Raw genomic sequence first — 56,408 nt, 5'->3', positions numbered from 1 at the left:
CCATCAGCGGTGCCAGCATTTTCAGCAACGCTTCAAGCCCTTGGGTGTAGGTCTGGTGCAAGCCGCTTTCAGCGCTTTCATGGCACATGTCGCCGGCAAACGCGGTGACCGGGCAGCTTTCACCGGGGTTGTCACGATTGGCCGCGGACAGGTACGGCACGATGATGCGTTCGCGGGCTGAACGGCTGTCGTCGGGATCAGCGATTTTCTGCTCCCAACGCTCCATCGATTGAGTGAACGCTCTCGAGCAGGCCTCTTTCGCCAGCGCTTCCCTGGATTCGAAGTGGCCATAGAAACCGCCGTGGGTCAGGCCCGCAGCGCCCATCACATCGACGACGCTGATGCCATGCAAACCGCGCTCGCGAAACAGGCGCGTAGCGGCCTCGACGATGATTTCGCGGTTGAGATCGGCTTGTTTGCGGGAGACTCGAGGCATGGCGACTCACTGACGTGGAGGGGTATAGATGACTGGCATCATAAGGAAATGTCGTGCGTGTGTCAGGTCGTCACCTTGCCAGGATTGCAGTCCGTGCTTTAGCCGGCAAATTGGCCGATGCCATTGCCAAACGACCAGTTCTCGCGCTTGACCTCCACCAGGTTGATGAACACGTCTTCAAGGCGCACCGCCAGTTCAGTGTTCAGGCTTTCGGCGATGGTCTTGTAGAGCAGTTTTTTCTGCTCGGTGGTTCGGCCTTCCATCAGCGTGATCTGGATGATCACCAGGTTGTCGGTGCGGTTGATGCCCATGAACGTCGGGTCATAAATGAAGTGATGTTCATCGTGTTCGACGAGGATCTGGAAATTGTCGTTCTCGGGAACGCCGATGGTGGTGTGCATCGCCGTGTAGATCAGTCTGCCGACGCGCTTGGCGAAGGTCGGGTCCTGGTTGTTTTTGATGTCGACGCGAACGAGTGGCATGAGGAGCTCCGCCTGTCAGGACTGCCGGTTGGCAGGTACGATTGAAAATACATTGTGCCAAACATTTATTAAATAGATTTTTTAAAACATCTATTTAATAAAGGGTCCCGTCAATCTGATCCGCAACACCATTCCTCAGCTAAGTCTTTGCTTCTGCTCACTAATCCCGGACAATCGCGCCCCTGTTTCGGGCAGGGCGCTGCCTGTCGGATATTTCCGACTCGCCCTGGCCGGGTAGCAAGTGACCGGAATGCGGAGATCCCACCGGATGAATGATCAGGCCAATAGCGTCGACGAACGCTATGTAGCGGCGACACCAGCGACTCTTTCGAGCTGGAATCGCCATGACACCACGTGGATGCTGGGCCTGTTTGGCACCGCCATCGGCGCCGGCACCCTGTTTTTGCCGATCAACGCAGGTCTGGGCGGCTTCTGGCCGTTGCTGGTCCTGGCCGTGTTGGCGTTCCCGATGACGTTTTTCGCGCACCGTGGCCTGACGCGCTTCGTGTTGTCCGGACGCGAAGGCGCCGACATCACCGAAGTCGTAGAAGAGCATTTCGGGATCAAGGCCGGCGCGCTGATCACCTTGCTGTACTTCTTCGCGATCTTCCCGATCCTGTTGATCTATAGCGTGGCGCTGACCAACACCGTGGGCAGTTTCCTCGAGCATCAACTGCACATCATGCCGCCACCGCGCGCCGTGCTGTCGCTCGTGCTGATCCTCGGCCTGCTGGCCGTGGTGCGTTGCGGCGAGCAGGCGATCGTCAAGGCCATGAGCCTGATGGTCTATCCGTTCATCGTGGCGTTGCTGTTCCTGGCGGTGTTTCTGATTCCGCACTGGAACGGCGGCATCCTGGCCACCGCCTCGACCCTGCCTGAACCGTCGGCGTTGCTGCACACGTTGTGGCTGGCGATTCCGGTCATGGTGTTCTCGTTCAACCATTCGCCGATCATCTCGGCGTTTGCGGTGGACCAGAAGCGTCGTTATGGCGATCACGCCGAAGAGCGCAGCTCGCAGATCCTGTCCCGTGCCCACGCCTTGATGGTGGTGATGGTGCTGTTCTTCGTCTTCAGCTGCGTGCTGACCCTGTCGCCGGCGCAACTGGCGGAGGCGAAGGCGCAGAACCTGTCGATCCTGTCGTACCTGGCTAACCACTTCAGCAACCCGACCATCGCTTTCGCAGCACCGTTGATTGCATTCGTGGCCATTTCCAAGTCGTTCCTGGGGCACTACATCGGCGCGAGTGAAGGTTTCAAAGGCCTGGTCGTGAAAAGCGGCAAGCGTCCGGCGCCGAAAACCCTGGACCGCATGACGGCTGCTTTCATGCTCGTGGTGTGCTGGATTGTCGCCACCCTGAACCCGAGCATCCTCGGCATGATCGAAACCCTCGGTGGCCCGGTCATCGCGGCGATCCTGTTCCTGATGCCGATGTACGCGATCCGCAAGGTGCCGGCCATGGCGCGTTATCGTGGTCAGGCGTCCAACGTCTTCGTGACGGCGGTGGGCCTGGTGGCGACTACGGCGTTGGTTTATTCGCTGACTGCCTGATGATTTTGCGGGGGCTGTAAGCCCGCTCCCACAGGATTTGCACGGTCCTCTGTAGGAGTGAGCCTGCTCGCGATGGGTGCGACACGGTGCTGGAAAAAACGCTGCTCTTCTAACGAAGGGCGGCGTTTTTTTATGGCGTGCGTCCGGCATACACACCCAGCCGGATAAACGGCTACCCTAGGGCCTTGATCGGCTTGTCGATCTTTCTCTGGAGACGCTTCATGCCTCATGCCCACGGTGCATCGACGCAACCCCTTGCCGATACGCCCAACCGTTGGCTGGACGTGCTGGCGGGTTTGTCGATCGCCGGTTTGTTGTTGCCCGAGGCGGTGGCCTATTCAAGCATCGCCGCATTACCACCACAGGCCGGCGTCATCGCCTTGTTTGCCGGTTTGCTGTGCTACGGATTGTTCGGCACCAGCCGGTTTGCCATTGTTTCCGCGACCTCGTCTTCGGCCGCCGTCCTCGCTGCGGCCACGGCCACGCTGGCCAATGGCGATTCAGGTTTGCGCGTCATCCTCGCCATCGGCCTGGTGCTGGTCACTGGCGGATTTTTCCTGCTCGCCGGCCTGTTCAAACTCGGCAGCGTGACCTCGTTCATCGCCAAACCGGTGCTGCGGGGCTTTGCGTTGGGCCTGGCCGTGACCATCATCCTCAAGCAGGTCGCGAGCGCCGTCGATGTGCACCTGGACGGCGCCAACCTGATTCGCTACTTGCCGCAACTGCTGGAGCAATTACCCCAATGGAATCGAGTCGGCGCGCTGGTGGCCGCCGTGGCCTTGCTGGTGCTGTGGTTGTGTTCGCGGTTCCGGCGTGTGCCGGGCGGTTTGCTGGTGGTGGCGCTCGGGATTGCGGCCGGCCAATGGCTGAACCTGTCGAGCTACGGGGTCAAATTGATCGGCGTCATCGACCTCAGTCTGGAGGTCCCGCATCTGCCGGTGTTGCCGTTCAGCGACTGGCTGCGCCTGGGCGAACTGGCGTTTGCCATGGTGATGATTCTGTACGCTGAATCCTATGGATCGATCAGCTCCTTCGCGCTGAAGCACGGTGACCGGGTGTCCTCGAACCGTGACCTGTTGGCCCTCGGCGCGGCGAACCTGCTGTCGGGCCTGTTCCACGGCATGCCGGCGGGCGCCGGTTATTCCGCGACCTCGGCCAATGAGGCGGCGGGTGCCGGTTCGCGTCTGGCCGGTGCGGTGGCGGCGGGGGTGGTATTGCTGATCGTATTGACGTTGCTGCCCTACATCGCACTCACCCCCGAACCGGTACTGGCCGCCATCGTCATTCATGCATTGGCGCGCGGCCTGAGCCTGCAGCCGCTGGGCCGTTATTTCATCTGGCGCCGCGACCGGTTACTGGTGATCTGCGCGGTCGCGGCAGTGCTGGTATTGGGTGTGCTGGACGGCTTGCTGGTGGCGGTGGCGATCAGCGTGGTGCTGATGCTCAAGCAGATGTCTTCGGCGGATATTCAGGTGCTGGGGCAAATTGGCAGCGGCCATGATTTTGTTGATCTGCAGCGTCATCCGCAAGCGAGGGAAATTCCGGGTGTGCTGATCGTGAGGCCGAGCGAAGCGCTTTTTTTTGCCAACGTGGAGCGGATTCTGGGCAATGCCTTGCGTCTGGCGCGGCACGCGCAACCGCCCGTTCACACGATTATTCTAAGCCTCGAAGAGTCTCCCGATCTGGACGGCACCAGCATCGAGGCGCTGGAAGCGTTCTTTTTGCAGGTGCGGGCCGAGGACAAGCGGCTGATTCTGGCGCGCCTCAAGCATGGGGCTAAAGTCGTTCTGTCGAAGCTGCCGGCCCAGGAGCGCGAGCAGGTCATTTTCAGCGACCTGAGCGTAGATGGCGCGGTGCAACAAGCCCTAAAGCCAAACGCATAACCCTGTAGGAGCGAGCTTGCTCCGGGCGGCGTTCCGACGATGGTGTGTCAGCATGCAACGTGTTGTCTGACACTCCATCGCGAGCAAGCTCGCTCCTACAAGAGATTGTGCGACGCCATCTTCTTGCGGACATAAAAAAACGCCGCTCATCTCGCGATGGGCGGCGTTTTTCATTGCGTTGCAGCGTTAGGCTTGAACGACCGGAATGTTGGCGTTCGCAGCAGCTTCACGGAACTCGGCAATCTGGTCGAAGGACAGGTAGCGGTAAACATCGGCCGCCATGCTGTCGATCTTGCCAGCGTATTCCATGTACTCCTCGACGGTCGGCAGGCGACCCAGGATGGAAGCAACAGACGCCAGCTCAGCCGAAGCCAGGTAGACGTTCGCGCCGTCACCCAGACGGTTCGGGAAGTTACGGGTCGACGTCGACACAACAGTCGAGTTCGGCTCTACACGTGCCTGGTTACCCATGCACAGCGAGCAGCCTGGCATTTCCATGCGTGCGCCGGCCTTGCCGTAGATGCCGTAGTAGCCTTCTTCGGTCAGCTGGTGAGCATCCATTTTGGTCGGCGGCGACAGCCACAGACGGGTTGGAAGCTGACCCTTGACCTGATCCAGCAGTTTGCCGGCAGCGCGGAAGTGACCGATGTTGGTCATGCACGAACCGATGAACACTTCGTCGATCTTCTCGCCAGCAACACTGGACAGCAGACGGGCGTCGTCCGGATCGTTCGGCGCGCAGAGCACAGGCTCTTTGATGTCGGCCAGGTCGATTTCGATGACTTCAGCGTATTCGGCGTCAGCATCGGCAACCATCAGCTCAGGGTTGGCAACCCAGGCTTCCATCGCTTGGGCGCGACGTTCCAGGGTACGAGCATCGCCGTAACCTTCGCCGATCATCCAGCGCAACAGGGTGATGTTGGAGTTCAGGTACTCGGTGATCGACTCTTTCGACAGCTTGATGGTGCAACCGGCAGCCGAACGTTCAGCCGAGGCGTCGGACAGCTCGAAAGCCTGTTCGATGCTCAGGTTGTCCAGGCCTTCGATTTCCAGGATGCGGCCGGAGAAGGCGTTCTTCTTGCCTTTCTTCTCAACGGTCAACAGGCCAGCCTGAATCGCGAAGTAAGGAATGGCGTGAACCAGGTCACGCAGGGTGACGCCCGGTTGCATTTTGCCTTTGAAGCGCACCAGGATCGATTCCGGCATGTCCAGCGGCATAACGCCGGTGGCAGCGGCGAACGCGACCAGACCGGAACCGGCCGGGAACGAGATGCCCATCGGGAAACGGGTGTGGGAGTCACCACCGGTACCGACGGTGTCCGGCAGCAGCATGCGGTTCAGCCACGAGTGGATGATGCCGTCGCCCGGGCGCAGGGAAACGCCGCCGCGGGTCATGATGAAGTCTGGCAGGGTGTGGTGGGTGGTCACGTCGATCGGCTTAGGGTAAGCCGCGGTATGGCAGAAGGACTGCATTACCAGATCGGTCGAGAAGCCCAGGCACGCCAGGTCTTTCAGTTCGTCACGGGTCATAGGACCGGTGGTGTCCTGAGAACCGACGGTGGTCATTTTCGGTTCGCAGTAAGTACCTGGGCGAACGCCTTTGCCTTCTGGCAGGCCGCACGCCTTGCCGACCATTTTCTGTGCCAGGGTGAAGCCCTTGCCGGTGTCGACAGGTGCTTGAGGCAGTTTGAACAGATCGGTAGGGCCCAGGCCCAGTTCAGCGCGAGCCTTGTCGGTCAGGCCACGGCCGATGATCAGCGGGATACGGCCGCCAGCACGAACTTCGTCCAACAGGACCGGGGTCTTCATTTCGAAGGTGGTCAGGACTTCGTCGGTGCCGTGTTTGCAGACTTTGCCAGCATGCGGGTACAGGTCGATCACGTCGCCCATGTTCATGTTGGTTACGTCGAATTCGATTGGCAGTGCGCCGGCATCTTCCATGGTGTTGTAGAAGATCGGAGCGATCTTGCTGCCGAAGCAGAAACCGCCAGCGCGCTTGTTCGGCACGTAAGGAACGTCGTCGCCGAAGAACCACAGTACGGAGTTGGTCGCCGATTTACGCGAAGAACCGGTACCGACCACGTCGCCCACGTAGGCGATCGGGAAGCCGGCGTTGCGCATTTCTTCGATCTGCTTCATCGGGCCGGTGACGCCCTGGACGTCAGGCACGATGCCGTCGCGAGCCATTTTCAGCATGGCCAGGGCGTGCAGCGGGATGTCCGGGCGGGACCAGGCATCCGGGGCAGGGGACAGGTCGTCGGTGTTGGTTTCGCCGGTGACCTTGAAGACGCGCAGGCTGATCTTGTCGGCCAGGACCGGGCGCTTAACGAACCACTCGCCGTCAGCCCAGGATTGCAGCACGCCTTTGGCGTGAACGTTGCCGTTCTTGGCTTTTTCAGCGACGTCGTGGAAAGCGTCGAACATCAGCAGGGTGTGCTTGAGTTCTTCGGCTGCGACTGGCGCCAGTTCGGCGTCGTCCAGCAGGTTGACCAGAGTGACGATGTTGTAGCCGCCTTGCATGGTGCCGAGCAGTTCAACAGCGCGTTTCTTGTCAATCAGCGGGGATTTTGCTTCGCCTTTGGCGAGGGCGGACAGGAAGCCGGCCTTTACATAGGCTGCTTCGTCCACTCCAGGCGGAACGCGATTGGTGATCAGGTCAACGAGGAAAGCTTCTTCGCCAGCCGGGGGATTTTTCAGCAGCTCGACCAGGCCTGCAGTTTGTTCGGCGTTAAGCGGCTGGGGAACGATACCCAGTGCTGCACGCTCTTCGATATGTTTGCGGTAGGCTTCAAGCACAGTTATTACCCTCATCAGTGGTCCCAAATGGGTGTCCGGGACGCTCATCCCGAAATTGCCGTACTCATGCGCTGCATGGCGTTGTGGGCCACTTAGCCAGAATTACCGACAATTCCTTACAGAAGCTGCTTTCAAAGTTTTACGCCTGCAGAACGGGAGCTGATGAGGGTTGGCGTTGGGCTTTTCCCCGCTGGAAAAACCCTTCGCCAACACCGCTCTGAAGGAACGACTGTGCTCGTGACGCTTTGAAAACAGCTTCAAACGGACATTGGCGCCTTAAAAGGCTGGCTGATTCTACGGCAAAAAAAAATTAAAGGTAAGTCAGGCTCTATTGAACTTTGGTGGGTGATGATTTTTGGCCAAAGGGCTAACATGCCGACCTGTTTTGCTTTCCCGTGCCTCCCTGACTTATGCCCAATCAGACCATCAAGACCCCCTGCGTCGGCCTCTGCTCCACTGTTTACGGTGACCTGGTCTGCCGTGGCTGCAAGCGTTTCCACCATGAAGTGATCAACTGGAACGGTTACAACGAGGAGGAAAAGCGCGCGGTGTGGCTGCGTCTGGAGCAACTGTTGTCCCAGGTGATGGCCAGCAAACTGGAAGTTTTCGATGGCCAGCGCCTGCGCCAGCAACTGGAGCAGCGCAAAATTCGCTTCGTGCCGCACCAGTCGGAATATTGCTGGGCGTATCAGCTGATCGCGCGGGGCGCGCGGGTGATCAACAACCTGGAAGCCTACGGGATGGTGCTGATGCCGGAGTTTCGCGACTGGAATTTGCCGGAATTACGCGATGCAATTGATCGGGAGTTTTTTCTGCTGTCCGAGGCGCATTACCAGCGATATATCGCCCCCGGGTTTCTAAAAGACGCCTTTGGCGGCTAAAAGCATCGCGAGCATGCTCGCTCCTACAGGGGTTTTGTGAACGATTCAAATCCCCTGTAGGAGCGAGCCTGCTCGCGATGACGTCCTCCCAGGCACCGCAACCCCTCAATGCCCCGTCGCAACCTCCTCAAGATGATCCATGATCTCGTCCGGCTTGAGCACCAGCACATCGCTCTCCACCGAATCCAGCACCACCTCCGCCGTATTGCCGATCAAGGCCCCGGATAACCCGCTGCGCGCGACAGTTCCAATCACGATCAACGCCGCCCGCAGTTTGTGCACCATGAACGGGATCAGCACGTCCGCCGGGCCTTCCGCGATATGCAGGTGCGAGTCGTCAATGTCGAACTCGGCCTGGAACGCCTTGCACTGCTCGCGATAACGGGCCTCGATGGTTTCGCTGAGCTGGAACGTCGGGTCGGCCGACGACAGCATCGGCGACGGGTGCGCGCTGATCACATGCAAGTGAGCCTTGGCCAGGCTGGCGATGTCATAGCCGTGATCGATGATGGTGTTGTGCAAGTGCCGGTGTTCGCCATCGGTATTGCCGACATCGATGGCCGCCAGAATCACTCGGTCCTTCCAGGATTCGGCGGTTTTCACCAATAGAACCGGGGTTGGGCAGGTGCGCAGCAGTTTCCAGTCTTCCGGGGTCAGCAGGGCCTTTTTCAGCGGGCTGTCGGGAAAATGCTGCTTGACCACCAAACCGCAGCCTTCGGCTTGCTGCACGTCGACGATGGTCTCATGCAGGCTTTCATTCCAGGCCTGTTCGGTGGTGACGCTGTAACCGTCCCCCAGCAGTTGATCCTTGAGCTCGCGCAGGTGCTCGGCGTGATCATGCTTCTTGTCGCAGACCAGCAGGTGCAAATGGGCCTGCGTCACCCCGGCAATCACTTTGGCGCGGCGCAAGGCCAGGCTTTCGTCTGGCGAGGGTTCGATGACCACCAGAATGCTGCGAATGGCTTGCATGATCGGGATCTCCAGAGAATGAAAAAGCATGGCGTTGCACAACTATAGTTGCTGCTCTGCATTCGGGGACTTGATGCATATCAACGGTTCGCGACTGGTGGTCTGCCGGCAGGCCGGTATAATCGGCGCCCTTCGTTTTGAACCTTTTATCCGTGAGCCCCATGATCCTTCCCGAAATTCACGAGTTCCTCGGCTGCCGTACTCCCGACGGCTGGGTCCAGGCCGCGCTGGCCGATCAGGAAACCCTGCTGATCGACCACAAGAACTGCGAATTCAAGGCCGCCAGCACGGCGTTGAGCCTGATTGCCAAGTACCACTCCCACGTCGATCTGATCAACCTGATGTCGCGTCTGGCCCGGGAAGAGCTGGTGCATCACGAACAAGTCATGCGCCTGATGAAAAAACGCAAGATCGAGTTGCGCCAGCTGTCCGCCGGACGATACGCCTCGGGCCTGCGCAAAGTGGTGCGCAGCCACGAGCCGGTCAAACTGGTGGACACGCTGGTGGTCGGCGCCTTTATCGAAGCCCGCAGCTGCGAGCGTTTCGAAGCGCTGGTGCCGCACCTGGACGAAGAACTGGGCAAGTTCTACTTCGGCCTGCTGAAAAGCGAAGCCCGGCATTTCCAGGGTTACCTGAAACTGGCCTACCAGTACGGGGACGCCAAGGACATCGCCCAGGTGATCGACAAGGTCCGCGCCGCCGAGCAGGACCTGATCGAATCGCCGGACGTGGAGTTCCGCTTCCACAGCGGCGTCCCTGCCGCCGCATAACGCTCCCGCCTGCCTAACGGCTCAAACCGAGGCGTTCATGCCAATCCGCAATGGATTCCTCGGGATAACCCTCGAACTGCTTATCGCCAGGACGTACGTCGACCTCCACCCAGGGTGCCTTGGAATCGAGCAGCAAATGTGTGTGTTCCGGCGGCACCGGCAGCGGGGTGTCGATGGCCGAGGCAAACGGGTGAATCAGCTCTGGCCATTCCGGGCTGAACAGCCATAAGCCCGAGCCGCACACCGAGCAGAAATGCCGCTCGGCGGTGCTGCGGTGGGCACGTGCGTCGCCTTCATCTTTCATTCGCGCATGGTAAACAGCGATGTGTTTGCGCCCGCGCACTTTCAGGCTGTTGGCATCGCCCGCAATATTGATCGAGTAACCGCCGCCGCCCTGGGTCTTGCGGCAGATCGAGCAATAGCAGCGTTGATACGGGTAGGGGTGGGCGCTGGTCAGACTGAACGACACCGCGCCGCAATGGCAGGAACCTTCGAGTTGCATGAGGACCTCCAGTGACTGAAGTGATCCGGATTAGCCTAGAAGATGGGGTGAAAGTGCCGACGCCTTCGCGAGCAAGCTCGGCTCCTACAGGGGATCGTCGTCGTTTATAAAACCTGTAATCACCGCAGATCCCTATGGGAGCCGGGCCTGCTCGCGATGAACGATAACGCGGTCTACCGGGTGGGCACCCGCCACAAATACCACGAAGCCACCGTGCGATACGGACTCCACCCCAGCCCGATCTCAACCATCTGCTTGCGCGTCGGCTGCACCTCCAACCCCTTCAGCCGCCGATACCCCTCACGCACGCCAAAGTCATCGGCCGGCAGAATGTCCGGCCGCTCCAGGCTGTAAATCAGCAACATTTCCACCGTCCAGCGCCCAACGCCGCGCAAGGTAATCAAGCGCTCGATCAAGTCCTCATCGTCCATGGCAAGTGCCGTCGGATAATCCGGCACCACCCCGTCCAGCGCCGCTTGGGCAATCCCCTGGATGGTCGCGATCTTGCTGCCCGAAAAGCCGCAGCTGCGCATCTGATCAAAGTCGGTTGCCAACACCTGCTCGGGTCGCGGAAACGCCCCCGCCGGAAACAAGGCCAACAGCCGGCCGACAATTGCATCCCCGGCTTTTGCGTGCAGTTGCTGATACGCAATGGCCCGCACCAGCGATTCATAAGGATCGCGCGCTGCGTGCGGTTGGTGCAGGCAAGGGCCGATGGCCGCGATGTGGCGGCGCCAGTCGTCATCGACGCCAGACAGGAACTCAATCGCGGGTTGATAAGGATCGGTCATGTCGATCAAGCGTTCCCGGCTGGCTTCAGCAGGGCGTTGACTTCCCCATAGGTAAAGGGCTTGAGGTGACTGCTGTCGAGTTTGCCGGTTTCCAGAAAACTCTTGGCCAGTCCTGCCATAGCGCCGTACAGGAACTCGGCAATGCCCGAACCGGCGCTCAACCGTCGTACCCCCAGTGCCTGCAAGGCTTGCGGCGAAGGCAGGCCCGGCAACCCGAGCACATTCACCGGCAATGTCGTGCCTTGGCACAGGGCGGCGATTTCGTACTCTGCACTCATGCCCGCCGCGAACAGTCCATCCGCACCGGCCGCCTGATACAACGCGGCGCGTTTGAGGGTTTCGGCCACCCGGTCTTCGGCGGGTACCAGGCTCTTGAGGTAAACGTCGCAGCGTGCATTGATGAACAACTTGACGCCGCGACGCTCGGCCACCTGGCGCGCAATTTCGATCTTGCGCGCCAACAGTTCAGGCGCCGATGCGCCGTCCTCGATATTGATCCCGACAGCGCCGGCGGCAAGCACCGCGTCGATGACGGAGGCAACGTGCGTCAGGTCATCGGAATAGCCGGCCTCGATGTCCACGGTCAACGGCACCGAGATCACCCGGGCGATGGATTCGACTGTCGAGACCAGGCGTTCGAGGGGCAGGGCGTTGCCGTCCGGATACCCGTGAACCCACGCCACCGCCGCACTGCTGGTGGCAACGGCCTTGCAGCCCAATTGCTCTACCAGCCGCGCACCGGCGGCATCGGCGACGTTGGTGAGAATCAGCAAACCGTCCTGGTGCAGCCTGTGGAACTGCTGGTCGAACCTGTCCATCGAAACCCTTCCCTTTGAAATAGTAGAGCGATCAGAAGGCAAGCTGCCGGGTGATCTGGACGGCTGAATTTTCCAGCCGCAGCAGGAACGCCTTGCGCGGTTGTCCTCCACCATAGCCCGTCAACGAGCCGTCTGCACCGATCACCCGGTGGCAAGGCACGACAATCGAGAGACGGTTATGCCCGTTGGCCAGCCCGACCGCGCGACTGGCACCGGGCTTGCCGAGTATCGCGGCGATGGTGCCGTAAGTGCTGGTCTGGCCGTAGGGGATTTTCGCCAGTTCGGCCCAGACCTGCCGGGAAAATTCGCTGCCCGGCAAGTGCAGAGCGACGGTGAACGCCTTGAGTGTGCCGGCGAAATACTGCGCCAGTTCTGCTTCGATTTGTTGCAAATGTGCGTTATGCCCTGGCGCCACTGCATAGCCATAACGGTTCTGCAGTGCCTCGACTTCCCGGGTCAGCGCCGGACGATCAAGAAACTCCAGCATCACCAGTCCGCGTCGTTCGGCCATCGCGATCATCGGCCCCAGCGGCGTGGTCAGGCGCGTGAACAGCAGCGGCTCGCTGTTGGCGGCGCGACCCGGTGTGATGTGGAAGGACTTTTGAAACGCATCGCGAAAACCGCTCAGGGATTCGTATCCGGAGTCGTAGGCCACGTCATCGATAGAGTTGCCTTGTTTGATCCCGCCCAGTGCCATACCCAATCGCCGGGTGCGCAGCCAGGCGTGGAACGTCATGCCGAAATGCTGTTTGAACCAGCGACGCAGCTTCAGCGGCTCGATGCCTTCGGCCAGCAACTGGGCGTCGGTCCAGCGCAATTCGGGATCGGCTTCCACGGAGGTGAGCAGGCGTTGCACCCAGTCGGGCGCGATGGCGGCAGCGTCCAGCGGCTTGCAGCGCAAGCAGGCGCGGTAACCCGCTGACAGGCAGTCGTCGGCGTGGGCGAAGAACTCGACGTTCTCCGGTTTCGGCTTGCGGGCGGTGCAGCTGGGCCGGCAGAAGATGCCTGTGGTTTTGACCGCAGTAAAAAACACCCCCTCGTAGGCGGTGTCTCGTTCGAGCATGGCGCGGACCATCTCGGCGTGGGGCGGCAGCAAAGCGTTTTGTAGGTTCATGGGTTGAGCATAGAGCGCGGGGGATGCCGCCTCCACCGGAAAATCGACAGTGAATTCCAGCTGTAGGAGCGAGGCAGTGTGTCAGTGGCCATTGATGTTGAATGTGCCGGCCCTATCGCCGGCAAGCCGGTCTCGCTCGTACAGTTTAGGTTGGTGGGGTGGTCAGGCCCGGCGTGCCATCAGCAACACCGAGGCTGCCGCCGACAGCAATCCCGCGCAGCAACGGTTGAACATCCGCTTGCCCCGTGGCTCGGCAAACCAGCGGCGCATGTGCAGGCCCATGTAGGCGTAGGCGGCGATGGCGATCCATTCCAGCACCAGGAACAACGCGCCCAGCACGGCGAACTGTGGCGTGATCGCGCGGGTCGAGTCGACGAATTGTGGCAGGAACGCGGTGAAAATCAGAATCGCTTTCGGATTGCCGGCCGCCACCAGGAATTCCTGTCGCGCCAGGGCCAGCATGCCCGCCGGCGCGCTCGTCACCACAGTTTCTGCGCCAGGGTCCGCCCGCCACAATTGCCACGCCAGATACAGCAGGTACGCCGCCCCCAGAATCTTGATCCCGTAGAACAACAACTCCGAGGTCTGCAGCACCACCGCCAGCCCCGCCGACGCCAGGGCGATCATCCCGGCGAACGCCAGCAAGCGGCCGATTCCGGCCAGGCACGCGGTGCGATAGCCATAGCGGGTCGAGTTACTGACCGACAACAGATTGTTCGGGCCTGGCGCCATGTTCAAGGCGAAGCAGGCCGGGAGGAAGAGGGTGAGGGTAGCGAGGTCCATTGCGGGGCTCCTGGTGCAAGAAGCGTATTTTTATCATGGATGGCGGGTGGTCCGGCCCATACAGCGAGTGATCGAAGTCGCCATACACTTGGTGCTATTCAGTACTCGACCTTGCTTGCGGTTATCGGGGGCTGCAAATTGCACGAGGATGATTACGTTCCAATGTAGGAGCGAGCTTGCTCGCGAAGAACTCAAGAGCGCCACGTTTAGCCAGTAAAGAAAGCGTTATCGTTGACCTCCATCGCGAGCAAGCTCGCTCCTACAACAGTTCGTTGGGCATTTTTCTTCAATACGGGGGTACCGGGCGCTCATTACCTTGAGCGCTGCTTCCATTGAATTGAAGAAGGTGTGCGATGAGTTTGATTATGTCCATGGCAGCGTTTGCGCTGGTGGCCTCGATTACGCCGGGACCGGTGAATATCGTGGCGTTGAGTTCGGGGGCGCAGTTCGGTTTCCGGGCCAGCCAGCGGCATGTGGCCGGGGCGACGCTGGGTTTTGTGCTGTTGTTGGTGCTGATGGGGTTGGGGCTGCACGAAGTCTTGCGGCATTGGCCGGCGCTGACACGGGTGGTGCAACTGGCGGGTGTAGCGTTCCTGTTATTCATGGCCTGGAAACTGGCGGCGGACGATGGTCGACTCGACGCCAAAGAGTCAGGCCGGGCCCCGTCGATGCTGTACGGCGCGGTGATGCAATGGCTCAACCCCAAAGCCTGGCTGGCATGTGTGGCGGGCATGGGCGCGTTCGTGGCTGACGGCGAAGCGCGGCTGGTCTGGCAGTTCGCGGCGGTGTATCTGGTGATTTGCTATCTGTCCGTTGGCTGCTGGGTTTATGCCGGGACTTTTCTGCGCGGCTACCTGAGCAATCAGGCGGGGATGCGGGTGTTCAATCGGGTGATGGCGTTGTTGTTGGCGCTCAGCGCGGTGTACCTGTTGTTCCCGTGAGTGCTTTTTGTGGCGAGGGAGCTTGCTCCCGCTGGGCTGCGCAGCGGCCCCAAGCCTCTGGCGACAACCACTTTTTTGGGAGTGCTGCGCCCTCCAGCGGGAGCAGGCTCCCTCGCCACAGGGTTGTGTGGGGTTCCTATCCGCGATACTGCCCCGGTGTCGCCGCCAGGTGTTGCTTGAACGCCCGCTGGAAGTGCGCCTGATCAGCAAACCCCGCTTCCAGCGCCACATCGGCGATCAGTTTGCCGTTGCGCAATTGGTCCTGTGCAAACTGAATGCGCCGGTTGACCAGGAACGCATGCGGCGTCATGCCATAACGCAGTTTGAACGCGCGAATCAGATAGGAAGGCGAAAGCTGGGCCGCCTCGCAAATGTCCTCGAGCTTGAGCATCTGTGTGCAATGGTCGCGGATGTAATCAGCGGCCCGCTCCAGCTTGAAATTGGGTTCGCGTAGCGGCGGGTCGCCGGGGTTGAGCCGTTGCTGCACCTCGGTAAAAAACTCCACCGTGGCGCTGTGTTTGCCCAGCACGTCTTGCTGCGGATCGACCAACACGTCGTACAAACCCTTGAGTCCGTCAAACAGTCGGATGTCACGAAGATGTGTGATGGCGAAACGGCGAAAGGCCAGGTCATGGCTGAACCCGAGCTGGTGCTGCAAATCGGTGAACCACGCGGTATCGACATACAACATCAGGTACGACCAGGGCTGGTCGTCGATGGGATTGCAGGCGTGGACATCGCCGGGATTCATCAGCACCACGGTGCCGGCGCTGACCTCAAATTCCGATTGCTCATGAACATACGTGCTGCGCCCGGCGGTGATTGCCCCGATGGAAAAGTGCTCATGAGAATGCCGGGTGTAGCAGACCTCACGTCCATCGGCGATGGAACGGGCTTCAATGAAAGGCAGCGCATCGTCGCGCCAGAAGCGCGGGGCCTGGTCGGCGTTTTTGGCAACGGGGTGCTTCATCGTCAGTGTCCTCGGCAAGCCAGCCCGGAGTGTATTAGCTCTCGCCGGCAAAGGCTCGCTGCAACGTGGCGATGTCGAGTTTTTTCATGGACATCATCGCTTGCATGGCGCGTTGGGATTTGGTCGTGTCGGGGTCTTTCAACATGTCCATCATGGCCACCGGCACAATCTGCCAGGACAGGCCGAACTTGTCCTTGAGCCAGCCGCATTGCTCGTTTTCGGGGTGGGCGGACAGCGCGCCCCAGAAATGGTCGACTTCATCCTGGGTCTGACAATTGACCTGAAAGGAAATGGCCTCACTGAAGGTGAACACCGGGCCACCGTTGAGCCCGGTAAATGGCTGCCCGTCGAGTTCGAAGCTGACCGTCATGACTGACCCCACAGGCCGGCCATGAAACTCCTGGCCCGCCTTGCCGTAATGGGTGGTGGCGGTGATTTTCGAATGATCGAACAGCGTGCAGTAAAACTTTGCAGCCTCTTCGGCTTGATCGTCGAACCAGAGGCAGGGTGTCAGTTTTTGAACGCGTTGCATGGTGGTTGTCCTCCCAAGTTACGCATGATGGACTTTCAGCGTAGTCAGGCTGTGGTCGTCTGGCCGTACCGTAGATCGACAAATGTGTATGCGGGTTTTGCATGAATCAGAGTCTTTATGACCTCGCTAAGAGTCATTAAGACTATTTTGAAGCGCAGTCATAATGACTCCTGCAAATCAATCTAATTGATTTATAAGAAAAAATTATCTGGCATGAGAATTGATATCTAAAACGTACAACTGACCCGCTTCAGGAGTACAAAAAATGTTCGATTTCTTCAGCAATCCTCTGAGCGTTCTGCACCTGTCGAGCAAAGTACTTGTCACTGGCCTGGCGATGCTGCTGGCCGGCATCTACGGCGCTTACCTCTACGACGGGCACATGCCGATTGCGGTGCTGGTGATGATGCACGCCATGACCATCATCGGTCCGACCCTGATCAAGATTGGCTACGTGATGCGCCTTCTGTCGCAGCACCGCTTGGGTAAAGGCCTGATCGGCGCGGTGGCCTGACATGCGCCGGCTCGCCGATACGCCCGTCTTCAGCCTCGGGTTTCGACCGTTCTTTCTTGCCGGCGCAGGGTTCGCGGCCATCGCCGTGGCCATCTGGGTCTTGTGGCTCTACGGCCGGCTGCCCGGCGCGCAACCCATCGGCGGGATGCTGGCCTGGCATCGACATGAAATGCCCTTCGGTTTCGCCACGGCGATCATCGCCGGGTTTTTGTTGACGGCGGTACCGAACTGGACCGGGCGTCCGGGGCTCAAGGGTTGGCCGTTGATTGGCCTGTTCCTGTTGTGGTTGCTGGCTCGACTGGCCTGGCTGATGCCGATTCCGGCGGGGCCGTTGCTGGTGGTGCAGATCCCTTTCCTGCCGCTGCTGGCCTTCCTGTTGGGCCGAGACCTGGTGGCAGCACGCAAGCGCGAAAATTACCCGATCTTGCTGATGATTGCGCTGCTGGCCGGCTGTCAGTTGATGACCTTGTCGGGCCTCTGGACAGATGACGCAGGCCTGCAGCGGCGGGGCGTGCTGGCGGCACTGTGGCTGGTCGGTGCGCTGATGAGCGTGATCGGCGGGCGAGTCATTCCATTCTTCATCCAACGCGGGCTGAACCGCCCTGCGACCCCGGCAACGAATCCATGGCCAACCTACGTGTTGTTAGTGAGCGGATTGCTCGCGGCGGTATCGTTTGCCGCCGGCTTGAACGATGTCCCGAGGCGTTGGTTGGCGGCGTTGTTTCTGGTGATCAGTGCATTGCATTTGCTGCGCCTGTGGCGCTGGCATGATCGGGGTATCTGGCGCGTGCCATTGCTCTGGTCGCTGTACCTGGCTTATGCCTGGCTGGCAGTGGCGACCTTGGCCATGGCGCTGTGGCACGCCGGCCTGATGTCGCAACAAAGCCTCGCCACCCATTCACTGGCGGTGGGAGGGATAGGAGGATTGATCCTGGCGATGATTGCGCGGGTCAGCCTCGGCCATACCGGGCGAATGCTGCAGCCCTCGAAAGCCATCATCGTCGGCTTTGCGCTGGTACTGATCGCCGGGGTGTGCCGCGTGTTGCTCGTGCCGTTTTCCTCGGCGGGGCTGGCCGTTTCGGCGCTGTTCTGGTGCGCAGCATTTGGCCTGTTCCTGACGCGCTACACCGGCATCCTGCTCAAGCCTCGGGTCTAGCGGCGCACACCACCCTGGTCGGCAATCCATTGCGTTGCCAGATCAATGAACGCCCGCAGCTTCGGCTGGGTCTGGGTGCGGCTGGGGAAGTACAGATACAACGCTGAGCTCAACGGCACGAAGGGTTGCAGCACCCGTTCGAGTTGGCCGTTCGCCAGTTCGTCGCTGATTTCCAGGTCGCAAGCGTAAGCCAATCCCTGGCCATTGCGGGCCACGGAGATCAGCAGCCTGCGGTCATTGACGATCACGCCACCCTCGACGCCCACGGTGAAGTCGCGTCCGTCGCGCCGAAACTCCCAACGGTGCGCAGTGCCCGAGCTGGCAAACCGAAAGCCGATGCATTGATGCCGCGTCAGGTCTTCCGGGGTGAGCGGTGTGCCGGCCTCGGCGAAGTAGGCCGGCGAGCCCACCACCGACCATTGCAGGTCGGGTGTGAGGCGCACGGCGATCATGTCTTTCTCGATGGATTCTCCCAGCCGGATCCCGGCGTCGAACCCGTTTTCCATCAGGTCGACCGTGGCGTCGTCCAGGGAAATATCGAGGGTGACTTGCGGGTAGGCCTGGCGAAACAACGGAATCAGCGGCTCGATCAACAGACTCCCCGAGAGGCGTGGCGCGGTGATGCGCAACGTGCCCATGGGTTGGTCGCGAAAACCGCTGAGCACCGCCAGGGCGTCATCGATTTCACTGGCTGCCGGACGCAAGCGGGCGAACAGGCTGGCGCCAGCCTCGGTCAATGCGACCCGGCGCGTGGTGCGCTGGAACAGCAGCACCCCGGTGCGGCGTTCGAGCAGCTTGATTGCATGGCTGACGGCCGTGGGCGTCACCGCCAATCGAGTCGCCGCGAGGGTGAAGCTTTTGTGTTCGGCCACCGCCAGAAACTCGGTCAAGCCGTCGAACGGATCGTGATTCATCTCGGGGCCATTATGAAAGAGAGTTTCATAGTGCTTGTAGCACGAGGCCATTTTTCCGATCAATCCTTCTGCGTACCTTGTGCTCACCCCAACCGCAAACAAGGAACTTCATCATGACCACTTCCCACTCTTTCAAACGTGTCTGGTTCATCACCGGCGCTTCCCGTGGCATCGGCGCAAAGATTGCCGCCGCCGCACTGGCCAACGGCGACGCCGTGGTAGCGACCGCCCGTGATGCAGCCACGGTGACGCAACGCTTCGGTACGCAACCGGCGTTGCTCGCCGTTTCGCTGGACGTGACCAACGAAGCCCAAGGCATTGCGGTCGCGAAGGCGGCCATCGAGCACTTCGGGCGTATTGACGTGCTGGTCAACAACGCCGGCTTCGGCTTGCTGGGCGCGGTAGAAGAGGCCAGCGCCGATGAAGTGCGGCGCTTGTACGAAACCAACGTGTTCGGCTTGTTGAATGTCACCCGTGCGATCCTGCCGTACATGCGCAGTGCTCGCAGCGGGCATGTGATCAACCTGTCCTCGGTGGGCGGTTATCAGTCGGGGCCGGGTTTCGGCGTGTACTGCTCGACCAAATTTGCCGTCGAAGGCTTGAGCGAAGCGCTGTACGCCGAACTGCAACCGCTGGGCATCAAGGTGACGGTGGTCGAACCGGGTTACTTCCGTACCGAATTCCTCGAAGGCAACTCCCTGGTCGAGTCCCCAGCCTCGATTGCCGACTACGACAGCACGGCCGGAGAGGTGCGCAAAATCGCCAAGGCCGTGACCCTGAACCAGCCCGGCGACCCCGACAAACTCGCACAGACCATGATCACCCTGGTGGAAGCACGAACCGCCCCGCTGCGCCTGCCATTGGGCAGTGACTGCGTCGCGGCGATCGAAGCCAAGAACACCTTCGTCGCCGATGAGTTGCAAACCTGGCGCGAAGTCTCCGTCTCCACGGATTTCTAATCCCCTACCGCACCTCTGTAGGAGCGAGCTTGCTCGCGATGGTCGCTAACGAAAACGCGTGCTACCTGGCTATACGCGGTGTTTTGTAGCCCTTCGCGAGCAAGCTCGCTCCTACAGTTTTAGTGCAGCCTTCATGTGACCGGTGGTCGATGAACCGGTCTCGCCCGGCAATTTGCGCTTAGCTGAAAGGATAACGCCGACCTTTGCTCCTATAAAAAACACCGGCGTCACCGTGAGTCCGAGGACATTCGCCATGCTGACCCTTAACATCAATGGCAAGGATCAGGAGCTCGATGTCCCCGCAGACATGCCGCTGCTCTGGGTCCTGCGCGATGTCGCGCACCTCACCGGTACCAAGTTCGGTTGCGGCATGGCCCAGTGCGGGGCTTGCACCGTGCACATCGACGGCGCGCCGTTGCGCTCCTGCATCACGCCCGCCACGGCCGTGGCCCACGGCCAGAAAATCATCACCATCGAAGGTTTGTCCACCGACGGCTCGCACCCGGTGCAACAGGCCTGGGCCGAACTGGATGTGGTGCAGTGCGGTTACTGCCAGTCGGGGCAAATCATGTCCGCTGCCGCGTTGCTGGCGAAGATCCCCAAGCCCACCGACAACGACATTGATCAGGCGCTCTCCGGCAACATCTGCCGCTGCGGCACCTACCCAAGGATCCGTGCAGCGGTCAAGCGCGCCGCTGAAATCGGTTGAGGGGGCATGATTCATGAACAGCATCAATCCGATATCCCGCCGTGGTTTTCTCAAAGGCAGTGCCGTGTTGGGTGGTGGGCTGGTGGTGGCGTTCGTCATTCCTGGCGCCCATCGCTTTGCCCTCGGCGCCGAGAATCAAGGCAACGTATTCGCACCGAATGCCTTCTTGCGCATCGGCAATGACAACAGCGTCACCGTGCTGCTCGGCCATTCGGAAATGGGGCAGGGCATCTGGACCGGCCTGACCCTGTTGATCGCCGAGGAACTGGACGCCGACTGGTCGAAAATCCGCGTCGAACATTCCCCCGCATCGGCCGCCGAGTACGGCCTGGCCGGGTTTGGCGGGATGCAGATCACCGGCGGCTCGACCTCGACCTGGATGGAATTCGACCGTTATCGCCAGGCGGGCGCGGCGGCGCGCTTGATGTTGATCGACGCGGCGGCCAAGCGCTTCAACGTCGCCCCCTCTGACATCCGTACTGAATCGGGTGTGGTGATGGCCGGCGACAACCGCGCGACGTACGGCGAACTGGCCGATGACGCCGGTAAATTACCAGTGCCGGACCCTGCCTCGATCAAGCTCAAGGACGCCAAGGACTGGAAGTTGATCGGCAAGCCGACCCAGCGCCTCGACACCCCGGAAAAAATCACCGGCCGCGCCAAATTCGGCATGGACGTGCAGTTTGAGGGGCTGATGACGGCCATGGTCGCGCGCCCGCCCGTGTTGGGCGGCAGCGTCAAATCCTTCGAAGGCGCCGAAGCGTTGGCGGTGCCGGGCGTGCACAAGGTGGTGCAGGTGCCCACGGGTGTGGCGGTGATCGCCGATCACTACTGGGCGGCGAAACTGGGGCGTGATGCGCTGAAGGTCGAGTGGGACCTGGGGCCGAATACCGGCCTCGACAGTCAAAAGCTGTTGGAAAGTTTCCGCAAACTCGCGACTACGCCAGGGGCCTCTGCCAGCAAGGCCGGCGATGCCGAAGCGGCTCTGGCCAAGGCGGCAAAAACGATTGATGTCGAGTACAGCGTGCCGTACCTGGCCCACGCGCCGATGGAGCCGCTCAACTGCACGGTGAAAATCAGCAAGGACAAATGCGAGATCTGGACAGGCACCCAATTCCAGACGCTGGATCAAATGATCGCGGGGAAAATCACCGGGCTCAAACCGGAGCAGGTCGAGATCCACACCGAATTTCTCGGCGGTGGATTCGGTCGCCGGGCCAATCCGACCTCGGATTTTGTCGCCGAAGCGGTGCAGGTGGCCAAGGCGGCGGGCGCGCCGGTGAAAACCGTGTGGTCACGCGAGGATGACATCCGTGGCGGCTACTACCGCTCGGCGTTCCTGCATCAGGCGCGGATCGGCCTGGATGCCGGCGGTTTGCCCGTTGCCTGGAAGCACGTGATGGTCGGGCAGTCGATCATGGACGGCACCGCGTTTGCGGCAACCATGGTCAAGGATGGCGTCGACAAAACCTCGGTCGAGGGCGTTGCCGACAGCCCGTACCTTGAGGACCTGGCCAATCACCAGGTGGAATTGCACTCACCGAAAACCGGCATCAGCGTGTTGTGGCTGCGGTCGGTCGGTCACAGTCACACCGCGTTCGTGATGGAATCCTTGATCGATGAACTGGCCGAGGCGGCCGGCAAGGATCCGGTGGAGTACCGGCGAACCTTGCTCAAGGCTCATCCACGTCACTTGGGCGTGCTGAATCTGGCGGTGGAGAAAGCCAACTGGAACGCGCCATTACCGGACGGTCATGCGTTGGGTGTGGCGGTGCACGAGTCGTTTGGCAGCTACGTGGCGCAGGTCGCCGAAGTGTCCCAGGACAATCTGGCGATCCGCGTGCATCGCATGGTGTGCGCGGTCGACTGCGGCATCGCGGTCAACCCGCGCAGCATCGCGGCGCAGATGGAGTCGTGCATCACCTTCGGCCTCGGCTTCACCTTGCACAGCAAGCTGACCTTCAAGGACGGGCAGGTGGTGCAGTCCAATTATCATGACTACCAGGTGCTGCGGCTCAACGAAATGCCGGTGGTGGAAGTGCACATCGTGCCCAGCACCGAAAAGCCCGGCGGTATCGGTGAAGCCGGCGTGCCACCCACGGCGCCGGCGGTGGCCAATGCGGTGTTTGCCCTGACCGGGCAGCGCTTGCGGGAACTGCCGCTGCAACTGTCGGGGGTGTGAGATGAAACGACATCTGATTCTGGGTTCGGTGGTGCTGGTCATCCTGGCGATCTACGCCTCGAGCCTGTTCGCGGACGACAAGGAAGCCTTGAAGGCGTTCGAAACCGTGCAGAAGGTTTTCCAGAGCCCACGCTGCCAGAACTGCCACATCCCCGGCGATTCGCCCTTGCAGTTCGACGCCGGCGTGCCTCATGCGATGAACGTCGTGCGTGGCATGGACGGCAAGGGTTCGGCAGGTTTGCCCTGCGCCACCTGCCACGCCGACAACAACCCGCCGGCCAGTTACGGGCCTCACGCGCCGCCGGGAGCGCCGCACTGGAGCCTGCCGCCGGCCGCGCACAAAATGGCCTGGATCGGGCTGCCGGCCGACCGCTTGTGCGCAATGATCAAGGACCGCTCCAGCAATGGCGACCGTGATTTTGCGGCACTGATCAAGCACGTCAGCGACGACAAACTGGTGCTGTGGGGCTGGAACCCGGGCGGCAATCGCGCGCCCGTGCCGGTGCCGCACGACATTTTCGTCACTCAATTCAAGCTGTGGGCGGACGCTGGAGGGCCGTGTCCTGTACAGGGAAGTTGACCGGCGGTCCGTTAACAGGGAGTGAAACCTCGGTGGACGACTCTAAAGTACATACCCGCCACTGGAGCTAGCCATGCTAATCCCAGGCAAATCGCTCAAAACCGGCGCTCGCAACGAACCCTTGCTATCGCCAACACAGGAACGTGAATTGCTGCGTGACCTGGCCCGCAAGGCCGAGCAGGAAGTCATTGGCGTGCAAATGGCGAGCATGGACGAGCTGACGCTGCTGCCCAATCGCCACGGTTTCACCGCCCTGGCCCAATTAGGGCTGGACGCCTGCCAACGGTTGCGCACACCAGCGACGCTGCTGTTTTTCGATCTCGATAACTTCAAGCACATCAACTATCTGTACGGCCGTGCCGAAGGCGACGACGCCCTGAAAACCTTCGCTGACGTGCTTCGCATCGCGTTTCGCGAAAACGATGTGATCGGCCGGCTTGGCGACGATGAGTTTGTCGCCTTGCTGACGGGTTCCAGCGCTGTGGAGCTGACCGCCATCAAGGCGCGACTCGAAGAAATCCTCGACGAACGCAACGCCACGATGCACCGCGGTTACGACATCCGCTTCAGCATCGGTCAGATCGAGTTCGACCCTGTGCGTTACGCCTCGGTGGAAGAACTGCTGGCCGATGCCGAGTTAGCGCTGAGCCACTAGGGCGATCACACATCTCCTGTGGGAGCGAGCTTGCTCGCGATGAGGCCTTGGCAGTCACCACTATTTTGCAAACAACTGTCCAATATCCTTGAACGCCTTGAACTCCAGCGCATTCCCGCAAGGATCGAACAGAAACATCGTCGCCTGCTCACCCACCAACCCCTGAAACCGAATGCCCGGCTCAATCACAAAGGCTGTGCCGAGTGCCTTCAGCCGCTCGGCCAGCGCTTCCCATTCCGCCATGCCCAGCACCACCCCGAAATGTGGCACCGGCACGTCATGGCCATCTACGGCGTTGGTATGAGCCGCTTCCTGTGAGGCGTTTTTCGGCGCCAGATGAATCACCAGTTGATGGCCAAAAAAGTTGAAATCCACCCAGTGATCACTGGAACGGCCTTCTTCGAGGCCGAAAACTTCGCCATAGAAATGACGTGCAGCCGCCAGGTCATACACCGGGATAGCCAAATGAAAAGGGGAGAGTTGCATTGATCGGCCTCAGTCGTCGGGAATTCAGCTGAGTTTAGCTCTGTGCTTTTTGATTAAAAGACGATAATTTTTGCGTCGAGCTCAAAATATTTTGATCAGTCGAGAACGCCATGCTGCGCGAACTGAAAACTTTCATCGCCGTGACCCGCTACGGCACGTTCGCGGCGGCGGGGATGCACATCGGTCTGACCCAATCGGCCGTCAGCGCGCAGATCCGTAATCTGGAACAGACCTTGGGCATCCGCCTGTTTGATCGCACCGGGCGTCAGGCGCTGCTCAATGCGGCGGGGCAACGGGCGTTGCCGATGGCCCGGGAAATGCTGGAGACCTTCAGTCGCATGGCGGTCAGCGATGACGTCAGTGAGTATCGCGGTGAACTGAAAATCGGCGCGGTGGCCACGGCGCAGACCGGGCTGCTGCCTCAGGCGCTGGTGCGGTTGAGGCAGCAAGCGCCCCTGCTGGAGCCGAAACTGGTACCCGGCGTGTCGTTGAACCTGTTGAGCCAGGTCGATACCGGGGAGGTGGACCTGGCGATCCTGATCAAGCCACCGTTCGAATTGCCCAAGGAATTGACAGCGCAGATCATTCGGCGCGAACCGTTCGTGCTGATGGTGCCGGCGGATTTGCAAGGCGATGACCCGCTGCAGTTATTGGCAGAACACCCGCACGTGCGCTACGACCGCAACTCATTCGGTGGACGCCTGGTGACGCGGTTTCTGCGTGAACAACAGATTGATGTGCACGTGGCGCTGGAGCTGGATGAACTGGAGGCCATTGTGAAGATGGTGGAGTGCGGATTGGGCATATCGCTGCTGCCGGAAGCCGGGCTCTGGCTGGAGCATGGTGCAAAGGTCCGGATCATCCCGCTGGGCGAGCACACGTTCTATCGGGAGATAGTGTTGCTCCAGCGCTATAGCCAGCGTACACAGCCGATCCAGCAACTCTTTGCCAACTGCCTGACGCCATCGGATAGCTAATCTCCGAACCCACACTGCTTGAGTCAAAGCTGAAACCATTAGAGAGACAGCAGGCAAAACACGCGTTATGTAGCAGCTGGCGCAGCCTGCGTTCGGCTGCGAAGCAGTCGTTAAATCATGCAATGCGGTACTTCAGGAAAACCCCGAACTCAGGTTTCACGACTGCTTCGAAGCCGAACGCAGGCTACGCCAGCTGCTACGGACCGTGTTGCGGCTTAACTGATCGGCATTTGCCCTTGCACGTAGTGCTGAAACACCGCACTCCAACGCGTTTCAGACGGTAGTGTCAGCCGCTACCTATCAGTTCTGATAGTTCCCCAAAGATGCATTACCGTAAATACTCAGGCCCCCCGAACTTGAAATCCAGGAGTTCCCATGCGTTCTTCACAGGCAAGGCTGCTCTGCCACTATCGCTACGATCCACTGGATCGCCTGACGAGTCACGCCCAGTCGGATGCGCTGGAGCGGCAGCGCTTTTACTGCAAAAGCCGTTTGGCAACGGAGATTGAGGGGGCGTTGAGCTATTCAGTCGTCCAGCAGGGTGATCTGCTGCTTGCCGAACAACATCGAACGGGTAACGCGCTCGACACTGCTCTGCTCGCCACCGATCAACAACGTTCGGTGCTGCATGTATTCAAAAGCAACGTTTCGCAACAGCCCATCACTTATTCACCCTATGGTCATCGACGAAATGAAAGTGGCTTGACCAGCTTGTTGGGGTTCAACGGTGAACGCCCGGAGCCGGTGACCGGGCGTTACTTGCTGGGCAATGGTTATCGGGCGTTCAGTCCGGTGCTGATGCGGTTTAACAGCCCCGACAGTTGGAGTCCGTTTGGCAGGGGGGGATTGAATGCATATGCGTATTGTCAGGGGAATCCGGTGCTCAGGACGGATCCGACAGGGCATGTGCTTATAATGCAAAGCCGAGCATTGAACGTTTTACCGCCAAAGGCACAAGGACAATTCGTTGGATACTACGTTGGAGCAAGGGCGCCTCTCCCTGGCCTCAAGAATGGCGGTACGCTTTCTGGTGCAGCTATGCACGCCAGCGGTGAGCGGCTAGGGCCAGGTCTCTATGCAACGTCAGATTACGATGTAGCAAAGGCTTTCTTGAACCGGGCTGACCCTAAAAGTAGGGCACAAATGTTCGGTGTTCACCATACCGGCGACTTTGAAGTGAGTCAGTACGGGCACGGCCTTCATCCCGATGCAGGCCTGCAGACAGTTGCGCAATCCGGATCGACCTATCGAATCCCGAATACGCAGTACGACAATCTCATTCTTACAGAGTTGTCGCCACCGCCTGCAGCAGGCGGTGCTGGAGTTGGTGTTATTCCCCCAGTTAGTCAGGCCGGGGAACAAATCGCCCGACCCTCGCCTCGCGTTCCATCGGCGGCACCTCAACCTTCAGGGCGATCTGCTGGCATTAATCACGCGTCAGCTTTAGCTTTTGCTTCCATGGGGGTGCCAAGCGCCGGCGGGTTCATTCGACTACGGAAACAGGCCTCGGCCGTGAGGCATTACCCACAATGAAAGCAAAAAAAACCCGCCTGATCAGGCGGGTTTTTTAATGGGCTATCAGAAGATTACTCTTCCAGGCTACCCATCGCAGTGGTGTTGAAACCACCGTCTACGTACATGATTTCGCCGCTGATGCCGGACGCCAGGTCCGAGCACAGGAAGGCGCCGGCGTTGCCGACTTCGTCGATGGTGACGTTGCGACGCAGCGGGGTTTGCGCTTCGTTGGCGGCCAGCATCTTGCGGAAGTTCTTGATGCCGGAAGCGGCGAGGGTGCGGATCGGGCCGGCCGATACGCAGTTGACGCGGGTGCCGTCCGGGCCCAGGGAGCCGGCCAGGTAACGGACGCCAGCTTCCAGCGAAGCCTTGGCCATGCCCATGACGTTGTAGTTAGGCATGGTGCGCTCGGCGCCCAGGTACGACAGGGTCAGCAGGCTGCCGTTGCGGCCTTTCATCATTTCGCGGCCAGCCTTGGCCAGGGCCACGAAGCTGTAGGCGCTGATGTCGTGAGCAATGCGGAAACCTTCACGGGTGGTGGCTTCGGTGAAGTCGCCGTCCAGTTGGTCGCCCGGGGCGAAGCCGACGGAGTGCACGATGCAGTCCAGGCCGTCCCACTTCTTGCCCAGCTCAACGAAAACCTTGGCGATTTCTTCATCGCTGGCCACGTCGCACGGGAAGCACAGGTCCGGGTTGGAACCCCAGCTCTGTGCGAACTCTTCGACACGACCCTTGAGTTTGTCGTTCTGATAAGTGAAGGCAAGCTCAGCGCCCTCGCGATGCATGGCGGCAGCGATGCCGGATGCGATGGACAGCTTGCTGGCGACACCGACGATCAGTACGCGCTTACCGGCGAGAAAACCCATGTGTTGCTCCTCTCTTTCAGGTTATTGCGCAGTGGCTGGTGCCAAAAAAGCGGCTTCCAGCAACTGCTGTGTATACGGATGTTGGGGGGCGGCAAAAATACGTTGCGCGTCTCCCTGTTCGACCACTTGGCCATGCTTGACCACCATCAGCTGGTGGCTCAGCGCTTTGACGACAGCCAGGTCATGGCTGATAAACAGATACGTCAGGTTGTACTTGGTTTGCAGCGAACGCAAAAGCTCAACCACCTGGCGCTGCACTGTCCGGTCGAGGGCCGATGTCGGCTCGTCCAGCAGAATCAGCGCCGGTTTTAACACCAGTGCCCGGGCAATGGCGATTCTCTGCCGCTGCCCGCCGGAAAATTCGTGGGGGTAGCGGTGCCGGGTGTCCGGATCCAGGCCTACCTCCTTGAGTGCTGCAATAATCGCTTGTTCCTGTTCCGCCTCGGTGCCCATCTTGTGGATCCGCAGGCCTTCGCCAACAATTTCGCTGACGCACATCCGCGGGCTCAGGCTGCCGAACGGGTCCTGAAACACCACCTGCATCTCCCGTCGCAGCGGTCGAACCTGTTGCTGCGTCAGGCAGTCTAGCTGCTTGCCTTCAAAACGGATCCCGCCCTGGCTGCCGATCAACCGCAAAATCGCCAGACCCAAGGTCGACTTGCCGGAACCGCTTTCTCCCACAATCCCCAGGGTCTGCCCCTGAGGCAGGCTGAAATTGATTCCGTCCACCGCTTTGATGTGGTCCACGGTCTTCTTCAGCAGGCCTTTCTTGATCGGGAACCAGACTTTCAGGTCCTCGACTTCCAGCAATGGCGGGCCAATGACATTGGTCGCCGGGGTGCCGCTGGGCTCCGCTGCCAGCAAAATCGTAGTGTACGGATGCTGCGGTGCGCGGAACAACTCTTCGCACGATGCCTGTTCGACGATGCAACCTCGCTGCATGACACATACGCGATGCGCAATTCTTCGCACAAGGTTCAAATCGTGGCTGATCAGTAGCAATGCCATGCCCAGGCGAGCCTGTAATTCCTTGAGCAATTCGAGGATTTTCAGCTGAACGGTCACGTCCAGCGCGGTGGTCGGTTCATCCGCAATCAGCAGTTCCGGTTCGTTGGCCAGGGCCATGGCAATCATCACCCGTTGGCGCTGGCCACCAGACAATTCGTGGGGCAGGGCCTTGAGCCGTTTGTGCGGTTCCGGGATGCCGACCATCTCCAGCAGTTCCAGGGTGCGTTTGGTCGCGACTTTGCCGATCAGGCCCTTGTGGAGGCCCAGCACTTCATTGATCTGTTTCTCGATCGAATGCAGCGGATTAAGTGAGGTCATGGGCTCCTGAAAGATCATCGCGATCCGGTTGCCGCGGATGTGGCGAATGGTTTTCTCTTTCAGGCTCAGCAGATCATGCCCGGCATACTCGATGGTGCCGGACGGGTGCCGGGCAAGCGGGTAGGGCAGCAGCCGCAGGATCGAGTGTGCCGTCACCGATTTGCCCGAGCCGCTTTCGCCCACCAGCGCCAGGGTTTCGCCGCGCTTGATGTCGAAACTCACGCCTTCGACGACACGCTGACTGTGGTTGCCGACGACGAATTCGACGGCGAGGTCGCGCACTTCGATCAGATTGTCCTGATTCATTTCACTTCCTCGGGTCGAAGGCATCGCGAGCGGACTCGCCGATAAACACCAGCAAACTCAACATCAACGCCAATACCGCAAACGCGCTCATACCCAGCCACGGCGCTTGCAGATTGGATTTGCCCTGGGCCACCAGCTCACCGAGGGACGGCGCACCGGGCGGCAAGCCGAAACCCAGGAAGTCGAGGGCGGTCAGGGTGCCGATGGCGCCGGTCAGGATGAACGGCATGAAGGTCATGGTCGAGACCATCGCGTTGGGCAGGATATGGCGGAACATGATCGCACCGTTCTGCATCCCGAGCGCCCGGGCCGCGCGCACGTACTCGAGGTTGCGCCCACGCAGGAACTCGGCGCGGACCACGTCCACCAGGCTCATCCACGAGAACAGCAGCATGATGCCCAGCAGCCACCAGAAATTGGGCTGCACGAAACTGGCGAGGATGATCAGCAGGTAAAGCACCGGCAACCCGGACCAGATCTCCAGGAATCGCTGCCCGGCCAGGTCGACCCAGCCGCCATAGAAACCCTGCAACGCACCGGCAATCACGCCGATGATCGAACTCAGGATGGTCAGTGTCAGCGCAAACAACACCGAAATCCGGAAACCGTAGATCACCCGCGCCAGCACATCGCGGCCCTGATCGTCAGTGCCCAGCAGGTTGTCCGCCGACGGCGGCGCGGGCGCCGGGACTTTCAGGTCGTAGTTGATGCTTTGATAGCTGAAGGGAATCGGTGCCCACAGCACCCAGGCGTCCTTGGCCTTGAGCAGTTCGCGGATGTAAGGACTCTTGTAGTTGGCTTCCAGGGGAAATTCGCCGCCGAAGGTAGTCTCCGGATAACGTTTGAGCGCCGGGAAATACCAGCCGTCGTCGTAATGCACCACCAGCGGTTTGTCGTTGGCAATCAGCTCGGCGCCGAGACTCAGGCCGAACAGCACCAAAAACAGCCAAAGCGACCACCAGCCACGCTTGTTGGCCTTGAACAGTTCGAAACGCCGTCGATTGAGCGGGGACAGATTCATCTCAATGCTCCCGGCTTTCGAAGTCGATGCGCGGATCGACAAAGGTGTACGTGAGGTCGCCGATCAGTTTCACCACCAGTCCCAACAAGGTGAAGATGAAGAGGGTGCCGAACACCACCGGGTAATCGCGGTTGATCGCGGCTTCGAAACTCATCAGCCCCAAACCGTCGAGGGAAAAAATCACCTCGACCAGCAACGAACCGGTGAAGAAGATGCCGATAAAGGCCGACGGGAAACCGGCGATCACCAACAACATCGCGTTGCGGAACACATGGCCGTACAGCACGCGGTGATTGGTCAGGCCCTTGGCCTTGGCGGTGACCACGTACTGCTTGTTGATTTCATCGAGGAAGCTGTTTTTGGTGAGCAAGGTCATGGTGGCGAAGTTGCCGATCACCAGCGCGGTCACCGGCAATGCCAGGTGCCAGAAGTAGTCGAGCACCTTGCCGCCCATGCTCAGTTCGTCGAAGTTGTTCGAGGTCAGGCCCCGTAGCGGGAACCAGTCCAGATAGCTGCCGCCAGCGAACAGCACAATCAGCAGGATGGCGAACAGGAACGCGGGGATGGCGTAGCCGACGATAATCAGCGAACTGGTCCAGACGTCGAAGTGGCTGCCGTGCCGCGTCGCCTTGGCGATCCCCAGCGGGATAGACACCAGGTACATGATCAGCGTGCTCCACAACCCGAGGGAGATCGACACCGGCATCTTTTCCTTGATCAGGTCGATGACCTTGGCGTCGCGGAAAAAGCTGTCGCCGAAATCCAGGGTGGCGTAGTTCTTGATCATGATCCACAAACGTTCCGGCGCTGATTTATCGAAGCCGTACATGTGCTCGATTTCCTTCACCAGCATCGGGTCCAGGCCCTGGGCACCGCGATAGGCGGAACCGGCCACCGACACTTCGGCACCGCCACCGGCGATGCGGCTCGTGGCGCCTTCGAAGCCTTCGAGCTTGGCGATCATCTGCTCCACAGGCCCGCCGGGGGCGGCCTGGATGATCACGAAATTGATCAGCAGGATGCCGAGCAAGGTCGGGATGATCAGCAGCAGTCGCCGAAAAATATACGCCAGCATCTGATTACTCCGTGCCCGCAGGGTCGGCTTGCAGTTTGGTTTCGACTTCTATCGCCGGTGTGACATTGGGCTTGATCCACCAAGTGGCCGTGCCGATGTCGTACTTGGGTGAAATTTTCGGATGACCGATGTGGTTCCAATACGCCACGCGCCAGGTCTTGATGTGCCAGTTGGGGATCACGTAATAACCCCATTGCAGCACGCGGTCCAGCGCCCGAGCGTGGGCCACCAGGCTTTTGCGTGAGTCGGCGTTGATCAGTTGCTCGACCAACTGGTCCACCACCGGGTCTTTCAGGCCCATCGAGTTGCGACTGCCGGGCTTGTCGGCGGCGGCGGACATCCAGAATTCGCGCTGCTCGTTACCGGGCGAGTTGGACTGCGGGAAGCTGCCGACGATCATGTCGAAGTCCCGGGAACGCACTCGGGTGATGTACTGCGAGACGTCGACCCGACGGATCACCAGATCAACGCCGAGGTCGCTGAGGTTGCGCTTGAATGGCAGCAGCACGCGTTCGAATTCGGTCTGCGCCAACAGGAACTCGATGGTTACCGGTTTGCCAGTGGCGTCGACCATCTTGTCGTCAACGATCCGCCATCCGGCCTCTTGCAACAGTTGATAGGCCTTGCGCTGTTGGGTGCGGATCATGCCGCTGGCGTCGGTCGTCGGGTTCTGGAACGCTTCGCTGAACACCTCGGCCGGGAGTTTGCTGCGGAACGGATCGAGGATCGCCAGCTGTTCGGCGTCCGGCAGGCCGGTGGCGGCCATTTCCGAGTTCTCGAAGTAGCTGCGGGTGCGCACATAGGCGCCGTTGAACAGTTGCTTGTTGGTCCACTCGAAGTCCAGCAACAGGGTCAGCGCCTGACGCACGCGCACGTCCTGGAACACCGGGCGGCGCAGGTTGAACACGAAACCTTGCATGCCGGTCGGGTTTTCGTTCGGGATCTGTTCCTTGATCAATCGGCCTTCGGTGACAGCGGGAATGTTGTAGGCGTTGGCCCAGTTCTTCGCGGCCATCTCCAGCCAGTAATCGAACTGCCCGGCCTTGAGCGCTTCCAGGGCCACGGTGTTGTCGCGGTAATAGTCGGTAGCCATCACGTCGAAGTTGTAGAACCCACGGTTCACCGGCAAGTCCTTGCCCCAATAATCCTTGACCCGTTCATAACGCACCGAGCGCCCGGCCTTCACTTCGCCGACCTTGTAGGGGCCACTGCCCAACGGGATTTCAAGATTGCCCTTGTTGAAATCACGGGTCGCCCACCAGTGTTTGGGCAGCACCGGCAACTGGCCAAGGATCAGCGGCAACTCACGGTTGTTGCTGTGCTTGAACTTGAACAGCACCGTGAGCGGGTCTTCGGCGACGGCTTCCTCGACGTCGCTGTAGTAACCGCGGTACAGCGGTGCGCCGTCCTTGATCAGGGTCTGGAAGCTGAACACCACGTCCTCGGCGCGCACCGGATGGCCGTCGTGGAAACGCGCTTCGGGCCGCAGATAGAAACGCACCCAACTGTTATCCGGTGCTTTCTCGATTTTGCCGGCGATCAGGCCGTACTCGGTGAAGGGTTCGTCGAGGCCGTGTTTCGTCAGGGTGTCGTAGATGATGCCGACATCGTCCGCCGCGACGCCCTTGTTGATGAACGGATTGAGGCTGTCGAAACCGCCGAAACCGGCCTGTCGGAAGATCCCGCCCTTGGGCGCGTCCGGGTTCACGTAGTCAAAGTGCTTGAAGTCGGCCGGGTATTTCGGCGGCTCGTTGTACAGGGTCAGGGCATGTTGCGGGGCGGCGCAGGCCAGCCCGGCGAACAACAGACCGCTGGCCTGCAGGAGCAGGGCGCGTACGGGTTTCATTGATCTTTCTCCGAAGACTTCAGCCACCACGCGCTCAGGCCCAGGGTGTAGGGCGGCGTGGTGACAAAGGCGAACCGGTTGCGGTAGGCCAGGCGATGATAATTGAGGTACCAGTTGGGAATGATGTAGTGCTGCCACAACAGCACCCGGTCCAGGGCTTTGCCGGCGGCGACTTGCTCATCGCGGGTCTGGGCTGCGAGCAGTTGTTCAAGCAAGTGATCGACCACCGGGTTGGCGATGCCGGCGTAGTTTTTACTGCCCTTGACCCCGACCTGGCTGGAATGGAAGTACTGCCATTGCTCCAGGCCCGGGCTGAGGGTCTGATTAAGGGTCATCAGGATCATGTCGAAATCGAACTGATCGAGGCGCTGCTTGTATTGGGCGCGGTCGACCGTGCGCAGTCGGGCGTCGATGCCGATGCTGGCGAGGTTCTCGACGTAGGGCTGAAGGATGCGTTCCAGGTTCGGATTGACCAACAGGATTTCCAGGCGCAACGGTTGGCCCGCTGCGTTCTGGACATGTTGACCGTTCAGTTTCCAGCCCGCTTCGGCCAGCAGGCCCAGGGCCTTGCGCAGGGTTTCCCGGGGAATGCCGCGCCCTTGGGTCTGCGGCAGGCTGAACGGCTCGGTGAACAGCCTGGCGGGCAGTTGCTCGCGATACGGCTTGAGCATCAGCCATTCATGGCCGACCGGCAGCCCGGTGGCGGAGAACTCGCTGTTGGGGTAGTAACTCATGGCGCGGTTATAGGCGCCGCTGAAGAGGGTGCGATTGGTCCACTCGAAGTCGAACATCAGCCCCAGCGCTTCACGGACTTTGGCGTCGGAGAAGTTCGCCCGGCGGCTGTTCATGAACAGGCCCTGGCTCTGGGTCGGAATCTGGTGCGGGATTTGCGCCTTGATCACATCGCCACGGGCGACGGCCGGGAAGTTGTAGCCGTTATCCCAGTTTTTCGCCTGGTGTTCGATGTAGATGTCGAATTCACCGGCCTTGAAGGCTTCGAACGCCACGTCACTGTCGCGGTAGAACTCGACTTCCATGCGATCGAAGTTGTACTTGCCGCGATTGACCGCCAGGTCTTTGCCCCAGTAGTCCTTCACCCGCTCGAAAATGATCTGGCGCCCCGGCGTGACGGACGTGATGCGGTACGGCCCGCTGCCCAGTGGCGGCTCAAAGGTCGTGGCCTTGAAATCGCGGCCTTTCCAGTAGTGCTGCGGCAGCACCGGTAATTCGCCCAGTCGCAGGATCTGCAGTGGATTGCCCGCGCGCTTGAACACAAAGCGAATTCGCAGCGGGTTGAGGATATCGACCCGCGATACTTCCTGGAGGCTGGTGCGGTACTGCGGATGGCCTTCCTTGAGCAGCAAACGGTAGGAAAACGCCACGTCGTAAGCGGTAATCGGCGTGCCGTCGTGAAAACGTGCTTCGGGGCGCAGGTTGAACACCACCCAGCTGCGATCTTCGCTGTATTCCACCGATTGGGCGATCAGGCCATAACTCGACGTCGGCTCGTCACCGGAGGGCGCGTACTGACCGGTGCCGACCATCAGCGGTTCGTTGAGTTCGTTGATGCCGTATTGCAGGAAATTGGGGGTGGAAACCGGGCTGGAGCCCTTGAAGGTGTAGGGGTTGAGCGTATCAAAGGTGCCAAACGCCATGACCCGCAATGTTCCGCCCTTGGGCGCTTGCGGGTTGACCCAGTCGAAGTGGGTAAATCTGGCCGGGTACTTGAGCGTGCCGAACTGCGCATAACCATGGCTTTCGCTGATCGTCGCACTTGCGGAGGAGCTCAAGGCCAGGCTGATCAGGAGCAGGAGGAGGGGACGCTTCAAGTCAGAGATCCGATCCAGGCGGCTTGGGCTTTGTGGGCCGTACAGTAACAGCTTGTATGGACAGGAAAAAGACACTGGGTTTCTGTCCGCCGAAGCAATCACCTTCTCTCAGCAACACCTGTGGCGAGGGAGCTTGCTCCCGCTCGGCTGCGCAGCAGTCGCAAACCTGCACACGCGGCGCATTGAAATCACATTGGCTCGAGTTTCGGGGCCGCTTCGCAGCCCAGCGGGAGCGAGCTCCCTCGCCACAGAAGCCCTTGCAGCCGCAAGAATTTCAACAGCCTTCAAATTGCGGGCAAAAAAAACCCCTGAAATCAGGGGGTTCTTTTTAGCGAGGCGAAGAAACCGTCAACATCTGCCCAGGCTTCAATGCCTGGCCAACACGGGGATTCCAGCGCTTGAGGTGCTGCATTTCAACGTTGAAACGTTTGGCAACCATGTACAGCGAATCACCTTGCTGGACCTTGTACTGGGTCTGCGGCTTCTGCTTTTCAGCTTTTGCGCTGGATTTGCTGTTCGCTGCCACGACGGTGTTGACCCGTGCGTTGCTGCGTTTGCTGGTGTCCTGCATGACCAGGGTCTGGCCGACCTTGAGGTTCTTGCCGGTCATCTTGTTCCAGCGTTGCAGGTCCTTGACGTCGACCTTGTTGGTCTTGGCAATGCTGGCCAGGTTGTCGCCACGTTTAACGCGGTACGCGCGCTTGAGGCTGGCGACCTCGGACTCGTCAGCACCTTCGAACACCGGCTTGAGCGACTTCTTGCTGATCAACTCCTCTGGACGCATGGTCGAGAGGCTGGCGGTCAGCAGTTGCGCCTTGGACGTCGGCACCAGCAAATGTTGCGGACCGTCGATGGTCGTGCGCTGTTTGAAGGCCGGATTGAGCTGGAACAGCTCGTCTTCGTCGATGTTGGCCACCTCGGCAACCTTCGACAGGTCCATGCGCTGGTTGATTTCGACGACCTGGAAATACGGTTCGTTGGCGATCGGGTTGAGGTTCACGCCATAGGCTTCGGGCGCCAGCACCACTTGCGACAAGGCCAGCAGCTTCGGCACGTAAGCCTGGGTTTCGGCGGGCAACGGCAGGTTCCAGTAATCGGTCGGCAGGCCGAGCTTTTCGTTACGCTCGATCGCCCGGCTGACTGTACCTTCACCGGCGTTGTAGGCCGCCAGGGCCAGCAGCCAGTCACCGTTGAACATGTCGTGCAGACGGGTCAGGTAATCCATTGCCGCGGTGGTCGAAGCGGTGATGTCGCGACGGCCATCATAAAATCGGGTTTGACGCAGGTTGAAATAACGCCCGGTGGACGGGATGAATTGCCACAAGCCCACCGCATCGGCCCGGGAGTAGGCCATTGGGTTGTAGGCACTTTCAATCACTGGCAGCAGCGCCAGTTCCAGCGGCATGTTGCGTTCTTCGAGGCGCTCGACGATGTAATGAATGTAGAGGCTGCCGCGTGAGCCGGCGTTTTCCAGGAAAGAAGGGTTGCTGGCGAACCAAAGGCGCTGTTGCTCGATGCGTGGGTTGACACCCAGGCCGTCTTGCAGCTGGAAGCCTTGGCGCATGCGCTCCCAGACGTCCTGCGGGATCTGCGGGCTCGGTTTCTCGCTGAGCCAGATAGGCTTCTGCTTGGCGCGAGCCGCAATGTTCGGGGTGTGTGCCGCATCGGTCTGCGGCACATGACTGGAACAGCCCGCCAGAGTGGCGGACACAGCCACCGCTATGGCTTGAACCAAGCGGGTCAATGCGTCTGAATTGATGGCTTTACGAATAGATGACGACATTGGCTGGAAGTAAGTTCCGGGCAAAAATGTCGGGCGATTCTAGAAAGCGCACCCCCTGCGGTCAACCATTCAGATATTTCGACCTGATGACAAGTCTGTTTAGAACTTATCTTTCCAAGCCCGAAGAGCAGCAAAAACCGCACTCGGAGCCCGGTTATCGGTCCCCATCCGTTCGTCCACTTTTTCTTTAACGGATGTTTCACCGGTACGCAAAAACGGGTTTGTCAGCTTTTCGAGGGCCAGGGTCGAGGGCAGCGTGATGGTTCCCACTTCACGTTGTTTCGTGACGGTGGCCAGCCGTTCGGCGGTGTGCGGGTTGCCGGGTTCGACGGCTGCCGCAAAACGCAGGTTGCTCAGGGTGTATTCGTGGGTGCAGTACACCCGCGTGTCCTCGGGCAGGGCCGCGAGGCGCGACAGCGAGGTGTGCATTTGCTCGGGCGTACCTTCGAACAGCCGCCCGCAACCGGCGGCGAACAGGGTGTCACCGCAAAACAGCAGGCCCTGGTGATAGAAGGCGATGTGCCCCAGGGTGTGGCCGGGCACGGCGAGTACGTCAAAATCGCAGCCCAGTACGCTGATGCGGTCGTTGTCCTTGAGCGCGACGTCCCGCGCGGGAATGGTTTCGCTGGCCGGACCGTACACCTTCGCGTCTGTCGCTTTTTTCAGCTGTTCGACACCGCCGACATGGTCGTGATGATGGTGAGTGATCAGAATGTCACTCAGGACCCATCCAGGGTTCGCCGTGAGCCAGGCAATGACCGGCGCGGCATCGCCCGGGTCGACTACCGCGCAGCGTCGGGTGCCGGGGTCTTGTAACAACCAGATGTAGTTGTCGGTGAAGGCGGGCAGGGCAGTGATCTGTATCATCGTCGGATTCGCCAAGCGGAAAACAATGGCGCATCTTAGAACTTCCTGGCGCGTTGGAGAATGCAATGACTGATAAAGCGTTCGCTCAGGCCGATCCAGACTGGCTGGCGTTGATCAGCGCGGCCCGTGAATGGCTGTCCGGGCCGCTCGGGCAATTTTTGCTGGACGAAGAACGGCGGATGCTCGAAGACGAGCTCGGCCGTTTCTTCGGCGGCTATCTGGTGCATTACGGTCCGTCGGCCCAGACACCGCCGTCGGCGCCGCAGGTGCAGCGCAATGTGCGCCTCGGGGCGCCGTTGCCGGGGGTCGAGATTGTCTGCGAGGAACAGGCCTGGCCACTGAGCGAGCACGCCGCCGATGTGGTGGTGTTGCAGCATGGGCTGGATTTCTGCCTGTCGCCCCACGGTCTGCTGCGGGAAGCCGCCAGCAGCGTGCGACCCGGCGGGCACCTGGTGATCATCGGCATCAACCCCTGGAGCAGTTGGGGTTTGCGTCATGTCTTTGCCCACGACGCCCTGCGCAAGGCGCGCTGCATTTCGCCGTCGCGCGTCGCCGACTGGCTGAACCTGCTGGGCTTTGCGCTGGAGAAACGCCGCTTCGGGTGCTATCGTCCGCCGATTGCGTCACCTGCCTGGCAAGCGCGTCTGGCCGGTTGGGAGCGCAAAGCCGGGGATTGGCAATTGTCCGGCGGCGGCTTCTATTTATTGGTCGCGCGCAAGATCGTGGTCGGTCTGCGTCCGGTGCGTCAAGAGCGGCGCGAGCCGATGGGCAAACTGATTCCGTTGCCGATGGCCAAGGTCAATCGCCGCAATAATATCGAGCCGTAATACACCTTTATATTTCCGGTCGGGTCACTCCCGGCCTCGGGCATCTTCGATCCTTGATCGACGAGCCACCGCATTTTCTGGATAGATTGGCATGAGCGATAGCGTTGAACTCTTCACCGACGGCGCCTGCAAAGGCAACCCTGGCCCAGGCGGCTGGGGCGCACTGCTGGTCTGCAAGGGCGTTGAAAAAGAACTCTGGGGCGGCGAAGCCAACACCACCAACAACCGCATGGAACTGATGGGCGCCATCCGTGGCCTGGAAGAACTCAAGCGTTCCTGCGACGTGTTGCTGGTGACCGACTCCCAGTACGTCATGAAAGGCATCAACGAGTGGATGGACAACTGGAAGAAACGCGGCTGGAAAACGGCGGCGAAAGAACCGGTTAAAAATGCCGATTTGTGGAAGTTGCTCGACGAGCAGGTCAATCGCCACAACGTCACCTGGAAATGGGTGCGCGGGCACATTGGCCATCACGGCAACGAGCGGGCGGACCAGTTGGCCAACCGTGGCGTGGATGAGGTCCGGGGCTTCAAGCAGGCTTGATTTCGATACCTGAAACACCCCGGCGAGCGTGTTAACATCGCCGTTTTTTGCACGAATGACCCGTTGAGAGCTGAGCACTGATGGCCACCAGATCCGTTGTACTCGATACCGAAACCACTGGCATGCCGGTGACCGACGGCCACCGGATTATTGAAATCGGTTGCGTCGAGTTGATCGGTCGGCGCCTGACGGGCCGGCATTTCCACGTTTACCTGCAACCGGACCGCGAGAGTGACGAGGGCGCCATCGGCGTCCACGGCATCACCAACGAGTTCCTGGTGGGTAAGCCGCGTTTCACTGAAGTGGCCGATGAGTTCTTCGAATTCATCAAGGGCGCGCAGCTGATCATTCATAACGCGGCGTTCGACGTTGGCTTCATCAACAACGAATTCGCCCTGATGGGCCAGCACGATCGCGCGGACATCACCCAGCACTGCTCGATCCTCGACACCCTGATGATGGCCCGGGAACGTCACCCCGGGCAGCGCAACAGCCTCGATGCGTTGTGCAAACGCTATGGCGTCGACAACTCCGGCCGCGAACTCCACGGCGCATTGCTCGACTCCGAGATTCTCGCCGACGTTTACCTGACCATGACCGGGGGCCAGACCAGCCTGTCGCTGGCGGGTAACGCCTCCGATGGCAACGGTTCGGGTGAAGGTGCGGACAACTCCGCGACCGAAATCCGCCGTCTGCCGGCTGATCGCCAACCGACCCGGATCATCCGCGCCAGTGAAGACGACCTGGCTCGGCACGTGACGCGTCTGGAAGCCATCGCCAAATCCGCCGGTGCACCGTCGTTGTGGCAACAATTGGTCGAGGCGAAGGCCCAGGCCTGAGCCACTCATGAATGCAAGGGGCTTTTGTGGCGAGGGAGCTTGCTCCCGCTCGGCTGCGCAGCAGTCGTAAACCCTGTCGCCCCGTACCCACTGAAGAATACAGGGGGGCGCTTCACAACCCAGCGGGACGATGCGGCGTTCCGACAAGCTCCCTCGCCACAGGTTGTTAACTGCTGTGCCCGGTTTTTCCGCTTCGTTATGGTGCGCCCACCGACCCGCTTTCGGGCACGCCTCTCGCCACAACCGCTCCAACCCTCTACCCTGAGGTGATTGGCAAGCCAAGGCTTGCCGCCTCAGGACACTGAGCCCCATGTATAAAGATTTGAAATTCCCGGTCCTGATCGTCCACCGCGACATCAAGGCCGACACCGTTGCCGGTGACCGCGTGCGGGGCATCGCCCGCGAGCTGGAACAGGAAGGCTTCAGCATCGTTTCGGCGGTGAACTACACGGAAGGACGTCTGGTGGCTTCAACCCACCATGGCCTTTCCTGCATGTTGATCGCGTCTGAAGACGCCAGCGCCCATTCTCATTTGTTACAGAACATGGCCGAATTGATCGGTCTCGCGCGGGTTCGTGCACCGGATCTGCCGATCTTCGCTCTCGGTGAACAAGTCACCCTGGAAAACGCCCCGGCCGACGCCATGGACGAGCTTAACCAGCTGCGCGGCATTCTCTATCTGTTCGAAGACACCGTGCCCTTTCTGGCGCGGCAGGTGGCGCGAGCGGCGCGCAAGTACCTCGATGGCCTGCTGCCGCCTTTTTTCAAGGCCCTGGTCCAGCACACCGCCGACTCCAACTATTCCTGGCACACCCCCGGTCATGGCGGCGGCGTGGCGTATCATAAAAGCCCGGTAGGCCAGGCGTTTCACCAGTTTTTTGGGGAAAATACCCTGCGTTCGGATTTGTCGGTGTCGGTGCCGGAGCTCGGTTCGCTGCTGGATCACACCGGCCCGCTGGCCGAGGCGGAGGCTCGCGCAGCCCGTAACTTCGGGGCCGATCACACGTTTTTCGTGATCAATGGCACGTCGACTGCAAACAAGATCGTCTGGCATTCGATGGTTGCCCGCGATGACCTGGTGTTGGTGGACCGCAATTGCCACAAGTCGGTGTTGCACTCGATCATCATGACCGGCGCCATCCCGCTGTATTTGTGTCCTGAGCGTAATGAGCTGGGGATCATCGGGCCGATCCCGCTCAGCGAGTTCAGTCGCGAATCGATTCAGGCCAAGATCGACGCCAGCCCGTTGACCCAGGGGCGTGAGCTCAAGGTCAAACTCGCGGTGGTGACCAATTCGACGTATGACGGCCTCTGCTACAACGCCGAGCTGATCAAACAGAGCCTGGGCAACAGCGTCGAGGTGCTGCACTTCGACGAAGCCTGGTACGCCTACGCCGCGTTTCACGAGTTTTTCTCGGGGCGTTACGGCATGGGCACCTCCCGCAGCGAAGACAGCCCGCTGGTGTTCACCACCCATTCCACGCACAAATTGCTGGCGGCGTTCAGTCAGGCCTCGATGATCCATGTCCAGGACGGTGGCGCGCGGCAACTGGACCGTGACCGCTTCAACGAAGCCTTCATGATGCACATCTCGACATCGCCGCAGTACAGCATCATCGCGTCGCTCGACGTGGCCTCGGCCATGATGGAAGGCCCGGCCGGGCGCTCGTTGTTGCAGGAAATGTTTGATGAGGCCCTGAGTTTTCGCCGGGCCCTGGCCAATCTGCGCCAGCATATCGCGGCGGACGACTGGTGGTTCTCTATCTGGCAGCCACCGTCGGTGGAAGGTATTGATCGCGTGGTCACCGAAGACTGGCTGCTGCAGACCGATGCCGACTGGCACGGCTTTGGTGGCGTCACCGACGACTACGTGCTGCTCGATCCGATCAAAGTCACCCTGGTGATGCCCGGCCTGACCGCGGGCGGCGCGTTGAGCGAGCGCGGGATTCCGGCGGCGGTGGTCAGCAAATTCCTCTGGGAGCGGGGGCTGGTGGTTGAAAAGACCGGGTTGTATTCGTTCCTGGTGCTGTTCTCCATGGGCATCACCAAGGGCAAATGGAGCACGTTGCTGACCGAATTGCTGGAGTTCAAACGCAGCTACGACGCCAATGTCAGTCTGGCAACTTGCCTGCCGTGCGTGGCGCAACAGAAAGTTGGGCGCTACCAGGGCATGGGTTTGCGCGATCTGTGTGATCAATTGCACGCCTGTTACCGCAGCAATGCCACGGCCAAACACCTCAAGCGCATGTACACGGTCCTCCCGGAAATCGCGATGAAGCCCGCAGACGCCTATGATCAGTTGGTGCGTGGCGACGTTGAAGCGGTTTCGATCGATGCTCTGGATGGGCGAATCGCGGCCGTGATGCTGGTGCCATACCCGCCGGGGATCCCGTTGATCATGCCCGGCGAGCGTTTCACCGAGTCGACGCGCTCGATCATCGATTACCTGGCGTTTGCCCGTACATTCGACAGCAGCTTCCCGGGGTTTGTCGCTGATGTGCACGGCTTGCAACACGAAGACGAGGGCAATGGACGGCACTACACCGTCGATTGCATCAAGGAATGAGGACCTTTCCCAGTATGCAACCGCTCATGAATCCAAAATACCCAGGGCTGTCCGTGCGTGTAGCCGACGATGGCTTCGCCGCGTACATCTGGGGCAGCGATTTCAGCTTTGAAGTCGCGGCCTATGGCGCGCCCGAAATCGGTAAACCGGTCGACCAGTGGCCGGTTACGCCCATCACGCCTTATCGCAAGTGCTACGGCATTGATCCCGAGGAGTTCGGCAGTTTCCGTGATGCCCCGGACAGCGCCATTTTCATGGCTTTTCTCGACGATGAGCCGGTCGGCCATCTGGTGGTCAGTACCAACTGGAACGGCTTTGCCCATATCGACGAACTGGCGGTGCATGCGCCAGCGCGCCGGCATGGCGTGGCCAAGGCGTTGCTCGATGTAGCGCAGTTCTGGAGTCGCAAAAAGAAACTGCCGGGCATCATGCTCGAGACCCAGAACAACAACCTTGGGGCCTGCCGGCTCTATGAACGATGCGGTTACGTGATTGGCGGAATCGATCACCTGCGTTATCGCGGTATCGACCCGAACACCGCCGAAGTGGCACTGTTCTGGTATCGATTGTTCGATAACCCGCTGGAAAACCCGCTCAGTTCGCCAGCATCGCCGCGGCTTGTTCCGTAACGATGTCCAGCAGAAGCTGAACAGCCGCCGACGGCCCTCCGTTCTTGAGGGTCAAGGCATACACGATGACCGGCACGGCTGGCGCCAGCGGGCAGGCATCCAGACCCGCCGAGCGGGCGCCGAGGGCGGTGAACGGGTCGACGATGGCCAGGCCTTCACCGGCCTCGACCATGCTGCGCATCATCTGGTGCGTTTGTACCCGAGTGTGGATGACCGGGGCAGGGCGCAAGGCATGCAGTTTGTTTTCGAGTGCCGGACTCAACGGATCATGCCCCTCCAGCCCAACCAACGACTGCCCCGCCAGGTCTTGCAGCGAAATGTACTTCTGCTTCGGTTGCAGCCAGCCGTGGGGCGCCAGTAACTGAAGCTTGCCCTGGGCAATCACCTGGCAATCAATGTCGGCGTGATCGGGATCGTGCAGGCTCAGGCCCAGATCGCTTTCGCGCAGGAGCAGGCTTCGGACGATGTCACGGGTGGGTTGGCTGAGGAGGGTGCAGGGAGCATCGGGGAGGCGTCGACGCAGCGCCGCGATACTCTGTGGCAACAGTTGCTGGGCAATCGGCGGGGTGCAGATGACGCGAAGGGGCGGCGCCTGATATTGCTTCAGGCTGGCGGCCAGGCGCTGGACCGGTTCAAGTGCGTCGTAGACGTGGGTGATCCCGACTTGCATCTCCCGCGCTTCACGCGTGGCCTGCAAACGCCCGCGCACGCTGGAAAACAGCATGAAACCCAACTGATCCTCAGCGTCGCGCAGGATGCGTTCAACTTCGGCCACCGGCAACTGCAGCCATTCGGCGGCGGTACCCAGGTGACCGGTCTGCAACAGCGCCTGGATCACTTCGATATGGCGTAAACGCATGCGTGAAGTCCATGTTCAGCAGGTGGGAGTCAGTGGCTGAATCCTAACCCAAGTCCGCGCATATGACTTCTGCTCATAACGCGAGGTTATGAAGCGACGCTGGTTTCCGGCAGGCTGCCGACAAAAGTGTCAGGTTCGCGCACGATGGTGACGTTCGATTGCACCAGCAAAAACTGGTTGTCGTCGAGCTTGTTGACGCGATCGCCAATGGCCAGCTTATAAGTGGTGACAGGCGTGGAACCGGTGAGGCCGTCTGCCGACGGGGTGGATTCCTGGAACTCATGCACGGAATAAACACGGCCTTCCGCGTCTCTTGCATGGAACTGACCGACGAGTACTGCTGCCATCTGCTTAGAACCTCTGGAGATAAATCACTCAATTTGCGGCTCAGTAGACCGTGCTTGGGTGATGTAAGTTTTCCTACAAGAAAAAAATAGTCAGGGGCGGTGCTTTCATTCGCCCACTGCTTGAATCGTCATCTATAACTACTAGCTCTTTCCATCGAACAGTCGAGAAACTTCCATGAGCAACGTCTATACGATCGCCGTAGTGGTCGGCAGCTTGAGAAAGGAATCGATCAACCGCAAGGTTGCAAAGGCCCTGGCCGACCTGGCACCGGCCAATCTCAAGCTGAACATCGTCGAAATCGGCGATCTGCCGCTCTATAACGAAGACATCGATGGTGCTTCACCGCCGGCAGCCTACAGCACTTTCCGGCAACAAGTGAGTTCATCCGACGCGGTGCTGTTTGTGACCCCGGAATACAACCGTTCCGTGCCGGCGCCGCTGAAGAATGCCATTGACGTTGGCTCGCGTCCCTATGGCAAAAGTGCCTGGAACGACAAGCCCGGCGCTGTCATCAGTGTGTCGCCGGGGGCAATCGGCGGGTTTGGCGCCAACCACCATTTGCGTCAATCCATGGTGTTTCTCAATGTGCCGTGCATGCAGCAACCGGAGGCTTACCTGGGCGGGGCCGGTTCAGCGTTCGACGAGGCGGGGAAATTGTCTGACGCGGTGAAGCCGTTCTTGCAAAGTTTCATCAACGCGTATGGCCAGTGGGTCGAGCAGCACAAGAAAATGTGACAAGCCGCGGGCCTACGGCGAGTTGAGCAGTCGGCTACGGATCATCGTCTCCATTTCCGACAGCCAGGCGGCGGTTTGCTCCGCCGTCGGTTGCGTGGCCACGCAATAGCGACGGCCGCCCCAGGCCATAATCAACCAGGCATCGATGGCGGCCTGCGACGGTTGTGCGGGTAGATCGCTGCACGCGGCAAAGGCTTCACGCCATTTGTGCGTCAACTCCTCGAACACCCGTCGATGATGTTTGGGTTCGGCGATCTGGTGTTCGATGGCCAGCACTTCAGCGTTGAACAAGGGCAGGCTGGCATCCTCGGGCTCGCAGGTCAGGCGCACCAGGCGTTTGATGCGAGTGGGCCAGTCCAGTTCGCTGGCGTGAACGACCTGTAAATCCAGGCGCAATAACAACGCATCCAGGCAATGCCGGACGTAGCCCGACAACAAGGCTTCCTTGCTCGGGAAGTAGTCGTACAGCGTGCCAATCGCGACACCCGCTTCCAGTGCCACTTCACGGGTGGTCAATCCCGACCAGCCGTTGCGTCGCCAAATCCGAACAAACGCCTCATAAATCGCTTCCACCGTAAAAATCGCCCGCGCCTGACTCGGCCGTTTCAGCGGCTTGGCGCGTGGATTGAGGATGGAGGCACTGCCCTTGGCGTTTCCGAACCCGCTCTTCATCGTCTGTCATTACTCTGGTGCTACCCGCCACTTTGTCGCAGCAGGAGTCTGAAAATGCAACGTCCAACCACGGTAACACGGCTGATTACCCGCAAAAACGCCCTTGATCAAAGCCGCATCGAGCACGAGCAACGGAGCCTGAGTCCGGCTGCCGGCGAAGTGATCCTGAAAATCGAGCGCTGTGCGCTGACCACCAACAACATTACCTACGCGGCCTATGGCAATTCGATGAACTACTGGGGGTTCTTTCCTACAGGGTTAGCTGATTGGGGTCACGTCCCGGCGTGGGGTTTCGCCGATGTTGTGGCCTCTGATGTTGTTGGCATAAAAGTCGGGGAGCGTTTCTACGGGTATTTTCCGATTGCCAGCCATTTATGGATGCGTCCGGAGCGGGTTACTGAACGAGGATTCTATGACGGTGCGGAGCATCGGCAGGGGCTGACATCGGCTTACAACCAGTACACCCGTTGTAGCTGGGATGCGTACTACCACGCGGACACTGAAAACCTGCAGATCCTGCTCAAACCGCTGTTTCTGACCTCGTCGATGCTCGCGGACTTCCTCCAGGACAATCAGCTTTTTGGCGCGACCCGACTGGTGTTCTCCAGCGCGTCGAGCAAAACCGCGTATGGCACGGCGGTCTGTCTTGAAAACCAGCCGGGTCTTGAGCGTGTGGCGTTGACCTCTGCCGGTAACAAGGCGTTCGTCGAAACGCTTGGCTGTTACGAACGAACGGTGTCCTACGCCGAACTGGCGAGCCTGCCCAATGACCGTCCGACGCTGTACGTGGATTTTTCCGGCGACCTGGACTTGCGTGATCACGTGCACCAGCATTTTGCCGGAAACCTGGTTTACAGCTGCTTCGCCGGTTCCGCGCAGAGCACTGACGAAGCTCGGCTGACGGCCATCGAGGGGCCGCAACCGGTGTTCTTCTTTGCGCCGATCCAGATCCGCAAGCGCAATGCCGAGTGGGGGCCGGAAGGGGTGAGCCAGCATATTGGCGAGGGCTTGCAGCAGTTTTACCGGCAGGTGACCGCGGCGGAAAACCCGTTATTGAACGTGGTTGAAGGGGCGGGGTATGAAGCGGCGCAGGATGTGATTTCCCGGTTGTTTCATGGCCAGGTTCCGCCGGTCGAGGGGCATGTCATCCGGTTGGTGTAGCAGCTGCCGAGCTTGCTTTGTGGTGAGGGGATTTATCCCCGTTGGGCTGCGCAGCGGCCCCTTTTTCTTCAGCTACACAGCGTAAAAAAGATTACGACGGCTGCGCCGCCGAACGGGGATAAATCCCCTCACCACAAAGCAAGCTCGACAGCTGCTACATCGTCATCGAATCTGCGGTATTTTAGCGGCCCCTGTTTATAGGCTGGCCTGGCATGCTCATCGCGTCGATCATTTTCCTCCTGACCATCACCCTGGTGATCTGGCAACCCAAGGGCCTTGGTGTCGGTTGGAGTGCGGTGTTCGGCGCGGTGCTGGCGTTGATCTTTGGCGTGGTGCACCTCAGCGATATCCCGCTGGTGTGGCAGATTATCTGGAACGCCACGGGCACCTTTGTGGCGCTGATCATCATCAGCCTGCTGCTGGACGAGGCGGGGCTGTTTGCCTGGGCGGCGCTGCACGTGGCCCGGTGGGGGCGGGGCAGCGGGCGCAAGCTCTTTGCGTATATGGTCCTGCTCGGGGCGCTGGTGTCGGCGCTGTTCGCCAATGACGGCGCGGCGCTGATCCTCACGCCTATCGTGATTTCCATGTTGCTGGCATTGCGTTTTTCGCCCGCGGCGACCCTGGCGTTCGTCATGGGCGCCGGTTTCATCGCCGACACCGCCAGCCTGCCGCTGGTGGTGTCAAACCTGGTGAACATCGTTTCGGCGGACTTCTTCCACATTGGCTTCAACCGCTACGCGGCGGTGATGATCCCGGTCAATCTGGTGAGCGTCGCGGCAACGCTGGCGGTGCTGATGTGGTTCTTCCGGCGCGACATCCCCAAGGATTACGATCCGGAACAGCTGGAGTCGCCTGAGTCGGCGATCCATGACAAAGCGACGTTCTTTGCCGGTTGGGCCGTTCTGGTGATCTTGTTGCTCGGCTGTTTCGCCTTGGAACCCTTGGGGATTCCGATCAGCGCCATTTCGGCAGTGTGCGCAGCGTTGCTGCTGGCGATTGCCGCACGAGGCCACAAGATTTCCACGCGTAAAGTGATGAAAGAAGCGCCGTGGCAGATCGTGATTTTCTCGCTGGGCATGTATTTGGTGGTCTATGGGCTGCGCAACGCGGGGCTCACCGGGTACCTCGCCGGCTGGCTGGACGGCTTTGCCGGATACGGCATCTGGGGCGCGGCCATGGGCACCGGGGTGCTGACGGCGCTGCTGTCGTCGATCATGAACAATTTGCCGACGGTGCTGATTGGCCTGTTATCGATCGATGCGAGCCAGGCCACTGGCGTGGTGAAGGAGGCGATGATCTACGCCAACGTCATCGGCAGCGACCTGGGGCCGAAAATTACCCCGATCGGCAGTCTGGCGACGTTGCTGTGGCTGCATGTGCTGGAGCGCAAGAATATTCAGATTGGCTGGGGGTATTACTTCAAGGTCGGGATTGTGTTGACGGTGCCGGTTTTGCTGGTGACCCTGGCGGCGCTGGCGGTGCGGTTGTCCATCTGAACCGGGTTGGCCCTATCGTCGGAACGCCGCCCGGAGCCGGCTCGCTCCCACAGGGATTTTCGCCACAACGAAGATCCCTGTAGGAGCAAGGCTTGCCCGCGAAGAGGCCAGTCCTGCCACTACACAACTAACCATTGCCCGGAACATTCGGCCAAAGATCCGCCACCAGAAACAACCGCTCCGCTTCCTCCCAGTCCCCATCCGCATTTTCCACCAGCCTTACCAGCAACTGCGCCGGCGCCAGCGGCTCGAGGTCGCGCAGCCACGCCGCCAACTGTTCGGTATTCCAGGTCTGATCAACAGGATAATGCGCCGGCGCCAGCCAGGCATGGCGGGGCAGGGGCTGCCAGCGACCGAACGGCCGTTGCTCGACAAACGCCGGCCAGTCCTTCTGATGCAGCCAGCGGCCGCGCAAATGCTGCGGATGGGCGCCGGCGGGTGGCTCGGCGTGTCCCGGCCATGGATACAGCAAATAACCGCCCAACCATAAATGCGCGCTGAACTGCTGGATATCCAGTGCTGCCAGCACCTCGCGGCTTTCCGGCCGCGCGGAAATCGGCAGTTGATGCTGGCTCAGGTGTGCCAGCTTGCGGTCCAGTCGATCGTGACAGCCCGGACCGAGCCATTGCGCAGTGTCGTGGCCGTCACCATTTTGCGGGCCGAGGTAAAGCTTGATTGCCAGTTCCAGATGATGAACGCCATCGCGGTCGCGCAGCAGCATGTCCAGCTCGCCCAGGGTATGGCCCTCGCGTCGAATAGGCATGTTGGCGGCGATCAGCTCGATCCCCGGCGCATGGCGCACGGCGTACTGCCACAGGCGTTCGTAATACAGCCCCAGGCGCCGGGTTCGGGCCTGAGCCAGCCAGTGCAACAAGTCATAACTGTCACGGTCGAGTTGGCGCAGCCACGACTCCAGGCGCTCCGGCGCCTGCACCCAGTCACTGCCGGCCAGCGGGTGACGCTGCGGCCACGGCGTGTCGGTGAGCATCGGCGGCGCGAGGATGACCCACGCCAGGTCACGCACTTCGGGGTGGCGTAACTGGTGGGGCAACTGCAACAAATCTGGAAATAGGATCATCTTGCGAGCATAGCCTTAAACCGGAGCGCGTCCTTGTGGCTGAAAGGATTTTGTCTATCCCGCGCTTTCGCCCATAATCGTGTTTTTTCGCTGCCCCGCAGGAGCCCCATGGAGCAATTTCGTAATATCGGCATCATCGGTCGCCTGGGCAGTTCGCAGGTGCTGGATACCGTTCGCCGACTGAAGCGGTTTCTGCTCGATCGTCACCTGCACGTGATCCTCGAAGACACCATCGCCGAAGTACTGCCGGGGCATGGCCTGCAAACCTCGTCGCGCAAGATGCTCGGTGAAGTCTGTGACATGGTGATTGTGGTCGGCGGTGATGGCAGCCTGCTGGGCGCCGCCCGGGCACTGGCCAGGCACAATATCCCGGTGCTCGGCATCAACCGTGGCAGCCTGGGGTTCCTGACCGATATCCGTCCCGACGAACTGGAAATCAAGGTCGCCGAAGTGCTCGACGGCCACTACCTGGTGGAAAACCGCTTCCTGTTGCAGGCCGAAGTCCGGCGTCACGCCGAGGCCATTGGTCAGGGCGATGCACTGAACGACGTGGTGCTGCACCCCGGCAAATCGACGCGCATGATCGAGTTCGAGCTGTACATCGACGGCCAGTTCGTCTGCAGCCAGAAGGCCGACGGCCTGATCGTCGCCACGCCGACCGGTTCGACCGCCTACGCGCTGTCGGCGGGCGGGCCGATCATGCATCCCAAGCTCGACGCTATTGTGATTGTGCCGATGTACCCCCATACCTTGTCAGGCCGGCCAATTGTGGTCGATGGCAACAGTGAGCTGAAAATCGTCGTGTCCAAGGATATGCAGATCTACCCGCAAGTCTCCTGTGACGGGCAGAACCACTTCACCTGCGCGCCGGGTGACACCATCACCGTCAGCAAGAAAGCGCAGAAGTTGCGGCTGATTCATCCGCTCGACCACAACTATTATGAAGTCTGCCGGACCAAGCTCGGCTGGGGCAGCCGGTTGGGTGGTGGAGGCGACTGATGCTCGATCCTGCGCGCAGTTACGACCTGATCGGTGACGTGCACGGTTGCGCTCTGACCCTTGAGCACTTGCTCGACCGGCTCGGTTATCACAAACAAGGTGGCGTCTGGCGACATCCATCGCGTATGGCAGTGTTCGTCGGTGACATCATCGACCGCGGCCCGCGGATTCGCGAAGCGCTGTACATCGTTCATGACATGGTCGAGGCGGGCCAGGCGTTGTGCATCATGGGCAACCATGAATTCAACGCGCTGGGCTGGAGCACGCCGGCGCCTCCGGGCAGCGGCAAGCATTACGTGCGTGAGCACACCCCGCGTCACGCCCGTTTGCTGGGTGAAACCCTGACCCAATTTGAGCAACATCCGGGCGACTGGCATGACTTCCAGCAATGGTTCTACGAGTTGCCGGTGTTTGTCGATGCCGGGCGTTTCCGTGTGGTGCATGCCTGCTGGGATGCGGGACTGATCGAGCCGCTGCGCGCGCAATTCCCGGACGGTTGCATCGACGAACATTTCCTCCAGGCCTCGGCCGTGCCGGGCAGCTTCGCGTGCACCGTGTTCGACCGTTTGCTGCGCGGCACCGACATGCGGTTGCCGCACGGCTTGACCATGACCAGCGGTGATGGCCTGGTGCGTTCGTTTTTCCGCACCAAGTTCTGGGAGGACGACCCGCAGACCTATGGTGACATTGTGTTTCAGCCGGACGCATTGCCCGATCCCGTGGCCCAGACACCCTTGTCGTCCACGGAAAAAAATACGTTGCTGCGCTACGGTATTGATGAACCGCTGCTGTTCGTCGGCCATTACTGGCGCAGCGGCAAGCCGGCACCGATTCGCCCGAACCTGGCCTGCCTGGATTACAGCGCGGTGCTCTACGGCAAACTGGTCGCCTATCGACTGGATCAGGAAACACGGCTCGACCCGAACAAATTCGTCTGGGTCGATGTTGAGCGGCCGGAGGTGCTGCAATGAGTGCTGTTGCCATATTGCGGCTGCCGTTGGCAGTGGATTTGAGCGGGTTCGTCACGCTCCTGCAACGCATGCAGGTGCCGTATCGCGTCAGCGAAGAAGCGGGGGAGCAAGTGCTGTGGGTGCCGGCCAACATCAGTGAAGACGTTCGTTCGTTGTACGAGCGTTTCCCGGAAGGCGATCCTGATCAGCAACTGAACATCCCCGTTGCGCACACCACAAAACGCCCCGGTTTTGCCGAGCAATTGCGCCACGCCAAGGCGACAGGCCTGGTGTTGCTGTTGAGCCTGATCGTGGGCGCAGTGACGCTGCTCGGTGAAAACCTCGACACGATGCGCTGGCTGACCTTCCTCGATTTCAGGGTGGTCGGCGAATACATCCATTTCGTGCCGTTGGCGGACAGCCTGGCGGCGGGGCAGTGGTGGCGCCTGGTGACGCCGATGCTGATCCACTTCGGCATCCTGCACCTGGCCATGAACGGCATGTGGTATTGGGAGCTGGGCCGGCGCATCGAGTCGCGCCAGGGCAGCATCAACCTGATCGGCCTGACGTTGCTGTTCGGCCTCGTGTCGAACTACGCGCAATATTATTTCAGTGGCCCGACCCTGTTCGGCGGGTTGTCCGGGGTGCTGTACGGCTTGCTCGGGCACTGCTGGATTTTCCAGATCCTGTCGCCCAATCGGGCGTATCGCCTGCCGCGCGGCGTGTTGGTGATGATGCTGGTGTGGCTGGTGCTCTGCCTGTCGGGCCTGATTTCGATGATCGGCTTCGGTGAAATCGCCAACGCGGCCCATGTCGGCGGGTTGCTCGTCGGATGCTTGACCGGTTTGTTGGGTGGTTTGTACAACCGCCGTAAACTGGCCGCCTAAACAGTTATGCACGTTTGGAGACCTTGATGTCCTCTTTTAATGAAATGATCAAAAACATCACCCCCGATATCTACCAGAGCCTGAAACTGGCGGTGGAAATCGGTAAATGGTCGGACGGTGGCAAGCTCACCGCAGAACAACGTGAACTGTCGCTGCAAGCGATGATCGCCTGGGAAGTGCAGAACCTTCCGGAAGAAGAACGTACTGGCTATATGGGCCCACAGGAATGCAGCTCGAAGTCGATCAGCGTGCCGAACATTCTGTTCAAGTCGGATGCCATCCATTGATCGAGATTGGCCGCGGTGCAATCAGTAAAATGTCGGCACGTCTTGACGGGTCCGACGTGCAGTACGCGTTTCGCCTGGGTGACGTCGAGGTGCCGGTCAATCCCTTGATCGGCAGTACGGTTCGCCTGGAGTACCTGGGGGCGATCTTCTGTTCCCATTGCGGGCGCAAGACCAAAACCAGTTTCAGCCAGGGTTACTGCTACCCGTGCATGACCAAACTGGCGCAGTGCGACGTCTGCATCATGAGCCCGGAGCGTTGCCACTACGACGCAGGTACCTGCCGTGAGCCGGAGTGGGGCGAGAAGTTTTGCATGACCGATCACATCGTGTACCTGTCGAACTCGTCCGGCGTGAAAGTCGGGATCACCCGCGCCACCCAGTTGCCGACCCGCTGGATCGACCAGGGCGCCCGCCAGGCGTTGCCGATCATGCGTGTCTCGACCCGCCAGCAGTCAGGCTTCGTCGAAGACCTGTTCCGCAGTCAGGTCGCGGACAAGACCAACTGGCGTGCTTTGCTCAAGGGCGAAGCCGTTTCGGTGGACCTCGCCGAAGTGCGCGATCAGTTGTTCGACCGTTGCGCCGAGGGCCTGCAAACCTTGCAGGAACGATTCGGCATTCAGGCGATCCAGACCATTGCCGACGTTGAACCGCTTGAAATCCGCTACCCGGTCGAGCAATACCCGGCGAAGATTGTCAGCTTCAACCTGGACAAGAACCCGATTGCCGAAGGCACGCTGCTGGGGATCAAGGGCCAGTACCTGATCTTCGACACCGGCGTGATCAATATTCGTAAATACACGGCTTATCAACTCGCCGTGCATCAGTAAGGACTCCAGCATGCGCACCGAACAACCGAAGATGATCTACCTGAAGGACTATCAGGCGCCCGAGTACCTGATCGACGAGACGCACCTGACCTTCGAGCTGTTCGAGGACCACAGCCTGGTCCATGCGCAACTGGTGATGCGCCGCAATCCTGAACGCGGCCCGGGGCTGCCGCCGCTGGTGCTGGATGGCCAGCAGCTCGAATTGCTGTCGGTGAACCTGTCCGACCGTGAACTGAGCGAAACTGATTACCAACTGACCGAGAATCACCTGACCCTGCACCCGACCAGCACCACGTTCACGGTCGATACCAGCGTCAGGATTCATCCGGAAACCAACACTGCCCTGGAAGGCCTGTACAAATCCAGCGGCATGTTCTGCACTCAGTGTGAAGCCGAAGGCTTCCGCAAGATCACCTATTATCTCGACCGGCCGGACGTGATGAGCAAGTTCACCACCACGGTCGTCGCCGAGCAGCACAGCTACCCGGTGCTACTGTCCAACGGCAACCCGATTGCCAGCGGTCCGGGCGAAGACGGTCGCCATTGGGCGACCTGGGAAGACCCGTTCATGAAACCGGCATACCTGTTTGCGCTGGTGGCCGGTGACCTTTGGTGTGTCGAAGACACCTTCACCACCATGAGCGAGCGTTCCGTGGCGCTGCGTATCTATGTCGAGCCGGAAAACATCGACAAGTGCCAGCACGCGATGAACAGCCTGAAGAAATCCATGCGCTGGGACGAAGAGGTGTACGGTCGCGAATACGACCTGGACATCTTCATGATCGTGGCGGTCAACGACTTCAACATGGGCGCCATGGAGAACAAGGGCCTCAACATCTTCAACTCCAGCGCCGTACTGGCCCGCGCCGAAACCGCCACCGATGCCGCACACCAGCGTGTCGAAGCGATCGTCGCCCACGAATACTTCCACAACTGGTCGGGCAACCGCGTGACCTGCCGCGACTGGTTCCAGTTGTCGCTGAAGGAAGGTTTCACCGTGTTCCGCGATTCGGGTTTCTCCGCCGACATGAACTCGGCCACCGTGAAACGCATCCAGGACGTTGCGTACCTGCGCACCCACCAGTTCGCCGAAGATGCCGGCCCGATGGCCCACGCCGTGCGCCCGGACAGCTTCATCGAGATCTCGAACTTCTACACCCTGACCGTGTACGAAAAGGGCTCGGAAGTGGTCGGCATGATCCACACCTTGCTCGGCGCCGAAGGCTTCCGTAAGGGCAGCGACCTCTACTTTGAACGCCATGACGGCCAGGCCGTGACCTGCGATGACTTCATCAAGGCCATGGAAGATGCCAATGGCGTCGACCTGACCCAGTTCAAACGCTGGTACAGCCAGGCCGGTACACCGCGTCTGGCGGTGAGCGAGTCCTACGATGCGGTGGCCAACACCTACAGCCTGACGTTCCGCCAAAGCTGCCCGGCCACCCCGGACAAGGTTGAAAAACTGCCGTTCGTGATTCCGGTGGCGTTGGGGCTGCTGGACTCGAAAGGCGCGGCGATTGCCCTGCGTCTTTCCGGTGAAGCCAGCGCACAGGGCACCTCACGGGTTATTTCGGTGACCCAAGCCGAACAGACGTTCACCTTCGTCGACATCGCCGAGCAACCATTGCCTTCGCTGCTGCGCGGCTTCTCGGCACCGGTGAAACTGAGCTTCCCGTATAACCGCGATCAGTTGATGTTCCTGATGCAGCACGACAGCGACGGTTTCAACCGCTGGGATGCCGGTCAGCAATTGTCGGTGCAGGTGCTGCAAGAGTTGATCGCTCAGCAGCAGAAGGGCGAAGCCCTGGTACTGGACCAACGCCTGGTGTCTGCCTTGCGCACCGTGCTGTCCGACGAGACGCTGGACCAAGCGATGGTCGCGGAAATGCTCGCGCTGCCGGGTGAGGCCTATCTGACAGAAATCAGCGAAGTAGCTGATGTCGATGCCATCCACATCGCTCGCGAGTTTGCGCGCAAGCAATTGGCTGAAGGCTTGTTTGAAGCGCTGTGGCTGCGTTATCAGGCCAATCGCGATCTCTCCAAGAAAACCCCCTATATTGCCGAGGCCGAGCACTTTGCCCGTCGTGCCTTGCAGAACATTGCGCTGTCGTACCTGATGCTCAGCGGCAAGCCGGAGGTGTTGGCTGCGACGTTGGAGCAGTTCGAGACCAGCGACAACATGACCGAGCGTTTGACTGCGTTGGCGGTATTGGTCAACTCGCCGTTCGACAATGAGAAAGCCAAGGCGCTGGCCAGTTTCGCCGAGCACTTCAAGGACAATCCGCTGGTCATGGATCAGTGGTTCAGCGTGCAGGCGGGCAGCACCTTGCCGGGCGGGCTGGAGCGGGTGCGCCAGTTGATGCAGCATCCGGCGTTCAATATCAAGAATCCGAACAAGGTGCGTGCTCTAGTGGGTGCGTTTGCCGGGCAGAACCTGATCAACTTCCATGCGGCTGATGGTTCCGGGTATCGATTCCTGGCGGATCTGGTGATCGAGCTGAACGGGTTCAATCCGCAGATTGCTTCTCGGCAGTTGGCACCGCTGACTCGCTGGCGCAAGTATGACGATGCGCGTCAGGCGTTGATGAAAGGCGAGCTGGAGCGGATTCGGGCTTCGGGGCAGTTGTCCAGTGATGTGTTTGAAGTGGTCAGTAAAAGTCTGGCTTGAGTCTGGCTTCGTTTCCTCAGGGTTCGTTTGGGCCCTGGGGTACATATCCATTTCTGCGGTAACGGCTGCTATTTGGTTTCGCCCTTACGGCGACTCACTTTTCCAAACGCCGAAAAGTAAGCAAAAGGCTCTTGCCCCACCACTCGGTGCCTCGCCTAGGCTCGGCATGCCCTCACTCCGGCATTGCTCCGTGGGCCCGCCGCCATCGGCCATCCATGGCCGGGGGCGGCTAACCCGGCATCCATGCCGGGTT

The 56,408-nt window shown here is 60.3% G+C and carries 53 protein-coding genes (1 of these 53 running past the window's edge); 28 read left to right on the top strand and 25 right to left on the bottom strand.

What is annotated here, in order from left to right; all coding sequences use genetic code 11:
• Window positions 1-436, bottom strand: the 5' portion of a protein-coding gene (locus EJA72_RS19205) for a TetR/AcrR family transcriptional regulator (protein ID WP_157712985.1). Its footprint begins 161 nt before the window's first position; only the first 436 of its 597 coding nucleotides appear in the window; the start codon lies at window positions 434-436; the stop codon falls past the left edge of the window.
• A gap of 98 nt (window positions 437-534) precedes the next feature.
• On the bottom strand, window positions 535-918 hold the full coding sequence (locus EJA72_RS19200; RefSeq protein WP_157712984.1) for a tautomerase family protein: 384 nt from the start codon (window positions 916-918) through the stop codon (window positions 535-537).
• 268 nt (window positions 919-1,186) lie between these two features.
• Between EJA72_RS19200 and EJA72_RS19195 the strand changes: the two genes are divergently transcribed.
• Window positions 1,187-2,467, top strand: coding sequence for a serine/threonine transporter (locus tag EJA72_RS19195; RefSeq protein WP_157712983.1), 1,281 nt, complete (start codon window positions 1,187-1,189; stop codon window positions 2,465-2,467).
• Window positions 2,468-2,688: 221 nt separating this feature from the next.
• On the top strand, window positions 2,689-4,350 hold the full coding sequence (locus EJA72_RS19190; RefSeq protein WP_157712982.1) for a SulP family inorganic anion transporter: 1,662 nt from the start codon (window positions 2,689-2,691) through the stop codon (window positions 4,348-4,350).
• Window positions 4,351-4,536: 186 nt separating this feature from the next.
• On the opposite strand, the gene acnB is transcribed toward EJA72_RS19190, so the two are convergent.
• Complete coding sequence (gene acnB, locus EJA72_RS19185) at window positions 4,537-7,146, bottom strand: bifunctional aconitate hydratase 2/2-methylisocitrate dehydratase (protein ID WP_178129456.1); 2,610 nt, start codon at window positions 7,144-7,146, stop codon at window positions 4,537-4,539.
• A gap of 410 nt (window positions 7,147-7,556) precedes the next feature.
• On the opposite strand from acnB, the gene EJA72_RS19180 reads away from it, so the two are divergent.
• On the top strand, window positions 7,557-8,027 hold the full coding sequence (locus tag EJA72_RS19180) for a DUF1289 domain-containing protein (protein WP_157712980.1): 471 nt from the start codon (window positions 7,557-7,559) through the stop codon (window positions 8,025-8,027).
• A gap of 105 nt (window positions 8,028-8,132) precedes the next feature.
• Here the strand turns inward: EJA72_RS19180 and EJA72_RS19175 are convergent, their stop codons facing one another.
• Window positions 8,133-8,996 (bottom strand): universal stress protein, encoded by an 864-nt coding sequence (locus EJA72_RS19175; protein ID WP_157712991.1) that lies wholly within the window; start codon window positions 8,994-8,996, stop codon window positions 8,133-8,135.
• Between the two features lie 161 nt (window positions 8,997-9,157).
• On the opposite strand from EJA72_RS19175, the gene EJA72_RS19170 reads away from it, so the two are divergent.
• On the top strand, window positions 9,158-9,766 hold the full coding sequence (locus EJA72_RS19170) for a tRNA-(ms[2]io[6]A)-hydroxylase (protein ID WP_157712979.1): 609 nt from the start codon (window positions 9,158-9,160) through the stop codon (window positions 9,764-9,766).
• A gap of 13 nt (window positions 9,767-9,779) precedes the next feature.
• On the opposite strand, the gene EJA72_RS19165 is transcribed toward EJA72_RS19170, so the two are convergent.
• The 5 genes from EJA72_RS19165 to EJA72_RS19145 all read right to left on the bottom strand — a co-directional run bounded on the left by EJA72_RS19165 (window position 9,780) and on the right by EJA72_RS19145 (window position 13,774).
• Entirely contained in the window at window positions 9,780-10,268 is a 489-nt protein-coding gene (locus tag EJA72_RS19165) for a GFA family protein (protein WP_157712978.1), read from the bottom strand.
• A 173-nt stretch (window positions 10,269-10,441) separates the two neighbouring features.
• Window positions 10,442-11,059, bottom strand: a complete 618-nt coding sequence (locus tag EJA72_RS19160) for a DNA-3-methyladenine glycosylase (RefSeq protein WP_157712977.1) — start codon at window positions 11,057-11,059, stop codon at window positions 10,442-10,444.
• A 5-nt stretch (window positions 11,060-11,064) separates the two neighbouring features.
• The gene (locus tag EJA72_RS19155) at window positions 11,065-11,877 is read right to left on the bottom strand and encodes an isocitrate lyase/phosphoenolpyruvate mutase family protein (RefSeq protein ID WP_157712976.1); all 813 of its coding nucleotides are present in this window, start codon (window positions 11,875-11,877) and stop codon (window positions 11,065-11,067) included.
• A 31-nt stretch (window positions 11,878-11,908) separates the two neighbouring features.
• Window positions 11,909-12,991: a bifunctional transcriptional activator/DNA repair enzyme AdaA gene (locus tag EJA72_RS19150; RefSeq protein ID WP_157712975.1), complete on the bottom strand. Its 1,083-nt coding sequence runs from the start codon at window positions 12,989-12,991 to the stop codon at window positions 11,909-11,911.
• A 162-nt stretch (window positions 12,992-13,153) separates the two neighbouring features.
• Window positions 13,154-13,774 (bottom strand): LysE family translocator, encoded by a 621-nt coding sequence (locus tag EJA72_RS19145; protein WP_157712974.1) that lies wholly within the window; start codon window positions 13,772-13,774, stop codon window positions 13,154-13,156.
• Between the two features lie 353 nt (window positions 13,775-14,127).
• Between EJA72_RS19145 and EJA72_RS19140 the strand changes: the two genes are divergently transcribed.
• A complete protein-coding gene (locus EJA72_RS19140) occupies window positions 14,128-14,715 on the top strand; it encodes a LysE family translocator (protein WP_157712973.1) in 588 nt (195 codons plus the stop codon).
• 136 nt (window positions 14,716-14,851) lie between these two features.
• On the opposite strand, the gene EJA72_RS19135 is transcribed toward EJA72_RS19140, so the two are convergent.
• Window positions 14,852-15,685, bottom strand: coding sequence for an AraC family transcriptional regulator (locus EJA72_RS19135; RefSeq protein ID WP_157712972.1), 834 nt, complete (start codon window positions 15,683-15,685; stop codon window positions 14,852-14,854).
• Between the two features lie 34 nt (window positions 15,686-15,719).
• On the bottom strand, window positions 15,720-16,217 hold the full coding sequence (locus EJA72_RS19130) for a VOC family protein (protein ID WP_157712971.1): 498 nt from the start codon (window positions 16,215-16,217) through the stop codon (window positions 15,720-15,722).
• 265 nt (window positions 16,218-16,482) lie between these two features.
• On the opposite strand from EJA72_RS19130, the gene EJA72_RS19125 reads away from it, so the two are divergent.
• Window positions 16,483-16,731, top strand: a complete 249-nt coding sequence (locus tag EJA72_RS19125; RefSeq protein WP_157712970.1) for a transmembrane sensor/regulator PpyR — start codon at window positions 16,483-16,485, stop codon at window positions 16,729-16,731.
• A gap of 1 nt (window position 16,732) precedes the next feature.
• Window positions 16,733-17,887, top strand: a complete 1,155-nt coding sequence (locus EJA72_RS19120; protein ID WP_157712969.1) for an NnrS family protein — start codon at window positions 16,733-16,735, stop codon at window positions 17,885-17,887.
• Here EJA72_RS19120 and EJA72_RS19115 read toward each other — a convergent pair.
• On the bottom strand, window positions 17,884-18,801 hold the full coding sequence (locus EJA72_RS19115; RefSeq protein WP_157712968.1) for a LysR family transcriptional regulator: 918 nt from the start codon (window positions 18,799-18,801) through the stop codon (window positions 17,884-17,886). The genes EJA72_RS19120 and EJA72_RS19115 overlap by 4 nt on opposite strands.
• Window positions 18,802-18,914: 113 nt before the next feature.
• On the opposite strand from EJA72_RS19115, the gene EJA72_RS19110 reads away from it, so the two are divergent.
• From EJA72_RS19110 to EJA72_RS19090, 5 genes are all read left to right on the top strand, one after another.
• Window positions 18,915-19,760, top strand: a complete 846-nt coding sequence (locus EJA72_RS19110) for an oxidoreductase (RefSeq protein WP_157712967.1) — start codon at window positions 18,915-18,917, stop codon at window positions 19,758-19,760.
• A 253-nt stretch (window positions 19,761-20,013) separates the two neighbouring features.
• Window positions 20,014-20,469 carry a (2Fe-2S)-binding protein gene (locus EJA72_RS19105; protein ID WP_157712966.1) on the top strand — a complete coding sequence of 152 codons (456 nt, stop codon included), beginning with the start codon at window positions 20,014-20,016 and terminating at the stop codon, window positions 20,467-20,469.
• Window positions 20,470-20,482: 13 nt separating this feature from the next.
• On the top strand, window positions 20,483-22,651 hold the full coding sequence (locus EJA72_RS19100; RefSeq protein WP_157712965.1) for a xanthine dehydrogenase family protein molybdopterin-binding subunit: 2,169 nt from the start codon (window positions 20,483-20,485) through the stop codon (window positions 22,649-22,651).
• Between the two features lies 1 nt (window position 22,652).
• Entirely contained in the window at window positions 22,653-23,231 is a 579-nt protein-coding gene (locus EJA72_RS19095) for a hypothetical protein (RefSeq protein ID WP_157712964.1), read from the top strand.
• 73 nt (window positions 23,232-23,304) lie between these two features.
• The gene (locus tag EJA72_RS19090; protein WP_157712963.1) at window positions 23,305-23,886 is read left to right on the top strand and encodes a GGDEF domain-containing protein; all 582 of its coding nucleotides are present in this window, start codon (window positions 23,305-23,307) and stop codon (window positions 23,884-23,886) included.
• Window positions 23,887-23,946: 60 nt separating this feature from the next.
• Here the strand turns inward: EJA72_RS19090 and EJA72_RS19085 are convergent, their stop codons facing one another.
• The gene (locus EJA72_RS19085) at window positions 23,947-24,372 is read right to left on the bottom strand and encodes a VOC family protein (RefSeq protein ID WP_157712962.1); all 426 of its coding nucleotides are present in this window, start codon (window positions 24,370-24,372) and stop codon (window positions 23,947-23,949) included.
• A 110-nt stretch (window positions 24,373-24,482) separates the two neighbouring features.
• On the opposite strand from EJA72_RS19085, the gene EJA72_RS19080 reads away from it, so the two are divergent.
• Window positions 24,483-25,349 carry a LysR family transcriptional regulator gene (locus tag EJA72_RS19080; RefSeq protein WP_157712961.1) on the top strand — a complete coding sequence of 289 codons (867 nt, stop codon included), beginning with the start codon at window positions 24,483-24,485 and terminating at the stop codon, window positions 25,347-25,349.
• Between the two features lie 375 nt (window positions 25,350-25,724).
• Window positions 25,725-26,882 (top strand): RHS repeat-associated core domain-containing protein, encoded by a 1,158-nt coding sequence (locus EJA72_RS19075; RefSeq protein ID WP_157712960.1) that lies wholly within the window; start codon window positions 25,725-25,727, stop codon window positions 26,880-26,882.
• A gap of 53 nt (window positions 26,883-26,935) precedes the next feature.
• Here the strand turns inward: EJA72_RS19075 and fabI are convergent, their stop codons facing one another.
• From fabI to gloB, 8 genes are all read right to left on the bottom strand, one after another.
• On the bottom strand, window positions 26,936-27,730 hold the full coding sequence (gene fabI, locus EJA72_RS19070) for an enoyl-ACP reductase FabI (protein WP_008152082.1): 795 nt from the start codon (window positions 27,728-27,730) through the stop codon (window positions 26,936-26,938).
• 21 nt (window positions 27,731-27,751) lie between these two features.
• Window positions 27,752-29,362 (bottom strand): ABC transporter ATP-binding protein, encoded by a 1,611-nt coding sequence (locus tag EJA72_RS19065; protein WP_157712959.1) that lies wholly within the window; start codon window positions 29,360-29,362, stop codon window positions 27,752-27,754.
• 1 nt (window position 29,363) lies between these two features.
• Window positions 29,364-30,383 carry an ABC transporter permease gene (locus EJA72_RS19060; RefSeq protein WP_157712958.1) on the bottom strand — a complete coding sequence of 340 codons (1,020 nt, stop codon included), beginning with the start codon at window positions 30,381-30,383 and terminating at the stop codon, window positions 29,364-29,366.
• Window position 30,384: 1 nt separating this feature from the next.
• Complete coding sequence (locus tag EJA72_RS19055) at window positions 30,385-31,458, bottom strand: microcin C ABC transporter permease YejB (protein WP_157712957.1); 1,074 nt, start codon at window positions 31,456-31,458, stop codon at window positions 30,385-30,387.
• A gap of 4 nt (window positions 31,459-31,462) precedes the next feature.
• Window positions 31,463-33,304, bottom strand: a complete 1,842-nt coding sequence (locus tag EJA72_RS19050; protein ID WP_157712956.1) for an extracellular solute-binding protein — start codon at window positions 33,302-33,304, stop codon at window positions 31,463-31,465.
• Window positions 33,301-35,115: an extracellular solute-binding protein gene (locus tag EJA72_RS19045; protein WP_372240721.1), complete on the bottom strand. Its 1,815-nt coding sequence runs from the start codon at window positions 35,113-35,115 to the stop codon at window positions 33,301-33,303. The genes EJA72_RS19050 and EJA72_RS19045 overlap by 4 nt, the downstream gene beginning before the upstream one ends.
• A gap of 346 nt (window positions 35,116-35,461) precedes the next feature.
• A complete protein-coding gene (locus EJA72_RS19040; RefSeq protein WP_157712954.1) occupies window positions 35,462-36,916 on the bottom strand; it encodes a lytic transglycosylase domain-containing protein in 1,455 nt (484 codons plus the stop codon).
• 99 nt (window positions 36,917-37,015) lie between these two features.
• Complete coding sequence (gene gloB, locus EJA72_RS19035) at window positions 37,016-37,783, bottom strand: hydroxyacylglutathione hydrolase (protein ID WP_157712953.1); 768 nt, start codon at window positions 37,781-37,783, stop codon at window positions 37,016-37,018.
• Between the two features lie 65 nt (window positions 37,784-37,848).
• Here gloB and EJA72_RS19030 point away from each other — a divergent pair, with 65 nt between their 5' ends.
• From EJA72_RS19030 to EJA72_RS19010, 5 genes are all read left to right on the top strand, one after another.
• Complete coding sequence (locus EJA72_RS19030) at window positions 37,849-38,610, top strand: class I SAM-dependent methyltransferase (RefSeq protein ID WP_157712952.1); 762 nt, start codon at window positions 37,849-37,851, stop codon at window positions 38,608-38,610.
• Between the two features lie 91 nt (window positions 38,611-38,701).
• A complete protein-coding gene (rnhA, locus tag EJA72_RS19025; RefSeq protein WP_007944583.1) occupies window positions 38,702-39,154 on the top strand; it encodes a ribonuclease HI in 453 nt (150 codons plus the stop codon).
• Window positions 39,155-39,234: 80 nt separating this feature from the next.
• Window positions 39,235-39,993, top strand: a complete 759-nt coding sequence (dnaQ, locus tag EJA72_RS19020; protein WP_157712951.1) for a DNA polymerase III subunit epsilon — start codon at window positions 39,235-39,237, stop codon at window positions 39,991-39,993.
• Window positions 39,994-40,303: 310 nt separating this feature from the next.
• Window positions 40,304-42,559: an Orn/Lys/Arg decarboxylase N-terminal domain-containing protein gene (locus EJA72_RS19015; RefSeq protein WP_157712950.1), complete on the top strand. Its 2,256-nt coding sequence runs from the start codon at window positions 40,304-40,306 to the stop codon at window positions 42,557-42,559.
• A 14-nt stretch (window positions 42,560-42,573) separates the two neighbouring features.
• Window positions 42,574-43,188, top strand: coding sequence for a GNAT family N-acetyltransferase (locus EJA72_RS19010; RefSeq protein ID WP_157712949.1), 615 nt, complete (start codon window positions 42,574-42,576; stop codon window positions 43,186-43,188).
• Here the strand turns inward: EJA72_RS19010 and EJA72_RS19005 are convergent.
• Both EJA72_RS19005 and EJA72_RS19000 read right to left on the bottom strand, forming a co-directional pair.
• Window positions 43,154-44,047 carry a LysR substrate-binding domain-containing protein gene (locus EJA72_RS19005; RefSeq protein ID WP_157712948.1) on the bottom strand — a complete coding sequence of 298 codons (894 nt, stop codon included), beginning with the start codon at window positions 44,045-44,047 and terminating at the stop codon, window positions 43,154-43,156. The genes EJA72_RS19010 and EJA72_RS19005 overlap by 35 nt on opposite strands.
• Window positions 44,048-44,133: 86 nt before the next feature.
• Window positions 44,134-44,394 (bottom strand): hypothetical protein, encoded by a 261-nt coding sequence (locus tag EJA72_RS19000; RefSeq protein ID WP_157712947.1) that lies wholly within the window; start codon window positions 44,392-44,394, stop codon window positions 44,134-44,136.
• A gap of 175 nt (window positions 44,395-44,569) precedes the next feature.
• On the opposite strand from EJA72_RS19000, the gene EJA72_RS18995 reads away from it, so the two are divergent.
• Window positions 44,570-45,130, top strand: a complete 561-nt coding sequence (locus tag EJA72_RS18995; protein ID WP_157712946.1) for an NADPH-dependent FMN reductase — start codon at window positions 44,570-44,572, stop codon at window positions 45,128-45,130.
• Window positions 45,131-45,142: 12 nt separating this feature from the next.
• Here the strand turns inward: EJA72_RS18995 and EJA72_RS18990 are convergent, their stop codons facing one another.
• Window positions 45,143-45,802, bottom strand: a complete 660-nt coding sequence (locus EJA72_RS18990; RefSeq protein WP_157712945.1) for a TetR/AcrR family transcriptional regulator — start codon at window positions 45,800-45,802, stop codon at window positions 45,143-45,145.
• Window positions 45,803-45,856: 54 nt separating this feature from the next.
• Between EJA72_RS18990 and EJA72_RS18985 the strand changes: the two genes are divergently transcribed.
• Entirely contained in the window at window positions 45,857-46,963 is a 1,107-nt protein-coding gene (locus EJA72_RS18985) for a DUF2855 family protein (RefSeq protein WP_157712944.1), read from the top strand.
• 212 nt (window positions 46,964-47,175) lie between these two features.
• The gene (locus tag EJA72_RS18980) at window positions 47,176-48,459 is read left to right on the top strand and encodes an arsenic transporter (protein ID WP_157712943.1); all 1,284 of its coding nucleotides are present in this window, start codon (window positions 47,176-47,178) and stop codon (window positions 48,457-48,459) included.
• 127 nt (window positions 48,460-48,586) lie between these two features.
• Here the strand turns inward: EJA72_RS18980 and EJA72_RS18975 are convergent, their stop codons facing one another.
• Entirely contained in the window at window positions 48,587-49,537 is a 951-nt protein-coding gene (locus EJA72_RS18975) for a DUF1853 family protein (protein WP_157712942.1), read from the bottom strand.
• Between the two features lie 108 nt (window positions 49,538-49,645).
• Here EJA72_RS18975 and EJA72_RS18970 point away from each other — a divergent pair, with 108 nt between their 5' ends.
• From EJA72_RS18970 to pepN, 6 genes are read left to right on the top strand one after another with little or no spacing between them, the layout of a single operon-like run.
• Window positions 49,646-50,536: an NAD(+) kinase gene (locus EJA72_RS18970; RefSeq protein ID WP_065261120.1), complete on the top strand. Its 891-nt coding sequence runs from the start codon at window positions 49,646-49,648 to the stop codon at window positions 50,534-50,536.
• Window positions 50,536-51,507, top strand: coding sequence for a metallophosphoesterase (locus EJA72_RS18965; RefSeq protein WP_157712941.1), 972 nt, complete (start codon window positions 50,536-50,538; stop codon window positions 51,505-51,507). The genes EJA72_RS18970 and EJA72_RS18965 overlap by 1 nt, the downstream gene beginning before the upstream one ends.
• Window positions 51,504-52,373 (top strand): rhomboid family intramembrane serine protease, encoded by an 870-nt coding sequence (locus tag EJA72_RS18960; RefSeq protein ID WP_157712940.1) that lies wholly within the window; start codon window positions 51,504-51,506, stop codon window positions 52,371-52,373. The genes EJA72_RS18965 and EJA72_RS18960 overlap by 4 nt, the downstream gene beginning before the upstream one ends.
• Before the next feature lie 26 nt (window positions 52,374-52,399).
• The gene (locus tag EJA72_RS18955) at window positions 52,400-52,660 is read left to right on the top strand and encodes a YeaC family protein (RefSeq protein ID WP_157712939.1); all 261 of its coding nucleotides are present in this window, start codon (window positions 52,400-52,402) and stop codon (window positions 52,658-52,660) included.
• Window positions 52,657-53,487: a DUF2797 domain-containing protein gene (locus tag EJA72_RS18950; protein ID WP_157712938.1), complete on the top strand. Its 831-nt coding sequence runs from the start codon at window positions 52,657-52,659 to the stop codon at window positions 53,485-53,487. Before EJA72_RS18955 ends, EJA72_RS18950 begins: the two co-directional genes overlap by 4 nt.
• A 10-nt stretch (window positions 53,488-53,497) precedes the next feature.
• The gene (pepN, locus tag EJA72_RS18945) at window positions 53,498-56,155 is read left to right on the top strand and encodes an aminopeptidase N (protein WP_157712937.1); all 2,658 of its coding nucleotides are present in this window, start codon (window positions 53,498-53,500) and stop codon (window positions 56,153-56,155) included.
• Window positions 56,156-56,408: the final 253 nt, after the last annotated feature.

Origin of the sequence: Pseudomonas sp. PB120 (assembly GCF_009761815.1) — a bacterium.
In the GTDB taxonomy this organism is placed as follows: Bacteria; Pseudomonadota; Gammaproteobacteria; order Pseudomonadales; family Pseudomonadaceae; genus Aquipseudomonas.
This window is presented reverse-complemented; position numbering and strand designations above follow the sequence as displayed.

What these genes read in the sequence shown, in the direction of transcription:
- EJA72_RS19200 (WP_157712984.1), bottom strand. Translation starts at nt 918, where the DNA reads ATGCCACTCGTTCGCGTCGACATCAAAAACAACCAGGACCCGACCTTC.
- EJA72_RS19195 (WP_157712983.1), top strand. Translation starts at nt 1,187, where the DNA reads ATGAATGATCAGGCCAATAGCGTCGACGAACGCTATGTAGCGGCGACA.
- EJA72_RS19190 (WP_157712982.1), top strand. Translation starts at nt 2,689, where the DNA reads ATGCCTCATGCCCACGGTGCATCGACGCAACCCCTTGCCGATACGCCC.
- EJA72_RS19180 (WP_157712980.1), top strand. Translation starts at nt 7,557, where the DNA reads ATGCCCAATCAGACCATCAAGACCCCCTGCGTCGGCCTCTGCTCCACT.
- EJA72_RS19175 (WP_157712991.1), bottom strand. Translation starts at nt 8,996, where the DNA reads ATGCAAGCCATTCGCAGCATTCTGGTGGTCATCGAACCCTCGCCAGAC.
- EJA72_RS19170 (WP_157712979.1), top strand. Translation starts at nt 9,158, where the DNA reads ATGATCCTTCCCGAAATTCACGAGTTCCTCGGCTGCCGTACTCCCGAC.
- EJA72_RS19165 (WP_157712978.1), bottom strand. Translation starts at nt 10,268, where the DNA reads ATGCAACTCGAAGGTTCCTGCCATTGCGGCGCGGTGTCGTTCAGTCTG.
- EJA72_RS19160 (WP_157712977.1), bottom strand. Translation starts at nt 11,059, where the DNA reads ATGACCGATCCTTATCAACCCGCGATTGAGTTCCTGTCTGGCGTCGAT.
- EJA72_RS19155 (WP_157712976.1), bottom strand. Translation starts at nt 11,877, where the DNA reads ATGGACAGGTTCGACCAGCAGTTCCACAGGCTGCACCAGGACGGTTTG.
- EJA72_RS19150 (WP_157712975.1), bottom strand. Translation starts at nt 12,991, where the DNA reads ATGAACCTACAAAACGCTTTGCTGCCGCCCCACGCCGAGATGGTCCGC.
- EJA72_RS19145 (WP_157712974.1), bottom strand. Translation starts at nt 13,774, where the DNA reads ATGGACCTCGCTACCCTCACCCTCTTCCTCCCGGCCTGCTTCGCCTTG.
- EJA72_RS19140 (WP_157712973.1), top strand. Translation starts at nt 14,128, where the DNA reads ATGAGTTTGATTATGTCCATGGCAGCGTTTGCGCTGGTGGCCTCGATT.
- EJA72_RS19135 (WP_157712972.1), bottom strand. Translation starts at nt 15,685, where the DNA reads ATGAAGCACCCCGTTGCCAAAAACGCCGACCAGGCCCCGCGCTTCTGG.
- EJA72_RS19130 (WP_157712971.1), bottom strand. Translation starts at nt 16,217, where the DNA reads ATGCAACGCGTTCAAAAACTGACACCCTGCCTCTGGTTCGACGATCAA.
- EJA72_RS19125 (WP_157712970.1), top strand. Translation starts at nt 16,483, where the DNA reads ATGTTCGATTTCTTCAGCAATCCTCTGAGCGTTCTGCACCTGTCGAGC.
- EJA72_RS19120 (WP_157712969.1), top strand. Translation starts at nt 16,733, where the DNA reads ATGCGCCGGCTCGCCGATACGCCCGTCTTCAGCCTCGGGTTTCGACCG.
- EJA72_RS19115 (WP_157712968.1), bottom strand. Translation starts at nt 18,801, where the DNA reads ATGAATCACGATCCGTTCGACGGCTTGACCGAGTTTCTGGCGGTGGCC.
- EJA72_RS19110 (WP_157712967.1), top strand. Translation starts at nt 18,915, where the DNA reads ATGACCACTTCCCACTCTTTCAAACGTGTCTGGTTCATCACCGGCGCT.
- EJA72_RS19105 (WP_157712966.1), top strand. Translation starts at nt 20,014, where the DNA reads ATGCTGACCCTTAACATCAATGGCAAGGATCAGGAGCTCGATGTCCCC.
- EJA72_RS19100 (WP_157712965.1), top strand. Translation starts at nt 20,483, where the DNA reads ATGAACAGCATCAATCCGATATCCCGCCGTGGTTTTCTCAAAGGCAGT.
- EJA72_RS19095 (WP_157712964.1), top strand. Translation starts at nt 22,653, where the DNA reads ATGAAACGACATCTGATTCTGGGTTCGGTGGTGCTGGTCATCCTGGCG.
- EJA72_RS19090 (WP_157712963.1), top strand. Translation starts at nt 23,305, where the DNA reads ATGCTAATCCCAGGCAAATCGCTCAAAACCGGCGCTCGCAACGAACCC.
- EJA72_RS19085 (WP_157712962.1), bottom strand. Translation starts at nt 24,372, where the DNA reads ATGCAACTCTCCCCTTTTCATTTGGCTATCCCGGTGTATGACCTGGCG.
- EJA72_RS19080 (WP_157712961.1), top strand. Translation starts at nt 24,483, where the DNA reads ATGCTGCGCGAACTGAAAACTTTCATCGCCGTGACCCGCTACGGCACG.
- EJA72_RS19075 (WP_157712960.1), top strand. Translation starts at nt 25,725, where the DNA reads ATGCGTTCTTCACAGGCAAGGCTGCTCTGCCACTATCGCTACGATCCA.
- fabI (WP_008152082.1), bottom strand. Translation starts at nt 27,730, where the DNA reads ATGGGTTTTCTCGCCGGTAAGCGCGTACTGATCGTCGGTGTCGCCAGC.
- EJA72_RS19065 (WP_157712959.1), bottom strand. Translation starts at nt 29,362, where the DNA reads ATGAATCAGGACAATCTGATCGAAGTGCGCGACCTCGCCGTCGAATTC.
- EJA72_RS19060 (WP_157712958.1), bottom strand. Translation starts at nt 30,383, where the DNA reads ATGAATCTGTCCCCGCTCAATCGACGGCGTTTCGAACTGTTCAAGGCC.
- EJA72_RS19055 (WP_157712957.1), bottom strand. Translation starts at nt 31,458, where the DNA reads ATGCTGGCGTATATTTTTCGGCGACTGCTGCTGATCATCCCGACCTTG.
- EJA72_RS19050 (WP_157712956.1), bottom strand. Translation starts at nt 33,304, where the DNA reads ATGAAACCCGTACGCGCCCTGCTCCTGCAGGCCAGCGGTCTGTTGTTC.
- EJA72_RS19040 (WP_157712954.1), bottom strand. Translation starts at nt 36,916, where the DNA reads ATGTCGTCATCTATTCGTAAAGCCATCAATTCAGACGCATTGACCCGC.
- gloB (WP_157712953.1), bottom strand. Translation starts at nt 37,783, where the DNA reads ATGATACAGATCACTGCCCTGCCCGCCTTCACCGACAACTACATCTGG.
- EJA72_RS19030 (WP_157712952.1), top strand. Translation starts at nt 37,849, where the DNA reads ATGACTGATAAAGCGTTCGCTCAGGCCGATCCAGACTGGCTGGCGTTG.
- rnhA (WP_007944583.1), top strand. Translation starts at nt 38,702, where the DNA reads ATGAGCGATAGCGTTGAACTCTTCACCGACGGCGCCTGCAAAGGCAAC.
- dnaQ (WP_157712951.1), top strand. Translation starts at nt 39,235, where the DNA reads ATGGCCACCAGATCCGTTGTACTCGATACCGAAACCACTGGCATGCCG.
- EJA72_RS19015 (WP_157712950.1), top strand. Translation starts at nt 40,304, where the DNA reads ATGTATAAAGATTTGAAATTCCCGGTCCTGATCGTCCACCGCGACATC.
- EJA72_RS19010 (WP_157712949.1), top strand. Translation starts at nt 42,574, where the DNA reads ATGCAACCGCTCATGAATCCAAAATACCCAGGGCTGTCCGTGCGTGTA.
- EJA72_RS19005 (WP_157712948.1), bottom strand. Translation starts at nt 44,047, where the DNA reads ATGCGTTTACGCCATATCGAAGTGATCCAGGCGCTGTTGCAGACCGGT.
- EJA72_RS19000 (WP_157712947.1), bottom strand. Translation starts at nt 44,394, where the DNA reads ATGGCAGCAGTACTCGTCGGTCAGTTCCATGCAAGAGACGCGGAAGGC.
- EJA72_RS18995 (WP_157712946.1), top strand. Translation starts at nt 44,570, where the DNA reads ATGAGCAACGTCTATACGATCGCCGTAGTGGTCGGCAGCTTGAGAAAG.
- EJA72_RS18990 (WP_157712945.1), bottom strand. Translation starts at nt 45,802, where the DNA reads ATGAAGAGCGGGTTCGGAAACGCCAAGGGCAGTGCCTCCATCCTCAAT.
- EJA72_RS18985 (WP_157712944.1), top strand. Translation starts at nt 45,857, where the DNA reads ATGCAACGTCCAACCACGGTAACACGGCTGATTACCCGCAAAAACGCC.
- EJA72_RS18980 (WP_157712943.1), top strand. Translation starts at nt 47,176, where the DNA reads ATGCTCATCGCGTCGATCATTTTCCTCCTGACCATCACCCTGGTGATC.
- EJA72_RS18975 (WP_157712942.1), bottom strand. Translation starts at nt 49,537, where the DNA reads ATGATCCTATTTCCAGATTTGTTGCAGTTGCCCCACCAGTTACGCCAC.
- EJA72_RS18970 (WP_065261120.1), top strand. Translation starts at nt 49,646, where the DNA reads ATGGAGCAATTTCGTAATATCGGCATCATCGGTCGCCTGGGCAGTTCG.
- EJA72_RS18965 (WP_157712941.1), top strand. Translation starts at nt 50,536, where the DNA reads ATGCTCGATCCTGCGCGCAGTTACGACCTGATCGGTGACGTGCACGGT.
- EJA72_RS18960 (WP_157712940.1), top strand. Translation starts at nt 51,504, where the DNA reads ATGAGTGCTGTTGCCATATTGCGGCTGCCGTTGGCAGTGGATTTGAGC.
- EJA72_RS18955 (WP_157712939.1), top strand. Translation starts at nt 52,400, where the DNA reads ATGTCCTCTTTTAATGAAATGATCAAAAACATCACCCCCGATATCTAC.
- pepN (WP_157712937.1), top strand. Translation starts at nt 53,498, where the DNA reads ATGCGCACCGAACAACCGAAGATGATCTACCTGAAGGACTATCAGGCG.